The organism is Streptomyces rhizoryzae (assembly GCF_023155275.1).
Taxonomy (GTDB): domain Bacteria; phylum Actinomycetota; class Actinomycetes; order Streptomycetales; family Streptomycetaceae; genus Streptomyces; species Streptomyces rhizoryzae.
On the sequence record NZ_JALMUV010000048.1, the window covers coordinates 1 to 56,326 of the forward strand.

Genomic DNA, 56,326 nt, shown 5'->3' on the forward strand with positions numbered 1-56,326 from the left:
CCCCCTCAGGAGCTGCCGCGTGTTCCCCTCCCGACGACGCGTCACCACTGCCCTGCTCGGCTCCGCCCTCGGCCTCGGCGGCCGCACCGCCACCGGCGGCGCACCGGCCGGTGCCGCCACCGCGCCCCGCGGCCGGCGGAGCACCCCGCCGCCCACCCGCCGGGTTCCGCTGCACGGCGCGGTCAACTGCCGCGACCTGGGCGGCTACCGCACCGACCGCGGCCGGACGCTGCGGTACGGGCGGCTGTTCCGCTCCGACTCACTGGCCAAGCTGACCCCGGACGACCTGACCGCCCTGCACGGCCTCGGGCTGCACACCGTGATCGACATGCGGGTGCCGTCGGAGGTCTCGTTCGACGGCGCCGACCGGCTGCCCGCCGGGCTCGCGGTGACCTCGGTGGCGGTGGACGACACCGGCCTGTTCGCCGCCATGCAGGCGGCCATCGCCACCAAGGACCCGGCGGAACAGCAGCGCAGACTGGGCGGCGGCCGGGCCGAGACCCTGATGCGCGACGTGTACCCGACGTTCGTGACCAGCGCCGCCAACCGCGCCGCCTTCGGCGCGATGCTCACCCGGGTCGCCGACCGGGGCCACCTGCCGCTGCTCTTCCACTGCACCTCGGGCAAGGACCGCACGGGCTGGCTCGGTTACCTCCTGCTGCGGCTGCTCGGCGTCCCGCACCCCACCGCCGAACGGGACTACCTGCTCTCCAACGCCCTGCGCCGGGACGCCGACGCCGCGGTGCGCGCCCAGCTGAAGCAGGCCGGCCTGATGCAGGACCCGGACCTGCTGATCCCGCTCCAGGAGGTGCGCACCGGCTACCTGGGGGCCGGACTCGACCGCCTCCGGCGCGACTACGGCGGCATCCCGCGCTACCTCACCGCGGGCCTGGGCCTGGACACCGCCACCCTGGCCCGGATCCGCGCCCGGCTGCTGCACTGACCCGGGCCGGGCACACCGGCCCGGCCCCGCCCGCGACCCGGCACCGCCGGGACGCGCGGAAGCGCCGGGGCGGCCCCCACCGCCCCGGCGTCCCCGCCCCCTCCAGACGCGCCGTCAGAGGCGTTCGATGATCGTCACGTTGGCCTGCCCGCCGCCCTCGCACATGGTCTGGAGGCCGTACCGGCCGCCGGTGCGCTCCAGTTCGTTCAGCAGCGTGGTCATCAGCCGGACGCCGGTCGCGCCCAGCGGGTGGCCCAGCGCGATGGCGCCGCCGTTGACGTTGACCCGTTCCGGGTCGGCGCCGGTCTCCTTCAGCCAGGCCAGCACCACCGGCGCGAACGCCTCGTTGATCTCCACCAGGTCGATGTCGTCCAGCGTCATCCCGGCCTTCTTCAGCGCGTACGCGGTGGCCGGGATCGGCGCGGACAGCATCCGGATCGGGTCCTCGCCGCGGACCGAGAGGTGGTGGATCCGGGCCCGCGGGGTCAGACCGTGCTCGGCCACCGCCCGCTCGGAGGCCAGCAGCAGCGCGGCGGCGCCGTCGGAGACCTGCGAGGAGACCGCGGCGGTCAGCCGGCCGCCCTCGACCACGGGGGCCAGTTGCGCCATCTTCTCCAGCGAGGTGTTCCGGCGCGGCCCCTCGTCGGCGGTGACCTCCCCGTACGCGACGATCTCGCGGTCGAAGCGGCCCTCGTCGGCGGCCCGGACGGCCCGCCGGTGCGAGCGGAGCGCGAACTCCTCCATGTCCTGGCGGGAGATGTCCCACGTGGTGGCGATCAGCTCGGCGCCGTGGAACTGGTTGACCGGCTGGTCACCGTAGCGGGCCCGCCAGCCCGCCGACCCGGCGTACGGGCCCTGGGTGAGGCCGAGCGGCTCGGCGGCCCGGCGGCTGGCGAACGCGATCGGGATCTGCGACATGTTCTGCACCCCGCCCGCCACCACCAGGTCCTGGGTGCCGGACAGCACGCCCTGCGCGGCGAAGTGCACCGCCTGCTGGGAGGAGCCGCACTGCCGGTCGACGGTGACGCCCGGCACCTCCTCCGGCAGCCCGGCGGCCAGCCAGCAGGTCCGGGCGATGTCCCCGGCCTGCGGCCCGACGGTGTCCAGGCAGCCGAAGACGACGTCCGCCACGGCGGCCGGGTCGATCCCGGTGCGGTCCATCAGGGCGGTCAGCACATGGGCGCCGAGGTCGGCCGGATGGACGGCGGCCAGCCCGCCGCCCTTCTTCCCCACCGGGGTGCGGACGGCATCGACGAGGTACGCCTCGGGCATGGTGAACTCCTTGGTCCTTGGTGAGATTCTGCGGAGGGCGGGGTCAGTCCCGCAACGCGATGCCGTCCAGCACCACCGACAGGTACTGGCGGGCGATCTCCTCGGGGCTGTGCTGTGCGCCGGGCCGGTACCACGACGCGGCGACCCAGACGGTGTCGCGCACGAACCGGTACGTCAGCCGGATGTCGAGGTCGGCGCGGAAGGCGCCGCCGGCCACCCCGCGCTCCAGGGTGCCGAGCCAGGCCCGGGCGAACCGGCGGCGGGCGTCGGTGAGGTAGCCGAAGCGGGGGTGCCGGGCGGCGAGGTGCCGGGCCTCCTTCTGGTAGATCGCGACCGCGGCCCGGTGCCGGTCGATCTCCCGGAACGACTCGGTGACCAGCGCCTCGACGGTCTCCCGCGGCCCGAGGCCGGCGGCCAGCACCGCGTCGTAGCCGGCTCCCAGCTCGTCCAGGAAGGCGGAGAGGATCTCGTCGACCATCGACTCCTTGGAGTCGAAGTGGTAATAGAGGCTGCCCGCGAGGATCCCGGCCGCGTCGGCGATCTGCCGGACCGTGGTCGCGTTGTAGCCCCGGGCGGCGAACACCTCGGCCGCGGTGGCCAGGAGTTCGCCGCGGCGCTCCTCACGCATGCTGCGAGCTGACCGAGACCGTCTCCCCGGTCATGTACGACGCGTAGTCCCCCGCCAGGAAGACGATCACGTTGGCCACCTCCCACGGCTCGGCGTAGCGGCCGAACGCCTCCTTCTCGGTCAGCTCGGCCAGCAGCTCGGGCGTGGTGACCTTCACCAGGTGCGGGTGCATGGCCAGGCTCGGCGAGACCGCGTTGACCCGCACTCCGTAGCCGGCCGCCTCCACCGCGGCGCAGCGGGTCAGCGCCATCACCCCGGCCTTGGCGGCGGCGTAGTGGGCCTGGCCGCGCTGGGCGCGCCAGCCGACGACGGAGGCGTTGTTGACGATCACACCGCCCTGCCCGGCGGCCTTCATCCGGCGCAGCGCGGCCCGGGTGCAGCGGAAGGTGCCGCCCAGGGTGACGTCGATGACCCTGGCCCACTGCTCGTCGGTCATCTCGGTCAGCTCGGCGGTACCGCCCAGCCCGGCGTTGTTGACGACGATGTCGAGGCGGCCGTGCCGCTCCTCGGCGAGCGCGTAGAGCGCCGCCACCTGGTCCTCGTCGGTCACGTCGCAGGGCAGCCCGGCGACCCGGTCGGCGCCGAACTCCGCGGCCAGCTCGGCGGTGCTCTCCGCCAGCCGCCGGGCGTGCGCGTCCCCGATGACGATCCGGGCCCCCTCCTCCAGGAACCGCCGCGCGGTCGCCCCGCCGATGCCGGCCCCGGCCGCGGCGGTGATCACCGCCGTCCGCCCGTCCAGCAGTGCGTGCCCGGCCACATAGGCCGGTGCCCCGGACCCCGTCATGCCTTCGCCTCCTTCGGCAGGCCGAGCACCCGCTCGGCGATGATGGTGCGCTGGATCTCGTTGGAGCCCGCGTAGAGGGTGTCGGCGCGGGAGAAGAGGAAGAGCCGCTGCCAGTCGTCGAGGTCGTACGGCTCGCCGGCGGCGAGCAGGCCGCCGGCGCCGCAGACGTCCATGGCGAGTTCGCCCAGTTCCCGGTGCCAGGTCGCCCAGAAGATCTTGCCGATGGACGCCTCCGGGCCGGGGGCGCCGGCCGCGACGCCGTCCAGCATCCGCAGGGCGTTGCAGCGGATGGTCTCCAGGCCGATCCAGGCCCGGGCCAGCCGGTCGCGGAGCAGCGGGTCGTCCGCCGCGCCGTTGCGCCGGGCCAGGTCCATCAGCGCCTCCAGCTCGCGCCGGAAGCCGACCTGCTGGCCGAGGGTGGAGACACCGCGCTCGAAGCCCAGCGTGGCCATCGCGATCCGCCAGCCGTCGCCCGGCGCGCCGACCACGTGCGGCGCCCACGCCCCGTCGAAGAACACCTCGTTGAACTCGGAGGTGCCGGTGAGCTGGGTGATCGGCCGGATGTCGACACCGGGCTGGTCGAGCGGCACGAGGAGGTAGGACAGGCCGCGGTGGCGCACCGAGCCCGGCTCGGTGCGGGCGACCACGAAGCACCACTGGGACTCCTGGGCGAGCGAGGTCCAGATCTTCTGGCCGTCCACCACCCACCCGCCGCGCTCCCCGTCCCAGGCGGCGCGGGTACGGACGTTCGCCAGGTCCGAACCGGCGTCCGGCTCGCTGTACCCCTGGCACCACAGCTCCCGTACGGCGGCGATCTCCGGCAGGAACCGGGCCCGCTGCTCGTCGGTGCCGAAGGCGATCAGGGTGGGGCCCAGGAGCTGCTCGCCGATGTGGTTGACCCGGGCGGGCGCGCCGGCGAGCGCGTACTCCTCGTGGAAGGCGACCTGCTGCTCCAGGGTGGCGCCGCGCCCGCCGTACTCCTCGGGCCAGCCGACGCAGGTCCAGCCCGCGGCGGCCATGTGCCGTTCCCAGGCGAGGCGTTCGGCGAACGCCTCGTGTTCCCGGCCGGGGCCGCCGCGGCCGCGCAGGGCCGCGAACTCCCCGGTGAGGTTGGCCCGCAGCCAGCTGCGGATCTCGGTGCGGAAGCTCTCGACGGTGGTGGGGGCCTCGACGCTGCTCATGGCGGTACGTTAACCTACCAAACACTTGTTAGGGAAGGAGTCGCCGATGACCGCCGGTGAAGAGACACCCGTGGTGCGCTATGCCCGGCAAGGCCCGGTCGCCACCGTCACCATGAACCGCCCGGATCACCGCAACGCCCAGAACTCCGCGATGACCTACGCCCTGGACCGCGCCTTCTACCGCGCCGCGGACGACGACGAGGTCAAGGTCGTGGTGCTGGCCGGTGAGGGCCGGCACTTCTCCGCCGGCCACGACATCGGCAGCCCCGGCCGCGACGCCCACCTGCCCTTCGACCGCAAGGCCGGGCTGTGGTGGGACCACTCGGACAAGGCCGGTGCGGAGAGCCGCTACGCCCGCGAGTCCGAGGTCTACCTCGGGATGTGCCGCCGCTGGCGGGAGCTCCCCAAACCGGTGATCGCCGCCGTCCAGGGCGCCTGCGTGGCGGGCGGGTTGATGCTCGCCTGGATCTGCGATCTGATCGTCGCCGCCGACGACGCCTTCTTCGCCGACCCGGTCGTCCGGATGGGCATCCCCGGCGTGGAGTACTTCGCCCACCCCTGGGTGATGCCGCCGCGGATCGCCAAGGAGTTCCTCTACACCGGCGACCGGATGCCGGCCCGCCGCGCCTACGAACTGGGCATGGTCAACCGCGTCGTACCGCGCGCCGAACTGGCCGAGCGCACGCGGGAGTTGGCGGAACGGATCGCCGAGATGCCGCGGATGGGCCTGGCGCTGACCAAGCGCGCGGTCAACCAGGCCGAGGACCTCCAGGGCCTCCACCCGGGCCTGGACTCGGTCTTCGGACTGCACCACCTCGCGCACGCGCACAACGCCGAGACCGCCCGGGACTCCCTCGGCGGCATGGACCTCGCGAAGATGAAGGAGGCCGGTTCCTGATGGACCTGGACGCAAGCGACGCCGATGCCGCGTTCCGGGCCGAGGCCCGCGCCTGGCTCGCCGCGCACGTCCCCGCGACGCCGCTGCCGTCCCTGGAGACCCGCGAGGGCTTCGCGGCGCACCGCGCGTGGGAGCACCGGCTCGCCGCCGACCGCTGGTCGGTGGTCTCCTGGCCGGAGGAGTACGGCGGCCGGGGCGCCTCCCTCTTCCAGTGGCTGATCTTCGAGGAGGAGTACTACGCGGCGGGCGCGCCCGGCCGGGTCAGCCAGAACGGCATCAACCTCCTCGCCCCCACCCTCTTCGAACACGGCACCCCCGAGCAGCGCGCCCGGATCCTCGGGCCGATGGCCACCGGTGAGGTCATCTGGGCCCAGGCGTGGTCCGAGCCGGAGGCCGGCTCGGACCTGGCGTCGCTGCGCTCACCGGCGGTGCGGACCGACGGCGGCTGGCTGCTGCGCGGCCAGAAGACCTGGTCCTCCCGGGCCGCCTTCGCCGACCGCGCGTTCGGCCTGTTCCGCAGCGAAGCGGGCACACCCCGCCCGCACCAGGGCCTGACCTACCTGATGTTCCCGCTGGACGCACCCGGGGTGACGGTCCGCCCGATCGGCCGGCTGGACGGCAAACCGGCCTTCGCCGAGCTGTTCCTCGACGACGTCTTCGTCCCCGACGAGGACGTCATCGGCGCGCCCGGCCAGGGCTGGCGGGTGGCGATGAGCACCGCCGGCAACGAACGCGGGCTGACCCTGCGCAGCCCGGGCCGCTTCACCGCCGCCGCTGACCGGCTGGCCGCCCTGTGGCGGGAGGCGGCCGATCCGGCGGACACCGCGCTGCGCGACCGGGTCGCCGACGCGGTGATCGGCGCCCGCGCCTACCAGCTGTTCACCTACGCCACCGCCTCCCGCCTCGCGGACGGCGCCGGCGTCGGCGCCGAGTCCAGCCTCAACAAGGTCTTCTGGTCCGAACTGGACATCGCCCTGCACGAGACCGCCCTGGACCTGCTCGGCCCGGCCGGCACCCTCGCCGACGACGCCGACGAGGCCCCCGCCCACGGCAGCTGGGCCGAGGGCTACACCTTCTCCCTCGCCGGCCCGGTCTACGCCGGCACCAACGAGATCCAGCGCAACATCATCGCCGAGCGCCTGCTCGGCCTGCCGAAGGAGGCCAGGGGATGAACGTCCGCACCCACCCACCGGCGGGCGGTCCGGCACACCGGGACACACCGGCACCCCGGCGGCCCGGCCGGGGGTCCGGGGGTCGCCCCCCGGGACAGCACAGCGCCGAGCGCCTGCTCGGCCTGCCGAAGGAGGCCAGGGGATGAGGACCGGCGACGAGACACCGGCGGGCGGTCCGGGGCGGGGCGGCTCCGGGGAGGGGTGGCGGCGATGCGGTTCCTGCTGACCGAGGAGCAACGGGACTTCGCCCGGACCCTGAACGCCCTGCTGGGCGCGGCCGGCACCCCGGCCGCCGCCCGGGCCTGGGCCGCCGGCGAGCACAAGCCGGGCCGCGACCTGTGGACCCGGCTCGCGGAGACCGGGGTGTTCGCCCTCGCGGTCCCCGAGGAGCACGAGGGCCTGGGCCCGCTCCCCCTCGAACTCGCGGTGGCCTTCACGGAGTTGGGGCGCCACGCGGTGCCCGGTCCGCTGGTGGAGACGGCCGCCGCGGCGGTCTTCCTGCACCGGCTGGGCGACGGCGCCGCGGCGGCCGCCTGGCTGCCGCGGATCGCCGCCGGTGACGCGCTCGTCGGCCTGTGCGCCGACGGCGCGCCGTACGCCCTGGACGCCGACGCCGCCGACACGGTCCTCGTCGTCCGGGGCGACACGGTGTGCCGCACCGAGGCGCACGGCCCGGTCCAGCCCGCCCTCGACCCGGCCCGCCGGCTCTCCCGGCCGCTCGGCGGCACGGTCCTGGCCCGCGGCCCGCACGTCACCGCCGCCGCCGGCCACGCCGCCGACCTGGCCCGGCTGCTGACCGCCGCGCAGGCGCTCGGCGTGGGCCGGGCCCTGCTGGACGCGACCGTCGACCATGTGCGGCAGCGCACCCAGTTCGGCCGGGCGATCGGCTCGTTCCAGGCGGTCAAGCACCGGCTCGCGGACACCCTGATCGGCCTGGAGTTCGCCCAGCCGCTGGTGCACGCGGCGGCCCTGGCCCTGGCGGCCGGTGCCCCGTCGGCCGGCGCGGAGACCGCGGCGGCCAAGGCGGCGGCGGGCGAGGCGTGCTACGCGGCGGCGCGCACCGCGCTCCAGCTGCACGGCGCGGTCGGCTACACCGACGAACCGGACCTCTCGCTGTGGATCCGCAAGGCCCGCCCGCTGCGGGACGCCTGGGGCACCCCGGCCGCGTGCCGGGCCCGGGTCCTGGCCGGTTAGCGGCCCCGTACGGCAGCGCCGCGGCCCCGGGCCGCCGGACTTACTCCGGCGGCCCGGGGCCGCGGTGCGGAACGAGAAAATAGCGTGAGGATCACGCTACTTGACTGGGCGTCAGGCCCAGGGCGGCGGCCAGGCGGCGGCGGTGGGCGGCCGGGGAGCCGAGCAGTTGGGCGCTGCCGTGGGCCCGCTTGAAGTAGCGGTGGGCGTCGTGCTCCCAGGTGATGCCGATCCCGCCGTGCAGCTGGATCATCTCCCCGGCCACCGCCGAGAACGCCTCGGAGCAGGCCGACTTGGCGGCCGCGGCGCAGCGGGCCGGCTCCTCCCCCGCGCCCCCGCCGCGAGCGGCGGCGTACGCGGCGCCCAGCGCGATCGACCGGGCCGCCTCCACCTGCACATAGGCGTCCGCGAGCCGGTGCTTGACGGCCTGGAAGGAGCCGATCGGCCGCCCGAACTGCACCCGCTCCTTGGCGTAGGCGACGGTCAGTTCCAGGCAGCGTTCGGCCGCGCCCACCTGCTCGGCGGCGAGCGCCGCACAGCCCAGGTCCCGTACGCGGGCCAGCGCCCGCTCTCCGTCGCCGTCCGCGCCCAGCAGCCGGCCGGCGGCGGCGTCCAGCACCACCCGGGCCTGCGGGCGGGTGGTGTCCATCGTCACCAGCCGCTCGCGGCGGACTCCGGGCCCGCCGGCCGGGACCTCGAAGAGGGAGACGCCGGCGCCGGTCCGGGCGGCCACCACCAGGACGTCGGCGTCCGCGCCGTCCAGGACGTGGTCCTTGGCGCCGGAGAGCCGCCAGCCGCCGTCCGGTGCCGGGCGGGCCGTGGCGCGGACCGCGGCCGGCTCCCAGGAGCCGGCCTCGGCCCAGGCCAGCGCGCCCACCGCGGTGCCCTCGGCCAGCGCGGGCAGCAGCGCGGTGTCCCCGGTGGCGAGCAGGGCCTGGGTGGTGAGCACCGCGGAGCCCAGGAACGGCACGGGGGCCAGCGCCCGCCCCAGCTCCTCCATCACCACGTGGATCTCCAGCGGGCCGCAGCCCGCGCCGCCGTGCTCCTCGGGCACCGCCAGCCCGGCGGCGCCGATCTGCCCGGTGAGCGGACCCCACGCCTCCGGCCCCGGATACCGGGCCAGCAACTGCCGTACCGCGGCGCGCAGTTCCTCCTGTTCGCCGGTCGGTCTCATCCGCCGTTCCTCCCTTCGTTCCCGGCCGTCCGGCGCAGTTCGCCCTTGAGGACCTTGCCGCCGGCGTTGCGCGGCAGTTCGGGGACGAGGTGGTAGCGCCGGGGCACCTTGAAGTTGGCGAGCCGTTCGCGGGCCCACCCGTTCAGTTCCCCCGGATCGGGTGCGCTGCCCGCCTCGGGGACGACGAATGCCACCCCGACCTCACCGAGCCGCGGGTCCGGCGCGCCGACCACGGCGACGTCGGCGATCGCCGGGTGGCCGCGCAGCACCCGCTCCACCTCCGCCGGATAGGCGTTGAACCCGCCGACGACGTACATGTCCTTGAGGCGGTCGGTGAGGGTGAGGAAGCCGCGGTCGTCCAGGACGCCGACGTCGCCGGTGTGCAGCCAGCCGTCCGGGTCGACGGCGGCGGCGGTGGCGGCCGGGTCGTCGAGGTAGCCGGGCATGACGTGGTAGCCGCGGACCACCACCTCGCCGGGTGCGCCGGGCGGCAGCGGCCGGCCCGCGGGGTCCACGATCCGCAGTTCGGTGCCGGGCAGCGGCAGTCCGACGGTGTGCGCGAGGGTCTCGGCGTCGGCGTCGGTCGGGCAGACCGTGACGACCCCGGCGGACTCGGTCAGCCCGTAGGCGGTGAAGACGTCCGGGATGCCCAGCTCCCGGCGGACGCGGACGACGAGTTCGGCCGGCACGGTGGCGGCGCCGGTCCCGGCCAGCCGCAGCGAGCCGAGCCGGTGCCGGGCGCGGTCGGGGTGGTTGAGCAGGCCGTGGAAGACGGTCGGCGGGCCCATCAGGACGCTGACCCGCTCCTCGGCGGTGCGGCGCAGGATCCGGTCGGCGTCGTAGACCGGTTCGGGCAGCATGGTGACGCCGCGCAGCAGGCAGGCCAGCACCCCCGCCTTGTAGCCGAAGGTGTGGAAGAAGGGGTTGACCAGCAGGTAGCGGTCCCCGGGGCGCAGCGTCACCAGGTGCGCCCAGGCGTCGAAGACCCGCATGGTCTGGCCGTGGGTGGCGAGCACGCCCTTGGGGCTGCCGGTGGTGCCGGAGGTGAAGAGGATGTCGGCCAGGTCGTCCGGGCGGACGGCGGCGGTCCGGGCGGCCAGTTCGGCGTCGCCGACGCGGCGGCCGGCGGCCAGGTAGGCGGGGTAGGAGAGGGTGCCGGGGCGCGCGGGCCGCCCGGGCGGGCCGTCGTCGCGCAGCACCACGGTGCTCCCCAGCCGGCCCAGGTCCTCCCCGGAGTCGTGCAGCAGGTCGTCGTAGTCGCAGCCGAGGAACCCGCGGGCGGTGAAGAGGCGGGTGGCGCCGCTGCGGCGGATGATGTCGGCGGCCTCGGCCGCTTTGTAGCGGGTGTTGAGGGGGACGAGGACGGCGCCGACGGAGACCGCGCCGAGGACCGCGGTGATCCACTGGCGGCTGTTGGGTGCCCAGACGGCGATCCGGTCGCCGTGCCGGATGCCGTGGGCGACGGCGGCGCGCGCGGCGGCGGTGATCTCCTTCCCCAACTCGGTGAAGGTCCAGCGGACTTCGCCGTCCGCCAGCGCTTCCCGGTCGCCGTGGACGCGGGCGGCGTGTGCGGCGAGCGCCGCGACGGTATCGGGTGCCGCCGGCTGCGGCGGCCCTTGGGTGTGGTGGTGTGCCCAGGTCATTGGCCCTCCCGCTCCCTTGCTCGGAGGTGGCGGCGGCGTGTGGTGCGGTGCCGCCTACTTGACGTGCGGACGTGGCCGGTATCCAATCACAGTGTTTCTGTTAGGCATATACCTAGTAGAAATAGTCCGAAGAAAACTCCACACCCGGGAGGTCGAAGTGCCCGCCTTCACCCCGCCCACCACCACCCCCACCGCCCCGGTCGACGACACCGCGATGCGCGAGGTGCTCAGCCGCTTCTGCACCGGCGTGGCGGTGATCACCGCGCGCCGGCCCGACGGCCGCCCGGCCGGTATGGCCGTCCAGTCGTTCTCCTCGGTCTCCCTGGACCCGCCACTGGTCTGCTTCTGCCCGGCCCGGACCTCCACGACCTGGCCGAAGATCAGCGAGGCCGGCCGGTTCGCGGTCAACGTCCTGGCGGCCGACCAGCAGGAGCTGTGCCGGCAGTTCGCGGTGACCGGCGGCGACAAGTTCGAGGGCGTGGACTGGCGTTCCGGCGTCAACGGCGCACCGCTGCTGACCGCGGCGCTCGCCACCCTCGAATGCGAGCTGGTGGAGGCGCTGCCGGGCGGCGACCACCTGATCGCGCTCGGCCGGGTCACCGCGCTCACCCCGCCGGAGCGGCTGCGCGAGACCGACCCGCTGCTCTACTTCCGGCGCACCTACGGGCGCTTGCGCTCCGCGTCACCGGCCGCGCCGGCGTCCTCCGCGGCCGCCAGTTCGTCCAGGTCGGCCAGCATCGCGTCGGCCAGGTCACGCTCGGAGGCGTAGTACCGCTCGGACCACTTCAGCACGAGGGAGGGGTAGGCCCAGGCCGCCTCGGCGCGGGCGCCCGCGGCGTCCACCTCGGCGCGGTGCCGCATCGTCTCGGCGTACTCCCGGTGCCGGCCGAGGACTTCGCGCATCCGGTCGGCCTCCAGCAGATGGCCCAGCCAGAGCCGCAGCATGACCCCGTGCTTGAGCACCGGGGGCTCCACCGGCGCCTCGCGCGCCCAGTGGCGGACCGCCGCCAGGCCCTCGTCGGTGATGACGTAGACCCGCTTGTCGCGGTTGCCGGTCTCCTGGGCGACCATCCGCGAGGTGACGTAGCCGACCTTCTCCAGGCGCTTGAGCTCGCCGTAGATCTGGCTGAACGACGGGCTCCAGTAGAAGAAGCGCAGCGACCAGTCCGACCACTTCTTCAGGTCGTAACCGGACAACTCCTCACCGAAGGAGAGGAGTCCGAGCACCGCCCAGCTGGTCGCCGGCAGCGCCGGCCGCTCCGCGCCGTCCCCGGCCTGCGCTCCGCGCGCCTTCTTCTCCGTCACCCTCCGCAGTCTACGGCCTCCCCGTCCGGCGCCGGACGGGACGCCGCCCGGCCCCCCTTCCCCCCGGCCACGTATACCTGCTAGACATATTCCTATTAGAAATAGTCTCCGTACCCTCCAGAACGAGGAGGCAGTTCCGTGAAGTTCTCGATGATCTTCGAGGCACAGCTGGCCGACCCGACGCCCGAACGCGAGCGCCAGGTCCTCCACGACTGCGTCGAACAGGCCGTCTACGCCGAGGAGATGGGCTTCGACCGCATCTGGGCGGTGGAGCACCACTCACTCACCCAGTACGCGCACATGAGCGCGTCGGAGATCTTCCTGACCTGGGTCGCCGCCCGGACCTCCCGGATCCGGATCGGCCACGGCGTGGTCACCATGCCGTTCGGCTACCAGCACCCGGTCCGGGTCGCCGAGCGGGCCGCGATGCTCGACGTGCTCTCCGGCGGCCGGGTCGACATCGGCGCCGGGCGCGGCGCCACCAAGCAGGAGATGTCGATGTACGGCGTCCGGCCCGAGGACACCTATCCGCAGATGGAGGAGGCGCTGCGGATCTTCAGCAACGCCTGGCGGAACGACACCTTCGAATGGCACGGCACGCTCGACATCGGCCCCGGCGCGATCCTCCCCCGGCCGGTGCAGGACCCGCACCCGCCGCTGTTCATGGCGTGCAGCAAGCACGACACCCTCAAGCTCGCCGCCGAACTGGGCATCGGCGCCCTGGTGATGGGCTTCGCCGGCGCCGACGACGTGCGCGCGATGCGCAAGGTCTACGACGAGGCGATCGCCACCCGCAGCGGGGAGCGGTTCGTCTCCACCGGGGCCAACGACCACTTCTCCGCGCTCTGCCCGACGATCGTCTCGGACGACGGCCCGGCCGCGTACCGCATCGGCACCCGCGGCCAGCGGTTCTTCGCCGAGGCGATCGCCCACTGGTACGGCAACGGCCCGGCGCCCACCGTGCACGACGAGCACGAGGACCACGTCGCGGCGCTGGGCCGGGACCGCGACCAGCTGGTCGCCAAACTGCACGAGGCCAACATCCCGGCCCGCCCGGTCGACACCGGCACCTACAACGCCCGGCACGCCTACGGCACCGCCGAGGACGCCATCGCCTACGTCGAGCAGCTGCGGGAGATCGGGGTGGACGAGGTGATGTGCCTGATCCAGATGGGCGGCGTCCCGCAGGAAGCCTGCCTGGAGACCATCCGACAGTGGGGCGAGACGGTCATCCCGCACTTCCGGGCGCTGGAGGCGAGCGCATGACCGGCGGCGTGGACCTGGACGGCAAGGTCGCGGTGATCACCGGTGCCGGGCGCGGACAGGGCGCGGCCGAGGCCCGGCTCTTCGTGGCGTCCGGCGCCCGGGTGGTGCTCGGCGACGTCCGCGAGGAGGAGGGCCGGGCGCTGGCCGCCGAACTCGGCGACGCGGCCCGGTTCGTCCGGCACGACGTCACCGACGCGGACGGCTGGCGGGCGGTGACCGGCACCGCGGTGGACGCCTTCGGCCGGCTGGACGTCCTGGTCAACAACGCCGCGCTGTGGCGCACCGCGCCGGTGGACCGGGAGACCGGGGAGAACTTCGAGCTGCTGTTGCGGGTCAACCTGCTCGGCCCGTTCCTGGGCATCCGGGCGGCCGTCCCGGAGCTGCGGAAGGCCGGCGGCGGCTCGATCGTCAACATCTCCTCGACCGCCGGCCTGCGCGGCATCCCGGGCCACTCGGCGTACGGGGCGAGCAAGTTCGGGCTGCGCGGGCTGACCAAGTCCGCGGCGCTGGACCTGGCGGCGGACCGGATCCGGGTCAACTCGGTCCACCCCGGCATGATCGACACCCCGATGGTCGCCGATGTCCTCGGCCCGGACCCCACGGAGCAGGAGTGGCCGCGGGTGCCGCTGCGCCGCGTCGGGCAGCCGGACGAGGTGGCCGAGCTGGTCCGCTTCCTGGCCTCCGACGCGTCCGCGTACATCACCGGCGCGGAGTTCGCGGTGGACGGGGGGCTGACCACCCGATGACCGGCACCCCGCCCGGCCCCGCGGCCCCCGCCCCCGACCCGCTCTCCCCCGCGGCCCGGCGGATCGCGGACGCGATGGCCGCCGGCTTCCCCGACCCGGCGGACGGGCCGCTGGACGCCGCGGCGCTGCGCCGCGCCTCCCGGGCCGCGCCGCCGGAGCCCGGCGCCGGCGGGGTGACCGCGGCCGGGGCGACGGTCCCCGGCCCGCCCGGTGCCCCCGGGGTCCCGGTGCGGATCTACCGCCCGGACGCACCCGCCGCCGGGCCGCGCCCGCTGATCGTCTTCTGCCACGGCGGCGGCTGGGTCCTGTGCGACCTGGACACCCACGACGGGCTGTGCCGCCAACTCGCCCGGCGCGGCGGCGCGGTGGTGGTCTCGGTGGACTACCGGCGGGCCCCCGAGGACCGCTTCCCGGCCGCCGCCGAGGACGCCTACGCGGCGACGGCGTGGGCCGCGGCGCGCGCCGCGGAGCTGGGCTGCGCCCCGGAGCGGGTGGCGGTCGCGGGCGACTCCAGCGGCGGCAACCTCGCGGCCGCGGTGACCTTGATGGCCCGGGACCGCGGCGGCCCGCGGCTCGCCGCCCAGCTGCTGGTCTACCCGGTCCTGGACCACCGCCTGGCGGGCGCCTCGGCCACCGCCTACGCCACCGGCTTCTTCCACACCACCGCCCATATGCGCTGGTACTGGGACCAGTACCTGGGCCCGGACGGCGACCGGGACCACCCGTACGCCTCCCCCGGGCTCGCCGCGGACCTGTCCGGGCTGCCGCCCGCGCTGCTGGTGCTGCCCGAGTGCGATCCGCTGCGGGACGAGGGGCGCGCCTACGGGCGGGCGCTGCGCGCCGCCGGCGTCCCGGTGCGGGTGGACGAACATCCGGGCACCTTCCACGGCTTCCTCGGCGCGGCCGGGGCGCTGCCGGCCGCCGACGCGGCGCTGGACGCGGTCGGCGACTGGCTGACCGGCACCCTGTGTGACGGCGGCGTGACGAGCCGGTGAGGGCCGGATGACGAGGGTGGTGACAGTGTGCGGGGGCGCCGTGGCGGGCGGTCGATGCGGTGCGCGGGCGCACGTCGGGTGCCAGACTTGAAGCACCGTGCCCGGCGGCCGGCCGGGGCCCTGGTGACGAGGGGAACGACATGACCTGGGCATCTTGGACCACGGTCGGGATCCACGCCCGCCCCGGCGCGGTGCAGACCGAGGAGATCGGCCCCATGCAGGGCGATCTGACCATCCACACCACGTGGTCGGAGGACGAGGCGCACGTCGCCGTCCAGTACACCGGGTCCTCGGACTGGTACACCATGACCGGCAGCCCCGTCCCCTGCCACTCCGAGGCCGACAGCCGCGCCTTCCACCAGGCCGTCGTCGAGGCGGTGCGCGGCGGCGAGAAGGCCCAGGCGTCGCTGGAGGAGCTCTTCCACACCGGTTAGCGCGGCCCCGGGAGGGGCCGCACGCCCCTGACCGCACCGGCCGGGACGGCATCCGCCGCCCCGGCCTTCGGCGTGCCGGGAAATTTCCCGGCAGTGCCGTACAACCCCGGGGCGAGGTGGTGAGTCTTCACCCCCGGAACACGATTGGTCATCTTCCGACTACATAAAGGTGATCAATTATCAATTTTTGGCTTCCAGGCGCCCAAAATTGATCATTTTCCTTTACATGCCCATGCCAGGCATACCAGGGTCTGTGCGGGGCCGGACGGTCCCCGCGGTGCGCAACGGCACCGCGTGTACGGGCGGTTGCCACCTACCGCCGCCCACAGCGCAAAGGGACCTGAATCAGTGCGTAGACCCCACATACGCAGCCGCCGCCTGGCGATAGCCCTGGCGGTCACCACGGCGGCCGGCCTCACCGCCGGCGTCGGCGCCGCGGCCACCGCCTCCCCCGCCCCCGCCGCGGCCGCCCCCTCGGTCGTCGACACCGCCCGCGCCGCCGCCTACGCCCACGCCGCGACCACCGGCGTGAGCCGGGACGACACCCTCAAGGCCACCGACACCCTCGTCGACCCCGACGGCCGCCGGCACGTGCGGTTCGTCCGGATGCACCGCGGGATGCCGGTGCTCGGCGGCGACCTGGTCATCCACCTGGGCGCCGACTCCGCCTACCAGGGCGTGACCCGGGCCGCCCGCCACCAGGTCGCCCCGCCCGCCGCCGCCCCGAAGCTGTCGGGCCGCCAGGCCGCGGCCAAGGCCGCCGCGGTGGCCCAGGGCACCGCCGGCGAGCCCCGGCTCGTGGTGGACGCCCGCGACGGCCGCGGCACCCTCGCCTACCAGGTCCAGGTCGCCGACAGCCGCACCGACGAGACCCGCGGCGCCCGGACCGTCGTCATCGACGCCACCACCGGCGGCGTGCTCAGCAACATCCCGGTCAACGAGCCGTTCCTGTCGCCGTCGGTGCTGCACAAGCTCCGGCAGCGCGGCGAGCGGCCCACGCCCGGCACCGCCGCCGTCACCCCGCCCGCCCCGCCGGCCCCGCCGGCCGGCCGCTACCCGGCCCCGGCCACCGGCACCGGCGCCTCCCTCTTCGTCGGCCCGGTCACCCTGTCCACCACCCGCACCGCCAAGAACGCCTACGTCCTGCGCGACGCCACCCGCGGCAACACCGAGACCCGCGACGCCGGTGGCAAGGAACTGGACACGTTCATCACCGGCCGGCCGTTCACCAGCGGCACCAACCGCTGGGGCGACGGCACCGCCGCCAACCGGACCACCGCCGCGGTCGACGCCCAGTACGGCATCACCAGCACCCTGGACTTCTACAAGAAGACCTTCGGCCGCAACGGCATCAAGAACGACGGCGCCGGCGCCCACGCCCTGGTCCACTACGGCAACCGCGTCGGCAACGCCTTCTGGTCCTCGGACTGCGGCTGCATGCTCTACGGCGACGGCGACGGCAAGGTCTTCAGCAAGCCGCTGGTCGTCCTGGACGTCACCGGCCACGAACTGACCCACGGCGTGGTGGACGCCACCGCCCGCCTGGAACCCACCCGGGTCGACGCCGAGGGCCACCAGTTCGGCGAACCGGGCGCGCTCAACGAGTCACTGGCGGACATCTTCGGCACCGCGGTGGAGTTCGCCGCCCACAACCCGAAGAACCCGCCGAACTACCTCATGGGCGAAAAGCTGGGCCTGGCCCAGAAGTTCCTGCGCCGGATGGACCGCCCGTCCCTGGACACCCTCGAAGGGACCGTCGACTACTGGTCGGCGGACACCTACGACACCGAGGTGCACGCCGGGTCCGGGGTCTCCTCGCACGCCTTCTACCTGCTGGCCGAGGGCAGTGGCCGGAAAACCCTCGGCGGGGTCGCCTACGACTCCCCCACCTACGACGGCGGCAAGGTCACCGGCATCGGCCGGGACAGGGCCACCGCCATCTTCTACCGGGCGCTCACCCGGTACATGGTCTCCACCACCGACTTCCACGGCGCCCGCCTGGCGACCCTCCAGGCCGCCAAGGACCTCTACGGCGCCGGCAGCACGGCGTACCGGACGGTGGACCGCGCCTGGGCCGCCGTCAACGTCACCGCCGCCAACACGCCCCGGCGCTGACCGCAGCGGATGAGGCCGGACGCACGGTGCCCCCGCCACGCGCGGGGGCACCCGCCTTCTCGCGCCGGCGGGCCCCGGCGCCTACGTTGATGCCATGACCATGACCACCCGCCGGCACCACCGCCCCGGCAGCGCCGCCGCGGCCGGCGTCTTCGCGATCGGCATGGCCGGGACGACCCTGCCCACCCCCCTCTACGGCCTCTACCGCCACCAACTCGGCTTCTCCGAACTGGTGGTGACGGTGGTCTTCGCCACCTACGCGGTCGGCGTCATCGCCGTCCTGGCGCTGGCCGGCAACCTCTCCGACCACACCGGCCGCCGCCCGGTGCTCTTCGCCGGCCTGGCCCTGTCCGCCGCCAGCGCGCTGTGCTTCCTCCTGGAGGGCGGGCTGCCGCTGCTGCTGCTCGGGCGTCTGCTGTCCGGCTTCGCCGCCGGGCTGTTCAGCGGCGCCGCCACCGCCGCCGTCCTCGAACTGGCCCGCCCCGGACGGGAGTCCCGGGCCGGTTTCGCCGCCACCGCCGCCAACATGGGCGGCCTGGGCTGCGGCCCGCTGCTCTCCGGGGTGCTCGCCCAGTACGCGCCCCACCCGCTGGCCCTGCCCTTCCTCGTCCACCTGGCCCTGCTCGCCGTCGCCGCCGGGCTGACCTGGCTGCTGCCGGAGACCGTCGCGGACCCGCACCTGCCGCGCTCGCCGCGCCCCCAGCGGCTGCGGGTCCCGCCCGAGGTCCGTCCGGTGTTCACCCCGGCCGCGGTCGCCGCGTTCGCCGGCTTCGCGCTGCTCGGGCTGTTCACCGCGGTCGCACCGAGCTTCGTCGCGCAGACCCTCGGCGTCGGCAACCTCGCGGTCTCCGGGGCGATCGTCTGCTCCGTCTTCGCCGGCTCGACGCTCGGCCAGGCCCTCACCGGCCGGCTCGGCGCCCGCGCCGCCCTGCCGGCCGGCTGCCTGGTCCTGGTCGCCGGGCTGCTGCTGGTCGGCGCCTCGCTCGCCGCCACCGCGCTGCCGCTGCTGGTCGCCGGCGCGGTCTGCGGCGGCACCGGCCAGGGCCTCGCCTTCCGCGCCGGGCTGACCGCGGTCGGCGCCGCCGCCCCCGAGCAGCACCGCGGCGGCACCCTCTCCGCCTTCTTCCTCGTCGCCTACCTCGGCATCTCGCTGCCGGTGGTGGGCGTCGGCGCGCTCACCCAGGGCCTGGGGCTGCGCGGTGCCGGACTGACCTTCGCCGGCTGCGTCATCGCGGTGGCGGTGGCGGTCGGCGGCTATGTGCTGCGCCGTCCGCTCCCGGCCGAACGTCCCGCATGATCCGGCGCCGGGACTGCCCGGCCGATTTCCGGGCAGGGCTCCCCTCGCGGCGCCCTGCCGCCGCGTCCCAGATCCATCAGGGAGGAGCGCCCGTCCGCCGGCCGGTCCGGCGGTGCCGATCCGGTGGCCGCGCAGCACACCGGTACAGGGCCCGCGCGCACCCCACGAGCCCCGTGCCGGCGCGCCGGCACACCGTCTCACAGGAGTCCTCGCATGGCCGACACCCCCACCCGCCCCCACCCGGACACCCCCGCCGGCCCGGCCGACGGCTGTGACCTGCTCGTCCGGGACGCCCGCTTGCTCGTCATCGACGGCAGCACCGAGATCCCCGGTGGCTGGATCGCGCTGCGGGACGGCCGCGTCGCGGCGTACGGGTCCCCCGGCACCGAGCCGGCGCGGGCCGCCCGCACGCTCTCGGCGGCCGGCCGCCTGGTCACCCCCGGCCTGATCAACACCCACCACCACATCTACCAGAACCTCACCCGCTCCTACGGCCCCGCGGTCAACGGCACCCTCTTCGACTGGCTCACCACCCTCTACCCCCTGTGGGCCGCGCTCGACGAGGAGGCCGTCCACCTCTCCACCTACGTCGGCCTGGCCGAACTGCTGCTGGGCGGCTGCACCACCTCGGCGGACCACCACTACGTCCACCCCCGGCCCCGCCTGATCGACGCGCAGATCCGCACCGCCCAGGACCTCGGCTTCCGCTTCCACGCCACCCGCGGCTCGATGACCCTCTCCACCGAGGACGGCGGGCTGCCGCCCCGGTCGGTCACCCAGACCGCCGAGGAGGTGCTCGCCGACAGCGAGCGGCTGGTGACGGCGTACCACGACCCGGAGCCCGGCGCGCTGATCCGCGTCGCGCTGGCCCCCTGCTCCCCGTTCTCGGTCACCCGGGACCTGATGACCGCCACCGCCGAACTCGCCGAGCGGCTCGACGTCCGGCTCCACACCCACCTCGCCGAGGACCCCGACGAGGACGCCTACTGCCTGGAGAACCACGGCTGCCGGCCCGTCGAGTACTTCGAGTCGGTCGGCTGGATGACCGACCGCACCTGGGTCGCGCACTGCGTCTACCCCACCAAGGAGGAGCGCGCCCGGCTCGCCGCCGCCGGGGTGGGCGTGGCGCACTGCCCCAGTTCCAACATGCTGATCGCGGGCGGTACCGCCGCGGTCCAGGAGATGCGCGGGCTGGGCATGCCGGTCGGCGTCGGCTGCGACGGCTCCGCCTCCACCGACCACGCCTCGCTGTGGCTGGAGACCCGCAACGCCCTGCTGCTGGGGCGCTACCGCGGCGGCCCGGCCGCGATGGCGGCCCGGGACGCGCTGGACATGGCCACCCGCGGTTCGGCCCGCTGCCTGGGCCGGGACGACGAGCTGGGGCACCTGCGCCCGGGCGCCTGCGGTGACCTGGTGGTCTGGGACACCCCGGAGGTGGCGCTGGCCGGTGCGCTCACCGACCCGGTCGAGGCGTGGCTGCGCTGCGCCCCGTCCCGGGCGTGGACCACGGTCGTCGGCGGCCGGGTGCTGGTGGACGGCGGCGAACTCCGGCTGCCGGACCTGGCGGAGAAGCTGCGGGCCCACGAGCGGGTCGCCCGCCGGGTGCAGCAGCTGGACTGACGTGGCGTCAGATCCCTTACGGGGCAGGCAGTCCGGTGCGGCCGGCTGCCTGCTCCGGCGCCACCCCGGTCCGGCCGCGGCGGAACGCCAGGTGGAGTCCCAGGGCGACCACCAGGGCCGCGGTCGAGGGGCTGCCGAAGAGCAGCTGCCACCACTCGGGGAAGCGGTGGTAGATCCGCGGGGCGACCACCGGCAGCATCCCGTACTCCCGGGCGATCATGATCATCGGGGTGACGCAGACGAACGAGCCGCCGGTGACCAGCGGCCGCCGCACGCCCAGGAACCGCCCCGCGCCCAGGCTCTGGACGACGGTGACGAGGCCGGCGACGAACAGGTCCGCGTTGACCAGGACGCTGACGTCCTCGGTGTCCAGGCCCGCCCCGGCGCCGAACATCAGCGGCACCGCGATCGCCCCGGCGTACATCACCAGGGCGTGCTGCACGCCCAGGCCCAGCGTCCGGCCGGCGCCGGGGCCCCGCGCGCCGTCCGGGCGGACGGGGCGGGGGCGGCGCCGGGCGGTGCGGCGCGGCGTCAGGGTCACCGGCCCTCGGTCCTGGCCGCGAGCAACCGGGCCGCCTCGCGGGGCGAGTTGGCGTTGAGCTTCCCGGCGCGCGAACCGCCCAGCTTCTCCGCCAGGTGGCGGCCGACGGTGGTGGGCGGGTACAGCGGCTCCGCGCCGGCCGGGGCGCAGCCGGGCAGGCAGCTGATCTCCGCGTCCCAGTTGCCGTCGTGGAAGAACGCGGCGGAGCGGCGGCGCCCGACGCGTCCGGTGGCGTCGGCCGGCGGCAGCACCCGGTGCAGGGTGGACAGCCACCGGTCGTTGGTCCAACGGGCCAGCAGATCACCGAGGTTGACGAGCAGGCAGCCCGGTTCGGGCCGGACGTCGTGCCAGCGGCCCTCGGTGTCGAGGATCTGCAACCCGGGGACCCGGTCGGCCCACAGCACGGTGACGATGCCGTAGTCGGTGTGCGCGCCCATGCCCATCTGGTCGCGGTCGATGACCAGTTCCCGCTCGGGCAGCGCGTAGTGGTTCATCCGCAGCACGTCCAGCGAGTGGTCGGTGAACGGGGTGAAGTGGTCCGGCGCCAGCCCCAGGGCGTGCGCGAAGATCCCGGTCAGCCGCCGGGCCAGTCCGCCGGCCCGGCGGCACCACTCCTCCACCGCGTCCCGGAAGCCCGGCACCGGCGGCCAGATGTTGGCCGGGTAGTGCTCCTCGGGCAGTCCGAGGCCGGGGAACGCGGCCGCCTCCGCGCCGACGTTGAACGCCTCGAAGAGGTCCTCGGCCGCCGCCGGGACGCCCAGGCTCAGGCTCAGCCGCTCGGTGCGCGGCGGGGTGTAGCCGCGGTTGACGTCCGGGGAGGGCGCGCGCAGCGCCTTCTTCTCCGCCATCGGCAGCCCGAAGAACGCGTCCTGCGCCGCGGCGAACGCGTCCACCGCGGCGTCCGGGACGCCGTGTCCGGCGATCTGCATGAAGCCGACGGTCCGGGCCGCCCGGTCGACCTCGGCCGCGATGCGGTCCCGGTCGGCGGCGGTGCCGCCCGCCCATGCGGAGATGTCGATGACGGGTACGTCGAGGACGCCGTTCACGGCTGTGGCCCTGCCCATCGCATGCCTTCCTTCCGTCGCGCCGGCGGTCTCCGGCGGCGCCCGGCACCGCCGCCCGGCGCCCACCCACCCCTTTCCGCTTCAACAGTTTGATGAACATGCTGTTAACGGCCCTGATCGGAACCAGCTGAAACCAGCCGCCGGTTGACCGAGACGCCCGCCCAACCCCCCGCTGTGCGGCGACACTTCGCCGGATACCGAACGGTCGCCCGTCTACTCTCCCGGCATGACCACCCCTGCGCGGACCGCCGTCCGCTCCCCCGCCTGGCCCGCGGTGGCCGCCGCGGCCGCCACCGTCGTCCTGTGGGCCTCCGCCTTCGTCGTCATCCGCAGCGCCGGGACCGCCTACTCGCCGGGCGCGCTGGCCCTCGGCCGGCTGCTCACCGGCTCGCTGGCGCTGGGCGTCCTGGTGCTGGTGCGGGGCGGCGGCTTCCCGCCGCGCGCCGCCTGGCCGGGCATCCTGTGCTCCGGTGTGCTGTGGTTCGGCGCGTACACCGTGGCGCTCAACCAGGGCGAGCGGGAGGTGGACGCCGGTACCGCCGCACTGCTGGTCAACACCGGCCCGCTGCTGGTGGCGCTGCTCGGCGCGCGGCTGCTGGGCGAGCGGCTGACGCGGCGGCTGCTCGCGGGGCTGGCGGTGTCGTTCGCGGGCGCGGCGGTGGTCGCCCTGTCGATGTCCGGCGGCGGCCGGTCCTCGCTCCTGGGCGTCCTGCTGTGCCTGCTGGCCGCGGTCGGCTACGCGGGCGGGGTGGTCGCGCAGAAGCCCGCGCTGCGCCACACCGGCGCGCTGACGGTGACCTTCTACGGCTGCCTGACCGGCGCCGCCGCCTGCCTCCCGTTCGCCGGCACGTTGCTGTCCGAGGCCGCCCGCGCCCCGCTCCCGCGGACCCTGGACATGCTCTACCTCGGCCTCTTCCCGACCGCCGCCGCCTTCACCACCTGGGCGTTCGCGCTGGCCCGCAGCACCGCAGGCAGGATGGGCGCCACCACCTACGCGGTGCCGGTGCTGGTGGTGCTGCTGGCCTGGCCGCTGCTCGGCGAGGTGCCCGGCCCGCTCACCCTGGCCGGCGGGGTGCTGTGCCTGGCCGGGGTGGCGGTCTCCCGCCGGCCGGCACCGGTGCCCGCCCCGGTGGACGAGCCGTCCCCGGAGACCGCCTGACCACCGGCGGGCACCGGGACGCGCCCGGCGGCCGCCCCCGTCACCGCCCCGGCGCGCGCCAGTCGGGTGCGCGGCCCAGCATCGCCAGGATCCGGTCCAGCGGTCCGGCACCGTCCGCGGCGGGCAGGGCGGGCCGGAAGGAGCTGCCGGAGGCCTGCCGGGCCGCGCCGTCGGGCACCGCCCGGGCGATCGGCAGCGCCGCGTCGAGGAGCCGGGGGTCCGGGTCGTAGGGCAGGTCCAGGGTGCGGGCGAGGTCCCAGCTGTGGACGACGTAGTCGATGAGGTGGAAGGCGATGGCCCGCGCGGCGGGCACGGTCCGCTCGGTGGTGAACTCCGGGAGCGCGAACGGCCGGTCGGGGCGGTCCACGGCCGCGAAGGCCGCCCGGACGTCCGCGGCGGCGCGGCGGTAGCCGGCCACGGCCGCGGGGACGTCGTCGCCCACCGGGTGCACCGCCCAGTGCGCCAGGTCCCCGCCGCGGCCCAGCGCCGCCGCCGCGAACCCCCGGTGCTGGGCCGTCAGATGGCCGAGCAGCGCGGCCAGGTCCCACCCGGCGCAGGGGGTGGGCCTGGTGAGGTCCCCCGGGGCCAGCCGGTCCACCAGGGCCACGCTGTCGCCCACCGCGCGGGCGTCGAGTGCGCACAGGCGGTCCAGGGCCGCCCGCTCCGTCGTCGCGGACGCCGTGCGGTCCGCCCCCTCGTTATTCATATGCATGCGCTTACGATGTGCGCAAGCCTACGATTTGTCAACGGGTATTTTCCTGTCCATGGCCGAGAACGCAGCAGACCGGGACACCCCGACCCCAGGGCCGCCGGCGGCCCGCCCCGACCTGGCCGCCATGCTGGTGCCCCTGGGCCGGGCACTGATGGACGCCGAGCGGCCGGTGCTCGACGCGCACGGCGTGACGATGTGGGGGTACGCGGTGCTGCTGCGCCTCGGCGAGACCCCGTTCCGCACCCAGGCGGCCCTGGCCGAGGCGATCCGGGCGGACAAGACCCGGATCATCCCGGTCCTGGACGACCTGGCGGAGCGCGGTCTGATCAGCCGCCGCCCCGACCCCGGCGACCGGCGGGTCCGGCTGCTCTCCCTCACCCCCGAGGGGCGGCGGCTGCGGGACGCCGTCCGGTCCGACATCCAGCGCGGCGAGGAGGAGTTGCTCGCCCGGCTCCCGGCCGCCGACCGCGAGGGCTTCGTCCGCGGCCTGCTGGCCCTGCACGCCCTGCCCGAGATCCCCCCGCACCGCCCCTCGCCCGGCGCCTGACCGGCCCGGCGGCCCGCGGGCGCCCCGGGGTCCGCACGCGAAGCAGCGGGTGCCGGCGCCGGGCCACCCGGAGGCGGGGATCCCGGCCGGCACCCGCTGCCGGGTGTCCGATTACGTCACAGAAGCTACGCCCGCCCGCTCACCGGCGGTGGTGGTGCATTCTGCCGTGCTCGTAGCCGCCCTTGCCGCAGCCCTCACTGAAGATCGGGTTGCCTTCGAGGACGGCCGCGGAGAGCGAGCAGCCACCGAACCAGCCCTTGCCGTAGTGGTCGTGGTGGTGCTTGCCACCGGCGAGTGCGGCACTCGCTCCACCCAGGACGATGGTGGTGGCCAGAGCGCTGGCTGCGATCGCGGCGCGGATGCGCATGTCTGCTCCTCAGGAGTATCGAGGGGGGATATCGACCTTTTCAGGAATCACCCTGGCGAAAGCTATTAAAACCTGCCTTACCGCCAATCGTGTGGGTCCCCGCCGGCCGGCGGACGGCCCGGACGCCGCACCTCCGAGCCGCCCCGCCCTCAACTCCCGGACGGGGCGGCCGAGTTGGCCGCGGCGCCCGGGACCGGTCCGGGCTCCGGCCGCGGCAACCGCGGCTGCGGACGCAACCCGAGCGTCACCAGAATGACCGCCACCGCCAGGAAGCCGGCCAGCACCGCGAAACCGGTCAGGCTGGTGCCCGTGGTGTCGGTCAGCCACCCCACCAGGTACGGGCCGGCGAAGCCGCCGAGGTTGCCCAGCGCGTTGATCAGCCCCATCGCCACGGCCACCACCTCGAAGCGCAGCAGCCGGCCGGGGATCGCCCAGAAGGGGCCGTAGGGCGCGTAGACCGCGGCGGCGGTGACGCACAGCAGCACCATCCGGGGCAGCGCGCCGTGCACCACCTGGCCCAGCAGCAGGGAGGCGATGCCGACGGCCAGCGGGACGGCGACCGCCCACCGCTGGTTCCCGGTGCGGTCCGACCAGGCCGCGTTGCCGATCATCGCGGCCAGCGCGACGGCGAACGGGACCGCGGTCAGCAGCCCGACCTCCGTGGCGGAGCCGTCGTGGGTCAGCTCCTTGATGACGGACGGGAGCCACAGGCTGAAGCCGTAGAAGCCGGTGACCCAGAAGAAGTAGACGCCGATCAGGACCAGGACGGACCGCTGGCGGACCGCGGCGCGGTAGGAGCCGCCGGCCGCCGCGGGCTTGGCGGCCTCGTCGGCGGCCAGCGCCGACTCCAGGTGGGCGGCCTCGGCCGGGGATATCCAGCGGGCCCGGGCCGGGCGGTCGGCGACCGTGAACCACCAGACCACGGCCCACAGCAGCGGCGGCAGGCCCTGGAGGACCAGCACCCAGCGCCAGCTGGCGTGGTCGAGCATCCAGCCGGACAGCGGCGCCATCAGCACCGAGGACAGCGGCAGGCAGGCCATCCACAGGGCGTTGGCGCGGGCCCGTTCGCGGAGCGGGAACCACGAGGCGAGCAGGATCAGCACGGCCGGCCAGACCCCGCCCTCGAAGAAGCCCAGCACGAACCGCGCGGCGTAGAACTGGCCCCGGGTCTGCACCAGTCCGGAGAGCACCGCGGACAGGCCCCAGGCGACCATGAGGATCAGCACGGTCTTCCGGGCGCTCCAGCGCTGGGCGAGGACCGCCGCCGGGATCTGGAGGAAGACGTAGCCGAGGAAGAAGATGCCGCCGGCCAGCCCCTTGTCGGCGTTGGAGAGGTCCAGGTCGCCGTGCATGTAGGGCAGGACCACCGAGACGTTGTTCCGGTCCAGGTACGCCAGCATGTACATGATGGCGGCGACCGGGATGACATAGACCCAGCGTTTGGCCGGGACCGCCGCGGGCGGTGGGGCGTCGGTCATCGATCACCTTTCGGAAGGGGCGCGGCGCGGGAGCCGGCCGCGCGGTGCGGAGCGCCGCGGCCGCGGTCACCGTCGTCCGAAGTGCCGCCGCGGGCACGGCTGTTGCCCGCCGCGCGCAGTGCGGCGGGGCGGGCGCAAGGGAGGGTAGCAGCCGGTCGGCCGCAGGTCAGGGGCTTCCGGGACCGGCCGTCCGCGGGGCCCCGTCGGGCAGCGCCTGCTCGGTCCAGATCACCTTGCCGTCGCCGGTGTAGCGGGTGCCCCAGCGCTCGGCCAGCTGGGCGATCAGGAAGAGCCCGCGCCCGCCCTCGTCGGTGGTGGCGGCGTGCCGCAGGTGCGGGGAGGTGCTGCTGCGGTCGGCGACCTCGCAGATCAGCGAGCGGTCGTGGATCAGCCGGACGCCGATCGGGCCGGCGGCGTAGCGGATGGCGTTGGTGACCAGTTCGCTGAGGATCAGCTCGGTGGTGAACGCCTCGTCCGCCAGCCCCCATTCGATGAGTTTGCGGACCGCGGCGGCGCGGATCTGGGCCACCGCGGTGGGGTCGGCGGCGACTTCCCAGTCGGCGATGCGGGCCGGGTCCAGCCGGCGGGTGCGGGCGACCAGCAGCGCGATGTCGTCGGCCGGGCGGTCCGGCAGCAGGGCGCCGAGCGCCGCCTCGCAGGTCTCCTCCGGCGTCCGGGCGGGGTGGTCGCCGAGGGTGCGGTGCAGTACGGCCATGCCCTCGTCGATCCCGCGGGCGCGGTCCTCGACCAGCCCGTCGGTGTAGAGGACCAGGCGGCTGCCCTCGGGCAGGTCCAGCCGGCAGGTGTCGAAGGGCATCCCGCCCAGGCCGAGTGGCGGGCCGCCGGGCACCTCGACGAACTCCGCGCCGCCGTCCGGGCGCAGCAGCAGCGGCTGGACGTGTCCGGCGCGGGCCATGGTGCAGGCTCCGGTGACCGGGTCGTAGATGACGTAGAGGCAGGTGGCGCCGGTCACCGGGGCCTTGGCGCCGTCGCCGGTGGACTCCGCGCCCTCGTCCTGGTCGATCCGGGCGACCAGTTCGTCCAGGTGCCAGAGCAGTTCGTCGGGCGGGACGTCGAGGTTGGCGAAGTTGTGGACGGCGGTGCGCAGCCGGCCCATGGTGGCGGCGGCGTGCAGGCCGTGGCCGACCACGTCGCCCACGACGAGGGCGACCCGGGCGCCGGGCAGCGGGATGATGTCGAACCAGTCGCCGCCGACCCCGCCCAGTCCGCCGAGCCCGGCCTGGGCCGGCAGGTAGCGGAAGGCGGCCTCGACGGCGTCCTGGTCGGGCAGCGCCCGCGGCAGCAGGCTGCGCTGGAGGGTGACCGCCATGGTGTGCTCGCGGGTGTAGCGGCGGGCGTTGTCGATGCTCACCGCGGCCCGGGCGACCAGCTCCTCGGCGAGCGAGAGGTCCTCCTCGTCGAACGGCTCGGGGGTGGCCGAGCGCCAGAAGAGGGCGACGCCGAGGATGGCCCCGCGGGCCCGCAGCGGCACCGCGATCAGCGAATGGATGCCGTGCTCGATGATCCGCCGGGCCCGCTCGGGGTCCTGGAGCTGCCAGCCGGTGGACGCGGCGAGGTCGGGCTCCAGGACCGGTTCGCCGGCCGACAGGCGGGTGCCGAGCACGGTGACCGGCGGGAAGCGGACCGGCTCGCCGACGGGGTAGAGCGATCCGTCGGGCAGCTCGCCGCCGACGGCGGTGCGGCGCAGCTCCAGGACCGGGCCCCCGGCGGTGGGCTCCTCGCCGCGCAGCACCGACTCGGCGAGGTCCACGGTGACCAGGTCGCTGAACCGCTCGGCGCCGAACCGCGCCAGCTCCTGGCAGGTGCGGATCACGTCGAGGGTGGTGCCGATCTCGGCGCCGGCGTCGTAGAGCAGCCGCAGCCGGCCGCGGGCGACGTCGGCGCGGCCGGTCAGGGCGCGGAGTTCGGTGGTGTCGCGGAGCGTGGTGACGCTGCCGGGCGGGCCGCCGGCGCGGTCGGTGGGGCGCTGGTTGACGGCCAGCAGCCGGTCGCCGACCGGGTGCACCTCGTCGGTGACGGCCCGGCCGGACTCCAGCAGCGCGGCGGTGGCCGGGTCCAGGCCCAGCGCGGCGACCGGACGGCCCTCGACGTCGGCGGGCAGGCCGAGCAGCCGCCGCGCCTCGTCGTTGGCGAGCACCAGCCGCCCGTCACCGCGGACGATGAGCACGCCTTCGCGGACCGCGTGCAGCACCGCGTCGTGGTGCTCGTACATCCGGGTCATCTCGGCCGGGCCGAGGCCGTGGGTCTGGCGCCGCAGCCGGCGGCTGACCAGGGCGGTGCCGCCGGTGGTGAGCAGCAGGACGCCGGCCGCGGAGCCGAAGATCAGCGGGAACTGGTCGTCGACGACGCCGCTGACCTTGCTGAGGGTGACGCCGGCCGAGACCAGGCCGACGACGCGGCCGCCGGGGCCGAAGACCGGCACCACGGCCTGGACGAGCGGGCCGATCGTGCCGGTGATCTTCTCGGTGGCCACCCCGCCGGCCAGCGCGGGGGCGATGTCGCCGACGAACTTCTTGCCGATGCGGTCCGGGAGCGGGTGGGTGTAGCGGATGCCGCGGGTGTTCATCACGACGATGAAGTCGACCCCGGAGCCCTTGCGGGCGGCCTCCGCCCGCGGCTGGAGCACGGCGGTGGGGTCCGGGCTCCTCAGGTCGGCCGCCAGGCCCGGCCCGTTGGCGAAGGTCTGGGCGACGGCGACCGAGCGGTTCCGGGCCTCGCGTTCGGAGTCGGTCCGGGACTGGAGCACCAGGGACACGAGGGCGGCGGCGACGAGCAGGACCACGATCGCGACCTGGAGGAGAAAGACCTGGCCTGCGACAGTTCGCATCCTCAGAACCGAACGCGGGCGGCCGTAGCGTCCGGCCATGTCCTCTTTCTACACCTCCCGCATACGGTGGGCGAGCCGCGCACTGCGCAGCGCAGCGGCACGGGGGGGCGGACCGCGCGCAGTACGCAGCGCCAGTAAAACCTGTCGGTAGGTTTCCCGGCTACGGGTGTGCGTTCCCCGGTCGGGCGCGTGTAACTCTTGCCACAGCCCCGGACGGTTGCGGACCGGCGGCCCGGCCGCCGGGCGGTGCCGGGGCGCCGGTCAACATCCCTGGTCAGTGGTGGTTACCGGGGAGTCGGGCCGGGGGCGGGGGCGGCGGTCGGGCGGAAGGAGGCGTTCCGGGGGCCGCCGGGCGCGTATGAGACGTTCGTGGGCATGCATGTTGCAGCAGAGGAGATCCGGGCCGGGGCGGCCGTGCTCATCGACCACCACGCACGCGGTGTGTGGCGGCCGAACGACGCCGACCGGCGGCTGGCCGGTGTGCTCTTCCGCTTCCTGGAGAGCGGGCTGCCGCTCGGCGGCGAGCAGATCCGCTCCGCCCTGGCCGCCGCGGACCCGGCGGCGCCGGCGAGCGCCGGGCTGCTGGCGCTGCTGCGGGGCACCGCCGGGCTGCTGGACGACGCGGACGCGGCCGACGGCCCCGCCGGGCGGGACGCCGTCGACCACGTGTGCCTGCTGCTGGACGCGCTGGCGCTGGCCCGGCCGGAGGGCCGGTAGGCGCCGGCTTACGTCAGGTCCGGAACCGGTGCGGCGGCCGCGGGGAGTTCGTCCTCGGGGACCGAGATGACCCAGTGGGTGGCCTGCCGCGGGCGGAGGTAGACCGCCCAGTAGACGGCGGCCACCGCCACCACCCCGCCGGTGATCAGCAGGCTCTTGGTGCTCTGCTGGCAGAGCACCCAGGCCAGGACGACGATCAGCAGCGCGGGGACCACCGGCCACAGCGGCATCCGCCAGGCGAGCCGGTGCTTGTGCTCACCGCGGCGCGAGACCAGCGCCCCGAGCGCCACGAAGACGTACATGCCGGCGACCGCGACCCCGGTGACCTCGTTGAGGGTGTCCAGGGTGGCGAAGCAGAGCCCGGCGCCGGGGACGCCGACCGCGAGGGTGGCCGCCCAGGGGGAGCCGAAGCGCTTGCCGACGTGTGAGAAGATCCGGTTGACCGGCGTCGGCCAGGCGCCGTCGCGGGCGGAGGAGAAGACCACCCGGGAGTTCTGGATCACCATCACGATCGCCGCGTTGATGATCGCCAGGGCGATGCAGAGGCTGACGAAGGTGCCGATCGCGGAGTTGCTCCAGCTCTGCACCATGCCGGCCACGTCCCCGGCCGCGAGGGTCTTCAGGTCGGGGGCGCCGAGGGTGATGGCGACGACCGGGACGAGGACGACGGCGGCGCCGATGGCGAGCGTCCACAGCACCGTGCGGGAGACGTTGCGCCGCGGGTTCTCCATCTCCTCGGCGAGGTACACCGCGGTGGAGAAGCCCTGGAGGATGAAGAGCGCGGTGGCGAGCCCGGTGATGATCAGCCCGCCGGTGACCGCGGTGCCGGTGCCGTGGCCGCTGTCCATCACCGGGTGGACGAGGGTGGCGGCGGAGCGGTGGGTGTGCGTGAAGCCGAGGAACGCCACGACCGCGGCGGCCACGACTTCCAGGACCAGGAAGATGCCGGTGATCCAGGCGTTGGCGCGCAGGTCGAGCAGGCCCATGGCGGTGGCCAGCAGCATCACCGCGGCGGCGGTCAGCTGCTTGTCCAGGTGGACGATCGGCGCGAGGTAGTCGGCGGTGCCCAGCGCGATGATGGGCGGCACGATCATGACAACGATCAGCGAGAGGATGAAAACCAGCCAACCGGCGAGCCGGCCCATCAGGGTGCCGACCATCGCGTACTCACCGCCGGAGCTGGGGATCAGGGTGCCCAGTTCGGAGTAGGTGAAGGCGACGCCGATGCAGAGCACCGCGGCGATCGCGATGGTCAGCGCCGTCCCGGTGCCCAGGGTGGCGAACGAGTCCGGCACGATCACGAACAGCGAGGACGCCGGGGTCAGACAGGACAGGGTGAGCAGGGTGCCGCCGACCACACCGATCGACCGGGTGAGTTTGGGACTGTCCGCCGGTGTCGCGACCCGGGTCGGTGCGACCGCGGGTGCGGTGGCGACTGGCGTGGTGGGCATATCGGTCATCCGTGTCCCATCGGTGCAGGAGGGCAGGGAGGCGGCACGGTCACGGGGTGCGTGCCGGTCGAGCGGTCGCGCCGGCAGTGCGGGGCCGCTGCGGTGACCGGAATACAACCTCCGCGGACCCTTCCCGTCAAGAGTTCATTAAGACCCTGTGGCAACGAAATCCGCAGCCGATGATCCAGGCGGCGGGCTTATCCACGTCTTTCCCGCGTGATCTCCGCGGATTTCGCGGGTGGTTGACGCTCTGCGGATTCTTCCGCACCGGTGCGCGGCGAATTTCCGCGGCGGCGGCCGCCGAGCCCGGGGCTCAGTCCTCGGGGGCCCGGATACGGGCGATCAGCAGCGCCACGTCATCGTGGTCGTTGCCGTGCCGCAGCTCGGCCAGCAGGCGGTCGCACAGCTCCTCCAGCGGCCGCTCGGGCTCGGCGAGCAATGCCAGGAAGCGGTCCAGCCGGGTGTCGATGGCCTCGTCGCGGGTCTCGATGAGCCCGTCGGTGTAGAGCACCAGCTGATCCCCGGGCCGCAGCTCCACTGCGGTCTGCTCGAACGCCACGTCGCCGACGCCGCCCACCCCCAGCGGCGCGCCGGTGGGCAGGTCCAGCAGCTCCGGCGGCCGGCCGGGCCGGACCACGACCGGCGGGAGGTGGCCGGCGACCGCGATCCGGCACTCCGCGCGCGCCGGGTCGTGCACGGCGTAGAGGCAGGTCGCGAAGGCCGGGTCGAGGCCGCCGGCGATGTGGTCGAGGTGGCGCAGGAGCTCGTCGGGCGCCAGGTCGAGGTCGGCCAGGGCACGGGTGGTGGTGCGCAACTGCCCCATCGTGGCCGCCGCGTTGAGGCCGCTGCCCATCACGTCGCCGACGACCAGCGCGGTCCGGCCGCCGGGGACCGGGATCACGTCGAACCAGTCGCCGCCGACCTCGCTGGCCGCCTGCGCGGGCTGGTAGCGGTAGGCGATGTCCATGCCGTCGGGCCGCGGCGGCCGGTGGTTCATCAGGTGGCGCTGGAGGGTGAGCGCGGTGCGCCGCTCGCTCTGGTACGAGCGGGCGTTGTCGATGCAGACCGCCGCCCGGGCGGCCAGTTCCACGGCGAGCACCACGTCGTCCTCGTCGAACGGCAGCGGGTTGTCCAGCCGGTAGAGGGAGAGCGCGCCCAGCACCTCGCCGCGGGCGATCAGCGGCACCGCCAGATAGGAGTGCAGTCCGGACGTCCGCAGCAGCTCCGCGCCCTGCGGGTCGGCGGCGATGTGCCGCAGGTCGTCCGGGCCGACGTCGCACACCAGCACCGGGCGGCCCTCGGTGACGCAGCGGGTGATCAGCCGCTCGGTCTCGTAGGCGGCGAGCTGCCCGGTGGGGTCGGCGGCCCGTACGGCGGGCGTCCGGCCGGCCGCGGCCACCGCCAGCGCCCGGAAGCGCGCCGGGCCGCCGCGGCCGGCCGGGGCGGGCCGGCGGCCCTCCAGGATCGCGTCGAGCACGTCGACGGCGGCCAGGTCGGCCAGCTCGGGCACGATGACGTCGGCCAGCTCCTGCGCGGTCCGGCCGACGTCGAGGGTGGTGCCGACGGCGGCCGAGGCGTCCGCGATCACCGCCAGCCGGCGCCGGGCGCGGGCCGCCTCGGCCGCCGCCCGGTGCTGCTCGGTGACGTCCACGACCGAGGTGGCCAGGCCCAGCACCCGGCCCTTGGCGTCCTCCAGGCGGTAGTACGAGACCGACCACGCCTGGTCGGTGTCGGGGTGGGCGGCGGTGCGGCCGACGGAGAAGTCGTCCAGCAGCGGCCGGCCGGTGGCCAGCACCTCCCGCATCCGGCCCTCTATGGCCTCGGTGTCCAGGAACGACAGGGCCTGCCGGACGTGCCGGCCGATGTGCCGCTCGGCGGGCAGCTGGTTGATCCGCTCCAGCGCCGGATTGACCATGACGAACCGCAGGTCGGTGTCGAGCACGGCGAGCCCGATCGGCGACTGGGCCACCAGCCGCACCGAGAGCGCCAGGTCCCGCTCGACCTCGCGCAGCACCGCCTGGTCGGTGGCGATGCCCAGCGCGTAGCTGGCACCGTGCTCGTCCTGGAGGCGCATGTTGCGGAACTCGACCAGGCGGGTGCTGCCGTCCTTGTGCCGGATCGGGAAGACCCCGGCCCAGCTCTCGCCGCCGGCCATGACCTCGGCGAACAGCCGCAGGACGAGATCGACGTGCTCGGGGTGGACCAGCAGCCGGACGGCGGGCCGGCCCAGCGCCTCCTCGGCCCGCCACCCGAAGAGCTCCTCGGCCTGCGGGCTCCACAGCGCGATCCGGCCCTCGGCGTCGAGCATGACCGCGGCCACGCCAAGGACGTCGAGCAGGCCGCCGGCCTGCGCCGGCCCTGCTCCGGCACCGGCAGCACTCTCGGGGAACGCGTCGGTCGCACCCATCCAGGCACTCCTTCCGCCGGTCGTCGTCAGACCGACAGCCGTGGCGCTCCGTGCACGGCCTGGTCGGTGCCGTGCTGCCGCTGCCCTCCATCATCTCTCGACACCGGACGGACCCGCAGGCAGAGGGGGTTCACCAGGGGCGGGCCGTACCGGATGGATCATTATGGGCAGCTGCTCCCCGCACGGGCGACCGGGTTGGCGATATTGATCCATTGCTCCGGACCCGCCCCGGATGGCGGGACAACGCCCGCCCTTGTGCTCCCGACTTGGAGATGTCGATCTCTTGGGACTACCCTGATAATAGTTGCTGGAGGCAACCAATATTCGATTACCGCGCCACCGGCGTACCCCCTACGCCGCCGGGGTCAGGAGGAAGCCCTCGATGCCCATATCCGACCAGCCGTTCCGCACATACGTGGAGGAGAACCTTGACGCACTTAACCGCGATCCGGGCCGCGAGGCCCTGGTCCACCAGGGCCGCCGGGTCACCGCCGGCGAGTTCCGGTCGCTGGTGCTGCGGATGGCCCGGGCGCTGCGCGAACGCGGCGTCGAGCGCGGTGCCACCGTCACCCTGCTGAGCGGCAACCTCCCCGAGACCCTCGCCGCCCGCTACGCCGCCAACCTCGTCGGCGCCCGGGTCAACCACCTGTACAACAAGCTCTCCGCCGAGTCCCAGGCCGCGATCGTCCGCGACGTGGAGACCCGCGCCCTGATCGTCGACCCCCGGCTCGGCGAACGGGCCGCGGAACTGGCCGAGTTGGCTCCCGTTCCGGACATTCTGGTGCTGGGTCCGGCGAAGCTGGGCACCGATCTGCTGGAGCTGGCGGCCGGCCAGAGCGACGCACCGCTGGCCACCTCCGCCCGGCCCGAGGACATCTGCACCATCCGCCACACCGGTGGCACCACCGGCCACCCCAAGGGCATCTGCACCTCCTTCGAGCAGGTCCGCTGGTTCCAGGGCGTGCTCCCGGAGTTCGAGGAGGTGGTGCACCGCCAGCTGGTCTGCACCACCCTCGCCCACGCGGCCGGCTACATGGCCGACACCGTCCTGTACTCCGGCGGCACCGTCGTCCTGCACGACGACTTCGACCCCGCGGAGGCCCTCGCCACCATCGAACGCGAGCGGATCACCGCGCTGTTCCTGCTGCCGCCGCTGCTGTACCAGCTGATGGATCACCCGGACCGGCCGGCCACCGACACCTCCAGCCTGCGCATGGTCACCTACGGCGGCTGCCAGGCGTCCCCGGCCCGACTGGCGGACGCGGTACGGGCGTTCGGCCAGGTGCTGGTGCAGGGCTACGGCCAGAACGAGGCCGGCGGCATCAGCGTGCTCACCCCGGAGGACCACGACCCCGAGCGCCCCGAGCGGCTGCGTTCGGCGGGCAAGGTGCTGCCCCACGTGGAGGTGGCGATCCGCGGCGCCGACGGCCGCGACCTGCCGCCCGGCGAGCACGGCGAGATCTGCGTCCGCTCCCGCATGATCATGCAGGGCTACTGGAAGCAGCCGGAGCTGACCGCCGAGGTGCTGCGCGACGGCTGGCTGCACACCGGCGACGTCGGGTTCCTCGACGAGGAGGGCTACCTGACCATCGTCGACCGGCTCAAGGACATGATCGTCGTGGTCGGCGGCCACGTGTACACCACCGAGCTGGAGGACCTGCTGAACTCGCACCCGCAGGTACTCCAGAGCGCGGTCTACGGCGTCCGCGACGCCGACCGGATGGAGCGGGTGCACGCGACGGTGGTCCGCACCCCCGGCGGTGACGTGGACGCGGACCGGCTGCGGGCGATGGTGCGCGAGGTACGCGGCGCGATGTACGAGCCGGCCCGGATCACCTTCACCGACGCGCTGCCGCTGACCGACGCGGGCAAGCCGGACAAGAAGGAGCTCCGGCGCCGCGCCGAGGAGTCGGGCGCCGCGGTCTGAGCCGTGCCGGTGCCGGTGCCGTCGGCGGCACCGGCACCGGCACCGGCAGCGGCGGGCCGCCGCAGTACTGCACTGCGGCGGCCCGCCGTGTCGCGTCCGGTCAGAACCACCAACCGAACAGGCCGTGGAAGAGGCGCCCGAGCAGCCCGAACTCGCGGCCCTCGCAGCCCTCCCGGCCGAAGTTGCCGAAGTTGCCATGGTGGCCCCGGCCCTCGTGGCCGAAACCTTCGCGGCCGCCGAAACCTTCGCCGCCGAAGCCCTCACGGCCGCCGAAGCCCTCACGGCCACCGCCGAAACCGAAGAAGCCGCCGCACTCGTCGTGCCGGTGGTGGCCGAAGTTACGGCCGTGGTGGCCGTGGTGGCCGTGGTGGCGGTGGTGGCCGTGGTGGCGGCCGTGACCACGGCCGTGGTCGTCGCTCACCGCGACGGACTGGCCCTGCGGGGCGGCCTCGGCCATACCGGCGAGCGGTACGACGGTGGCGGCGGCGAGCGCCGCGGTGGCCAGGGAACGGCCTATGTACTTGCGCATTGCGTTTCTCCTGGTTGGCAGGAAATCGGACACGGGATGGGTACCTCGCGGTGTCCGTTTCTCCGCAGGCGCGGCGCGCGTCCACTCCAACGGCTCCCGCAATTGCCCCGATCGGCGCCGTCCGCGGGCCGAGGGGGACGTCAGCGCTTACGGGCCCGGCTGGGCTGGACCCGGGCCGGCTCGCCGGGCATCTTCGGGTGGTCCGGCGGATAGGGCAGATCGCCCAGCCCGTCGTCCGCGGCCTGCCGGTCGGCCAGCTCCAGCAGCGACTCCAGCCCGAAGGCGTGCCCGGCCATCTCCGCGTGGACGTCCCCGAGCTCGGCGAACCGGGCCGGGACGGTCCGCAGGTCGAAGTCCTCCGGTTCGGCCGCGGGCAGCTCCTCCCAGCGCAGCGGGGTGGAGACGGTGGCGCGCGGGCGGGCGCGCAGCGAGTAGGGCGAGGCGATGGTGCGGTCGCGGGCCATCTGGTTGTAGTCCACGAAGACCTTCCGGCCGCGCTCCTCCTTCCACCACGCCGAGGTCACCAGCCGCGGCAGCCGCCGCTCCATGGCCCGGGCCACCGCGATCGCGGCCCGCCGCACCTCGGTGAACGTCCAGTCCGGGCGGATCGGCACGTAGACGTGCACCCCGCGGCCGCCGGAGGTCTTCGGCCAGCCGCGCAGCCCGTGCTCGGCCAGCAGCCCGCGCAGTTCGCGGGCGACCCGGACGGCCTCGGCGAAGCCGGTGCCGGGCTGCGGGTCGAGGTCCAGGCGCAGCTCGTCGGGGTGCTCGGTGTCGGTGCGGCGGACCGGCCAGGGGTGGAAGGTCAGGCAGCCCAGGTTGGCCGCCCAGACCACCGCGGCCGGTTCGGTGGGGCACATCTCGTCGGCGAACCGGCCGCTGGGGAAGGTGATCCGGGCGGTGGGCACCCAGTCCGGCAGCCCCTTCGGCGCCCGCTTCTGGTAGAAGAACTCGCCCTCGACGCCGTCCGGGAACCGCTGCATGGTCGTCGGCCGGTCGCGCAGCCCGCGCAGCACCCCGTCGGCCACCGCCACGTAGTAGCGGGCCACGTCGAGCTTGGTGAAGCCGCGCTCGGGATAGTAGGTCTTGTCCGGGTTCGTCACGCGTACCGCGCGCCCCGCGACGTCCAGTTCCACCGCCCGTGCTCCGGCCATGCCTCCACGCTAGGTTCCGCCCGGTGGCGCCGCGCGCCGGGCGTCCGGCCGGCCCCGGGCGCCCGGCGCGCGGGAAAAGGCCGCGACCCGCAGGATCGGGAGCATGGACCTGCCCGTGATGCCCCCGGTCTCCCCCATGCTCGCCAAGCCGGTGGCCGAGATCCCCGACGGTATGCAGTACGAGGCCAAGTGGGACGGTTTCCGCGTCATCGTGTTCCGGGACGGCGACGAGGTGGAGCTCGCCAGCCGCACCGCCAAGTCGCTCAGCCGCTACTTCCCCGAGGTGGTGGCGGCGGTGCGCACCGAGCTGCCGGCGCGCTGCGTGCTGGACGGCGAGATCGTCATCGCGCACGACGGGCGGCTGCACTTCGAGGAGCTCCTGGAGCGCATCCACCCGGCCGACTCCCGGGTCCGGACGCTGGCCGCCCGCACGCCGGCCTCGCTCGTCGCCTTCGACCTGCTGGCGCTGGACGACACCGCGCTGCTGGCCGCTGGGCAGTCCGAGCGCCGCCGGGCGCTGGTGGAGGTGCTGCGGCCGGCCCGGCCGCCGGTGCACACCGCGCCCGCCACCACCGACCGGGACGTCGCCGAGCGGTGGTTCGCGCAGTTCGAGGGGGCCGGGCTGGACGGCGTGATCGCCAAACCGCCGCACCTGCCCTACCGGCCCGGCGACCGCGCGATGTTCAAGGTCAAGCACGCCCGCACCGCGGACTGCGTGGTCGCCGGCTACCGGCTGCACAAGAGCGGGCCGGTGGTCGGCTCGCTCCTGCTGGGCCTGCACGACACCGCAGGGCACCTCCAGCACGTCGGGGTCTGCGCGTCGTTCCCGATGGCCCGGCGGCGGGCGCTGGTCGAGGAGCTGGCGCCGCTGCGGATGGCGGAGGCGGCCGGCCACCCCTGGGCCGGCTGGGCCGACGAGGCGGCGCACACCGCCCGCCGGATGCCGGGCGGGCCGAGCCGCTGGAGCGGCGGCAAGGACCTGTCCTGGGTGCCGCTGCGCCCGGAGCGGGTGTGCGAGGTGGGCTACGACCACATGGAGGGCAGCCGGTTCCGGCACACCGCGCAGTTCCGCCGCTGGCGGCCCGACCGCACGCCGGAGAGCTGCACCTATGCCCAGCTGGAGGAGCCGGTGGGCTACGACCTGGGCGAGCTGCTGGGCGGCTGAGCGCGCGGCGCGGCGGGCCCGCGGCCGGTCAGCCCTCCGGTGGCCAGGCGCGCCGCCGCTCCCCCGGCGCGAGCCGGTCCACCACCTCGGCGAGCTCCTGGCACGCCTGCTCGACGCGGTGCCGGATGGCGTTCTGCTCGGTGACGATCGCCGACAGCAGCAGCGCGGTGAGCGCGGCGGAGGCGTTGAGGGCCTGGAGGTTGACCATCGCCTCCAGCAGGCTGTGGCCGGTGAACGGGCCGTACCGGCCGGTGGCCGCGCTGATCGCGAAGACCGAGATCACCAGGACGCAGGGCGCCGCCCCGATCAGCTGGAACCGCAGCGCCGCCCACACGATCAGCGGGAAGACGAGGAACAGCACGGCCAGCGTGGTCCGGGTGACCAGCAGCGACATCCCCACCGTGGCGGCCAGCAGCGCGGCCGCCTCCGCCCACCGGTAGAGCGGGATGGCCCGCGGCGGCTGCGCCGTCCGCAGGGCGAGCAGCAGCGGGGTGACCACCAGGACGCCCATCGCGTCCCCCGCCCACCAGGACGCCCAGGTGCGCCAGAAGTCGGCGGCCGGCAGCGCCCCGGTGAGCACCTGGGTGCCGCTGCCCAGCGTCGCGCTGATCACCATCGCGGCGAACGCGCCGAGGGCGACCAGCGCCACCCCGTCGCGCAGCCGGTCCAGTTCGGGGCGGAACCCGGCCCGCCGCAGCATCACGCAGGCGCACACCGGCGCGAGGGTGTTGCCGGCGATCACACCGATGCCGGCCAGGTCGAGGCGGGTGAGGGTGGAGATGACCAGCAGGGTGCCGAGCGCGATGCCCGGCCACATCCGCAGGCCCAGCAGGAGCAGGAAGCTCAGCGCGATCCCGGTGGGCGGCCACAGGGGGCTGACCACCGCACCCGCGACCACCACCTGCTCCAGCAGGCCGACCTTCGCGGCCCCGTAGTAGACGGCGGCGAGTACGAGGTTCCCCAGGAGGACCGCCGGAGCGGCCCGACGGATGTCCCCGGTGCCCACCACGTCTGCCATCAGACAACGCCGGCGGCCGGGCACCGGACGCGACACGCGCGCCCGGCCGCCTGCTTCACCCGGCCCCGGCCCCGGCCCCGTCCGCGCCGTGGCGCAGCACGATCACCGCGGCGTCGTCGGTGTGCCCGGTCAGCTCGGCGACGCCCATCACCGCCCCGGCGGTCTCGGCGGGGTCGGCCCCGGCCCGGGCGCTGACCACGCGGGCCACCTGCGCCAGCCCGGCTTCGATCGGGAACGAGGGGCCCTCGACGACCCCGTCGGTGAGCAGCACGAACGTACCCGCCGCGGTGAGCCGGCGGCGGGTGACCGGGTAGCCCTGCCCGGGCAGGACGCCCAGCGGGAGGCCGCCGGGGTCCTCGGCCAGGCCCCAGCGGCGGTCGGTGGTGGCCCAGACGCCGGGGACGTGCCCGGCGCGGGCGCTGGCCAGCTCCCGGGTCGCCGGGTCGTAGCGGACGAAGGTGCAGGTGGCGAAGAGTTCGCAGTCGATGGAGAGCAGCAGGTCGTTGGCGCGGCTGAGCACCTCGCCGGGGTCCGGGGCGTGGGCGGCGACGGCCCGCAGCCCGATCCGGATCTGCCCCATGAAGGCGGCGGCCTCGACGTCGTGGCCCTGGACGTCGCCGACGGAGAAGGCCAGCGAGCCGTCCGGCAGCGGGAAGCCGTCGTACCAGTCGCCGCCGATGGCGAGGCCGTGCCGGGCCGGTGCATAGCGGGCGGCGGTGCGCAGGCCGGGGATGTCGGGGAGGGAGGCCGGCAGCATCTCGCGCTGGAGGACCTCGGCCAGCTCGACCCGGGCCCGCTGGAGTTCCGCGCTCGCGCGCGCCTGGGCGGTCAGCTGCCCGAGCGTGGTGAGCAGGTCGTCGGCGCTCGCCGGCCGCGGGGGACGACGCCGCAGCATGCGTTCATCATATTTCGGCGGCCCGGCCTCCGCTTGGCGGCCGTCCGGCGCGGGGGCGGGCCGCCGTTCAGACGGCGGGCCGCCGGGCCGCGGCCAGCTGGGCGGCGCCGGACCGCACGGCCCAGAAGAACACCGCCAGCGCCACGGCGGCCACCGCCAGCGAGTCGTACGGGGCGGGCAGCCGGCCGGAGCCCTTGAAGGTGCCCAGCCAGGACAGCGCGGTGAGCGCGAGGAGGTGGACCACCAGCCAGGCGCCGGTGCGCAGTTCGGCGGCCAGCGGGCGGCGCGGTCCGGCACCGTCGCGGGCGGCGGCCCCGGCGCCGGGCCGCCGCATGACCAGGAAGAGCGCCACCCCGGCCAGGACCAGCGGCAGCGCCAGCCGCAGGTCGTGCCAGCCCGACCAGTAGATGAACTCGCTGGCCACCACGAAGCTCAGCGGCGCGATCCAGCGCAGCCCCGGTACCCAGCCGGCCGTACCGCCGCCCTCCTCGGTGCGGAAGACCGCGACGGCGACCGCGGACGCGGCGTAGACCAGCAGGTACATGTCGCCCATCACGCTGACGATGTCCTGCCAGCCGCCGAACGGCAGCAGGAACAGCACGATCACCACGAGGTTGATCACCAGTGCCCGGCGCGGCATGCCGGAGCCCTCGTCGACCTTCATGAAGTAGCGCGGGATGGTGCCGTTCTTGGCGAGGGCGTAGGTGTGGCGGGCGTCGATGGCCACGCCCACGTAGGCCGAGCCGCCCGGTGAGAGGACCGCGTCGGCGTAGAGCAGGCTGGACAGCCAGTGCAGGTTGAGGATGAGCGCCAGCTGCCCGAACGGCGATTCGAAGGAGACACCCTTCCAGCCGCCACCCAGCAGGTGCTCGGGGACGGTGAAGAGGTAGGCCACCTGGAGCGCCAGGTACATCAGGACGGCCAGGCCGATCCCGGCCAGGACGGCCCAGGGCAGGGTGCGGCGCGGGGTGCGGGTCTCACCGGAGAAGTCCAGCGGGGCCTGGAAGCCGTTGACGGAGTAGACGATGCCGCCGCCGGCCAGCGCGGTCAGGCAGGCGACGTAGCCGTACGGGGCGAAGCCGCCGTGGTCGGTGAGGCGGCCGCTGTGCCAGCCGGAGGCGATCAGGGCGAGCACGGTGGCGACCGGCACGGCGATCTTGAAGATCGAGACCAGGTTGTTCAGGCGGGCGAAGAGCCGGACCGCGAACCAGTTCAGCGCGGTCAGCAGCACGCTCAGCCCGATGGCCAGGCCCAGCCCGGCCAGGGTGAGGGTGTGGCCGTTGTAGAGGCCCGGGAGGTAGTGCGCGGTGTACTGCATGATCGCGCTGATCTCGGCGGCGGTGCCGCCGACGGACAGCAGCACCGACCAGCCGACGAGGGTGCCGACCAGCCGGCCGTTGGCGAACAGCGGCCAGCGGACGGTACCGCCGCCCTCCGGCCGGGACGCGCCCAGCTCGATCATGACCAGGGCGACCAGCCCGCACAGCAGGCCCGCGCCCACCCAGGACAGCAGCGCGGCGGGCCCGGCGGTCTGGGCCGCGTACATCGCCGCGAACAGCCAGCCGGAGCCGACGATGTTGGAGAAGCCGATCCCGGTCAGCCCCCAGAACCCCAGGTCCCGCCGCAGTCGGCGCTCCTGCGCCCGCACCTCGGGCGCGCCGTCCCCGACGGCCTCACCCGACACCTGACGTTCCGCCACCGAAACGGCCTCCTCGACTCGCTGTCCGCGCTGGTCAGGACCCTACTCGACGGGGTCCCGCGCGCGGGCGGCCGAGTGTTGCGGCCGTGTGAAGCCTGTGTGACGACGTGGGCGAACGAGCAGCTCAGGGGGTGGCGACCGGGGGGTCAGCCGCAGGTCCAGCAGCCGGCCCAGCAGGCGCACCGGACGCGGTGGTGGTCCAGCTGGCGATCGGTGAGCCCGTTGCCGCCGGGGGCCGCGCCGCCGTCGCCGGCCGTCGCGCCGTCGCCGGCCGCCGCCCGGGCCAGGGCGAGCCGGCCGAGCAGGATGACGGTGAGCGCCGCCAGCTCCTCCGGTTCGGCGTGGCCCCGGACGATGCGCAGCGGGACCGGTACGGGCTCCTCGGTGGTCACCTGGCCGACGCTAGGAGGCGGCCGGCGCGGCGGCGCGGGGGCCTGCGCCGTTCGGCGGCCGGGCGGCCACCCCAGGCGTGATTTCGGCGGGCCCGGCCGTGTTGTTCCCGGCGGCCGCCGGGCCGGCGGCGAGGATCGCGCGCAGTACGTGCACGGACACCGGCGGCGGATGACGCAGTGGGGATGGCGGGCGATGAGATGTGAGCGGACCGACGGGCGGGACCCGGCCCGGGACGACGGACGGCGGGACTTCCTGAAGTACGCGGCCGGGATCGCGGGGGCGGCCGCGACCGGTGCGGCGGCGGCCGGCGAGGCGGTGGCCGCCCCGGTGGGCCCGCCGTCCGGGGACCGCGCCGCGGGCCGCTCGGCGGACGGCCGGGAGCTGCCGCCGGACCGGGTGCCGTTCCACGGCCGCCACCAGGCCGGCATCCTCACCCCGCAGCAGCTCTTCGCCGGCTTCGCCGCGTTCGACGTGCTGGGGCAGGACCGGGCGGACCTGACCCGGCTGCTCAAGACGCTGACCGAGCGGTGCCGGGTGCTGTCCGCCGGGGTGAAGCCGCGGGACGAGCGGACGGCCGCGGAGCCGCGGACCCCGGACTCGCTGACCGTCACGGTGGGGCTGGGGGCGTCCCTCTTCGACGACCGGTTCGGGCTGGCCGGGCACAAGCCGCGGCACCTGAAGGCGATGCCGGCGTTCCCCGACGACCGGCTGGAGCCGGCGCGCTGCCACGGCGACCTCTCGGTCCAGGTCTGCGCGGAGCACCCGGACGCGATCGTGCACGTGCTGCGCGACCTGGGCCGGGCGACGCACGGGATGGTCCGGCCGCGGTGGCGGATGGACGCGTTCATGAACCCGTCCCGGCCCTCGGGGTCGCCGCGGAACTTCCTCGGCTTCAAGGACGGCATCGTCAACCCCGACACCGCCTCGGCGCGGGAGCGGGACCGGCTGATCTGGGTGACTCCGCCGTGCGGCGAGCCGGAGTGGGCCGAGGGCGGCAGCTACCAGGTGCTGCGGCTGATCCGCTTCCACACCGAATCCTGGGACCGGGTGCCGGTGACCCGCCAGGAGCGGATCTTCGGGCGGCACAAGGCCAGCGGCGCGCCGCTGGGCCGCGAGCGGGAGAACGACGCGCCGGACTACCGCCACGACCCCGACGGCCGGACCATCCCCCTGGACGCGCACATCCGGCTCGCCAACCCGCGCACCCCGCACACCGACCGGTCCCGTTTCCTGCGCCGCAGCTACAACTACGACCAGGGCTACGACCGGCACGGCCGGATGAACCTCGGGCTGGTCTTCTGCGGCTACCAGCAGAACGTGGAGCGGCAGTTCGCCACCGTGCAGCGCCGGCTCCGGCACGAACCGCTGGCCCGCTTCATCACCCCCGAGGGCGGCGGCTACTTCTTCGTCCTGCCCGGCGTCCGGGACGAGGACGACTGGTTCGGTTCCCGGCTGATGCGGGACACCCGCTAGCGGCACCGGTAACGCCGGCCGGCGCGACGGGCCCCGGGCCGCCTCCCCACCGGAGCGGCGACCCGGGGCCCGTCGCGTCAACTCACCCCATCGGCAAGGCGGTTGACAGGTAGAAGGGGCGGGCGGCGGGAAGGGCCCCGCCGCCCGCACCCGGCTCAGCAGATCCGCGGGAGCTGCTCGCCCAGCGGCAGGTCGACGACCCGGGTGCCGCCCAGCGGGGTGCGGGCCACCACCATGCCGGGGTGCGCGGCGACCGCCTCGCCGATGATCGCGGCGTCGGTGCCCAGGGGGTGGGCGCGCATCGCGTCCAGCACCGCGTCGGCGTGCTCGCGGGGCACGAAAGCCACCAGCTTGCCCTCGTTGGCGACGTACATCGGGTCCAGGCCGAGGATGGCGCAGGCGTTGGCGACGGCCGGCGGGATGGGCACGGCCCGCTCGTCGAGGACCACACCGGTGGCCGAGGCGGTGGCGATCTCGTTGAGCGCGGCGGCCAGTCCGCCGCGGGTGGGGTCGCGCAGCACGTGCAGGTCGGGGGTGACCGCCAGCATGGTCTGGACGAGTCCGCCGAGCGCCGCGCAGTCGCTCTCGATCTCGACGCCGAACTCCAGGCCCTCGCGGACGCTCATGATGGCCACGCCGTGCACGCCGATCCCGCCGCTGACGATGACCACGTCGCCCGGTACGACCCGCTGCGGCCGCAGGTCCACGCCCGGCGGGATCACCCCGATCCCGGCGGTGTTGAGGTAGACCCCGTCGCCGCGGCCGGCCTCGACGACCTTGGTGTCGCCGGTGGCCAGCTCCACACCGGCGGCCCGGGCGGCGGCGCCCATCGCATCGGCGACCCCGGCGACCACCGGCATCTCCACGCCCTCCTCCAGGATGAAGCCGCAGGAGAGGTAGGCGGCCCGGGCGCCGCTCATCGCCAGGTCGTTGACGGTGCCGTTGACGGCCAGGTCGCCGATGCTGCCGCCGGGGAAGAACAGCGGCCGGACGACGTAGGAATCGGTGGAGAAGGCCAGCCGCTGCCCGCCGAGCGAGAAGACCGCGGAGTCGCCGAGCTGGGCGAGGAGTTCCCCGCCGAAGGCCGGCACGAAGATCTGCTGGACGAGTTCGGCGGAGAGCACGCCGCCCCCGCCGTGGCCCATCACCACGCGGGGGGTCTCGCGCAGCGGGGTGGGGCAGGTCCAGCCGGTGATGTCGACGGTGGGCAGGTCGCGGCTGCGCGGGGTGGGGGGCTGGGCGGTGGTGTCAGACAACGGGGGTCGCCTCCAAGGGGGTCGGCGCGGTGCCGAGCCGGCGGTAGAGGTAGTAGGCCGCGCAGGCACCCTCGTTGGAGACCATGGTGGCGCCGAGGGGGGTGCGCGGGGTGCAGGTGGTGCCGAACGCCTCGCACTCGTGGGGCTTGAGCAGCCCCTGGAGGACCTCGCCGCTGCGGCAGGCGGCGGGTTCGCGGGTGGTGATGCCCTCGACGGCGAAGCGGTGTTCGGCGTCGAAGTCCCGGTAGCGGTCGGCCAGCCGCCAGCCGCTGGCGGGGATGGTGCCGATCCCGCGCCAGCTGCGGTCGGCGACCTCGAAGACGTCGGCGAGCATGGCCCGGGCGGCGGGGTTGCCGTCGGGGTGGACGGCCCGCGGGTAGGCGTTGTCGACGGTGTGCTCACCGCGCTCCAGCTGGCGGACGGTGCGCCGGATGCCCTCCAGGATGTCCAGCGGCTCGAAGCCGGTGACGACGATCGGCACCCGGTGGCGGTCGGCCAGCGCGGGGTACTCGCCGGTGCCCATCACGCTGCACACGTGGCCGGCGGCCAGGAAGCCCTGGACGCGGCAGCTCGGCGACTCCATGATCGCCTCGATCGCGGGCGGTACCCGCACGTGCGAGACCAGCATGCTGAAGTTGCGGATGCCCAGCCGGCGTGCCTGGTGGACGGTCATCGCGTTGGGCGGGGCGGTGGTCTCGAAGCCGATGCCGAAGAACACCACCTCGCGGTCCGGGTTCTGCTGGGCGGTCTTCAGCGCGTCGAGCGGGGAGTAGACGACGCGGACGTCGCCGCCCTCGCCGCGTACCCGGAACAGATCGCGGTCGGTGCCGGGCACCCGCAGCATGTCGCCGAACGAGCAGAAGATCACCCCGGGCCGGGAGGCGATCTCCAGCGCCTTGTCGATCACCTCCAGCGGCGTGACGCACACCGGGCAGCCCGGCCCGTGGATCAGCTCGACCTCGTCCGGCAGGAGCTGGTCCAGGCCGTGCCGGATGATGCTGTGCGTCTGGCCGCCGCAGACCTCCATCAGCGCCCACGGCCGGGTCACCGTGGCGCGGATCTCGTCCAGCAGCCGCCGGGCCAGCTCGGGGTTCTGGAACTCCTCGATGTACTTCACTGCCCTACCTCCTGCGCTTCCTGGCCGGCGGCCGCCTCCCACGGGTCGCCGAACTCCTCCTGGAGCAGCCCCAGTTCCTCGAAGAGGGCCAGGGTCCGGCGGGCCGATTCCTCGTCCAGCCGCTGGAGCGCGAAGCCCACGTGGACGATCGCGTACTCACCGACCGCGAGGTCCGGTACGTACTCCAGGCACACCTCCTTGACCACCCCGCCGAAGTCGACGGTGGCCATCCGGGTGCCGTCCCGTTCCTCGATCTCCATCACCTTGCCGGGCACCGCCAGGCACATGGCTCCTCCTCGTCGTGCGGGTGCGGGTTACTGCGGGGGGATCACCGGGCTACGCGCCGCGCCTGCGGGCCGCGACCAGCAGCTGGCCGAGCGCCAGTCCGCCGTCGTTGGGCGGGACCAGGCGGTGCCGCAGCACGGTGAAGCCGTCCTGGCGCAGCGCGCGGGCCGCGTCCTCGGCCAGCAGGGTGTTGGCGAAGACCCCGCCGGTCAGGGCCACGGTCGCCAGGCCGGTGCGTTCCCTGGCCAGTCCGCAGCAGCGCCGGACGAGCCCGGCGACCGCGGCGTGGAAGCGGGCCGCGATCCGCTCCGGGCCGGTGCCGGCCCGGACGTCCTCGACGGCGGCGGCCAGGACCGGGGCGGGGTCGGCGACCAGCGCGGCCCCGCCGGCCGGGGCCCCGGTGCGCAGCGCGAAGGTGTAGCCGGGCCCGCGGTCCGCGCCGGCGGTGCGGGCCGCGGCCTCCAGGGCGGTGGCGGCCTGGGCCTCGTAGCCGGCGTGCTGGCAGATCCCGGCGAGCGAGGCGACGGCGTCGAAGAGCCGGCCCATGCTGGAGGTCGGCGCGCAGTTCACCTCGCGCTCCAACTGCCTTGCCAGCAGGCGTAGTTCGTCCGGCGGGCAGGCGGCGACCGGGGGCAGGCCGGCGGTCCAGGGCAGGCCCGCGGCGTGCAGGTGGGCCAGCGCCATGCGGTACGGGCGGCGGACGGCGGTGTCGCCGCCGGGCTGCGGGACGTAGCCGAGCTGGGCGAAGCGGCGGTAGCCGGCGTAGTCGGCGAGCAGGATCTCCCCGCCCCAGACGGCGCCGTCGTCGCCGTAGCCGGTGCCGTCGAAGGCGACGCCGATGACCGGCTGCCGCCCGTCCAGGCCGTGTTCGGCCATCGCGGCGGCGATGTGGGCGTGGTGGTGCTGGACCCGGACCAGCGGCCGGCCCGCGGTGTGCCGGGCGGCCCACTGCCCGGTGCGGTAGCCGGGGTGGCGGTCGGTGGCGAGCAGCCGCGGCCGGACGCCGGTGATGGTCTCCAGGTGCGCCCCGGCCCGTTCGAACGCCAGCTGGGTGGCCAGGTCGTCCATGTCGCCGATGTGCGCGGAGAGCCAGGCCCGGCGCCCCTCCCCCAGGCACAGCACGGTCTTGAGGTCGCCGCCGGTGGCCAGCGCGGGCCGGACCGGCACCGGCAGCGGCACCGGGTACGGCGCGCAGCCGCGCGAACGCCGGACGTAGAGCGGCTCCCCGTCGCTGATCCGGACCACCGAGTCGTCGCACGGGACCTGGATCGCCCGGTCGTGGGTGAGCCAGGCGTCGGCCAGCCCGGCCAGCCGCACCAGGGCGTCCGCCTCGTCCGTGACGAGGGGTTCGCCCGCCACGTTGCCGCTGGTCATCACCAGCAGCCGGGGGCCGGGCGGGTCGCCGGGCAGGCCGAACAGCAGGTGGTGCAGCGGGGTGTAGGGCAGCATCAGACCGAGGTCGGGGCTGCCGGGGGCGACGGCGTCGCAGACCGCGGGCGCCCCCGGCGCGGGCCCGTCCGGACGGCGGCGCAGCAGCACGATCGGCCGTACCGGCCCGGTGAGCAGCGCCCGCTCCTCCGCACCGACCTCCACCAGCTGTGCCACATCGGACAGTTGACGGGCCATCAGTGCGAACGGCTTGTCGCCGCGGCACTTCCGGCGCCGCAGCTCGGCCACCGCCCGTTCGTCCCCGGCGTCGCAGACCAGGTGGTAGCCGCCGAGCCCCTTGACCGCGACGATCGCGCCCCGGGCGAGCAGCTGCCGGGTGCCGGCCACCGGGTCGCCGGGGACCGGGCGCGGCGGGGCGGCCGGGTCGTCCCCGGCGGCCAGCAGCCGCAGCCGGGGGCCGCAGTCGTGGCAGGACAGCGGCTGGGCGTGGAACCGCCGGTCGGCCGGGTCGGCGTACTCGGCGGCGCAGCGCGGGCACATCGGGAAGCCGGCCATGGTGGTCTGCGCGCGGTCGTAGGGCAGCGCGCGGACGATGGTGAAGCGCGGTCCGCAGTGCGTGCAGGTGACGAACGGGTGCCGGTAGCGGCGGTCGGCCGGGTCGGTCAGTTCGGCCAGGCAGGCGTCGCAGGTGGCGGCGTCCGGGGCGACCAGGGTGCGGGCCGGGCCGGTGCTGCGGGACGGCAGGATGGTGAAGCCGGTGCCGCCGGAGGCCGCGAGGTCCTCGCCGTCCACGGCCTCCACGACCGCCAGCGGCGGCGCCTCGGCGCGCAGCCGCGCGCCGAAGCGGCGCAGCGCGCCGGGCGGCCCCTCCACCTCGGCGACCACGCCCTCACCGGTGTTGGAGACGTGGCCGGTCAGGCCCAGTTCGGTGGCCAGGCCGTGGACGAACGGGCGGAATCCGACGCCCTGGACGATGCCCCGCACGGTGATCCGGCGGCGGACCGGGGCCGCCGCGGGGGCCGCGTCGGGCGGCCGGACGGTCATGAGCGGCTCGACCCCACCGCGCCGCGGTCGCCCGCCCGGTCCGCCGGACCGTCGTGCAGGTGGTGCGACCGCCGGGTCATCACCGGGATGTGCGCCGGACCGCCGTCCCGGGCCGCCAGTGCCCGGTCCAGCAGCACCCCGGCGCCCTCGCCGCCGCGCACCGACGTGCGGAGGACCTCGGCGCCGGGGTTGACGCGCTCCACATTGGCGCGGAACTCCGCCTCGTCGAAGTCCACCGCCGCGGCGATATCGCTCTTGGTGATCAGGACCAGATGGGCCAGGCCGAAGGCGGTGGGGTACTTCAGCGGCTTGTCCTCGCCCTCGGTCACCGAGGCCAGCACCACCCGCAGCGTCTCCCCCAGGTCGTACGAGGCCGGGCAGACCAGGTTGCCGACGTTCTCGACGAACAGCAGCTGGGTCCCGGCGGGCAGCCAACCGTCCAGATGGCCGCCGAGCATCTCGGCCTCCAGGTGGCACAGCCCGTCGGTGAGCACCTGCTTGACGGGCACGCGGGAGCGGGCCAGGCGCACCGCGTCGTTCTCGGTGGCCAGGTCGGCGGTGAGCGCGGCGACCGGCACCCCGCGCTCCCGGGCCAGGGTCAACTCCCGTTCCAGCAGGGCGGTCTTGCCGCTGCCCGGGCTGGACAGCAGGTTGACGACCGCGGTGCCGCGGGCCGCCAGGTCCTCCCGGAGGGTGTGCGCGCAGGCGTCGTTCTTGGCGAGCACCGCCTGCTGGAGGTCAAGGACACGGCACATGGGATCAGCGCTCCTCGTGCGTCGGGGTGGGTACCGGGGCGTCGTGCCAGGTGACGTCGGCGATCCTCAGTTCGCGGCCGGACAGCAGGTCCACGGCCGCGCCCCCGCATCCGGGGCAGCTCAGCCGCGGCGGCACGCCCGCCGGCCAGGTCCGGCCGCAGCCGCCGCAGCGGGCGCGGGCCGGGACCTGGTCGGTGACCAGCTCGGCGCCGGCCAGGACGGTGCCCTCGCGGGCGAGCTCGAAGGAGAAGGCCAGGGCGTCGGGGACCACTCCGGCCAGTTCGCCGATCTCCAGCCGGACGCGGCTGACCGCGGTCGCGCCTTCGGGCCGGACCGCGCTCTCGACCTGGTCGATGACCGCCAGCGCGATGGACATCTCGTGCATCGGCCCGTCTCTTTCGGTGGGTACGACCGGTTGCCGCCGGGCTTCATTAGACGGCGCGGCCCCGGGGCGTCCGGGGTGCCTCGCCGGGGCGGGGCGGTGGCGTACACCGTTCGGTGCAGCGGAAAACGGCGGGCGGGCGCTCAGCCGGTGGCGGCGGGGGTGCCGGCGGGGTCGCTGTCCGGGAGCGGTGCGCCGACCAGCCGCAGCACCATGCGGACCGCCTCGTCGACGGCGGCGGCGACCGGTGCGCTCAGGCCGATGCCCTCGGAGATGTCGGCGGGTTCGCAGCCGACGACCAGGACGCGTTCCGGGCGGCGGGCGCCGGTGCCGGCGCTGAGCATGCCGAGCAGCGCCAGGACCGCGTCGGGCGTCATGTGGTGGGCGTCGACGGGGACCGGCTCGGGCGGGGCGGCCGGGGCCTCGGTGGTGGCGTCGAGCAGGTAGAGCGAGCCGGGTGCCCCGCCGCGCGCGGCGGCGTCCACCAGCAGCACCGTGGCGTAGCCGTCCAGCATCCGGTAGGCCAGGTGGACGCCGCGGACACCGGCGTCGACCAGTTCCACCCCGTCGGGCAGCGGATGCGCGCCGAGCGCGCGGACGGCCTCGACGCCGAAGCCGTCGTCGCCGAGGAAGATGTTGCCGACGCCGGCGATCAGGGTGCGGCCGGGCGGGAGGGGGCGGGGCGGGGCGCTGCTCACTGGTCCTCCAGGGCGCGGGTCCGTCGGGCGGGAAGCGGCGTCGGCACGGCTTCCGCCCCCTTCGTAGCACCGCCGGGGACGTGGCGAGAGCGGACGGGGGCCGTTCCGGTGACGCACCAGCGCCGGAACGGCCCCCGCGGCCCGAGGGGGAACGGGCGTCAGGACGGCGACCCGGCCTCCACGGTGGTCACGGTGAACGTCCCGCCGCAGACCCGCAGCCCGTTGCTGCCGGTGGTCATGGACTCCTTCGACCCGGGCGGGTAGACGAAGACGATCTGGGAGTTGCCCCAGCAGGGGATGTCCGAGACGCCCTCGTTGACCGTGTGCAGCAGGGCGTGCGCGCTCTGTCCGGGCTGGAGCCGGACCGCGCCGCCGGCGCCGCCCTCGCGGGTGGCGGGCGTACCGACCGCCGAGCCGTCGCGCTGGATCAGCGAGACGCCCGGGAAGCCGCGCAGCGTGCACGCCTTCTTGCCCTTGTTGGTGAAGACCAGCGGCACGCGGATGTTGCCCGCGCCGACGTCGGTGCGGCCCAGGCCCAGCGACATGTTCGCCGCGGTGCAGCGGTCCGAGGCCGTCATGGCCGAAGGGTTGGCCTGGCTGGCGTTGGGGACGCCGGAGGTACCGGCGGAGGGCTTGGCCGCACCGGACGGCCGGGCCGCGTTCCCCGAGGACTGCGCGCTGCTCCCGGCCGACGGCGCGCCGGTGGCGCCCGAGGTGGCGGGCGCGGCGGCCGACGAGGGGCGAGAGGCGCCGTCCGTGCCGTTCTGGCAGGCGGACAGCGTCAGCGCGGTGACGGCGATCAGCGATCCGGCGGCGACCCGCCGGCCACGGCCGCGGGTCAGGGTGGCGAGCGACATGAGTCCCCCTCCTCTGGTAGGTGGGTCCCTGATAACAGTGGGTGCGTTCGGTCCGTCCGTTGCTCTTCCAGCGTGCGCCCGGACACTGCCGGTCCGCTAACGAGGCACTAACACACCACTAACGGGGCCGCGCGCCCGGTACCACGCCGCCCCGGCCGGCCCGGACGACCGGCCGGGAATTCCGGAGCGCCGCCCAGGCTCGCAGAAATCCCCGCGGGTTGCGGCCGCGGCACCACGAGCTTCGGCCGTTTCAGCGTTCCCGCCCACCGTCCCCGTAAGCACCTTCCGCCCCAGTTGTCACACGGTGGACGCCCCGGCCGCCCGGATGTGCGCAGGACCGGGCCCAGGACGTCGGCGCTGGTGGCACCGCCGGCCACCCGGACCACGGCGGCCGCCCCCACTCGACCGAAATCCCACCATAGGGTGTAGAGGAGACGCCCCACTTGACACGGGGGTTGCACCCCACCACCCCATTCCGGCCACCCGGCGCCACCCCGGCCCTCCCCGACCACGGCCCCCCACGCCGAACGCCGGACCGGCCGACCGTCCCCACCCCCGAAGGCCGCACCCGCGCCCGGTCCCCCTCCCGAGCCCACCCCAAAGGGCCCCTCAAGCCCACCCCACCCAACGGGGGCCGCCTCACCGACAGGGGCAAGACCCGTCTCAAGGGCCCCTCCAGGGGCCTCAGCCACCCTCCAGGGGGACGAGACCGCGCACCGCCACCAACGGCCGCAGGGAAGGGGGCCCACCGGGGGAAAGTCGGCGACGGTGCGGGGCGGAGGGGATGACCCGGGGTGCGCCCGCAGGATCTGGAGCGAACCGCGGGGTATTCCTCATCACACGGACCAGAAGCGCCCGCACCGAGGACGTACCCCGGGGCAGCCCCTCCGCCCCCCACCCACGGCGGAACGCCGAGGCCACCCCAGCCACCCACGGCGCCCAGCGACGACAACGTGGGGCGGCCCCACAAAGAACACCCACGGCGCGCAACGACGACAACGTGGGACAGCCACAAACAACCCACCCCGCCGTAACCACAGCGCGGGCAGACCCCTCACCGCTGGGACAGCGCCACCTCAACCCAGGCGTCCGCGCCCCCCGCCAGGGATATCGGCTCCGCCTGCGGCGGGTACCCCGCGGCCGAAAGGGTGTAGTGCCGCCCGCTCAGATCGGTGAAGGCGTAGGCGCCGTCCGGGCCGGTGACGGTGTGGCCGGCGACCGCGCCGTCCTCCAGCAGCGTCACGGACGCGTCGGCCACCGGCTGCCCGTCCGGCCCGCGGACCGTCCCCCGCACCGTGGCCGTCGGCCGGAGCCGGACCTCGAACTCCCCGGCGGACGCGGCCGGTTCACCCCCCTCGGCACCGGCACCAGCACCGACCCCAACCCCGTCGCCGCCACCCAACCGCACCGCACGCGCCTGCGGCTGATGGCCCGGCGCGCTCAGGACGAGGGTGTAGTCCCCGTCGGGCAGTTGGGCGACCGCCCACCTGCCCTCGGCATCGGTCGCCGTACGGGCCACCACGTCCCCGTGGCCGTCGGTGAGCACGACGCCGGCCCCGGCCAGCCCGGCCCCCTCCGGACCGCCCCGCACGGTGCCGCGCAGCCGGCTGCCGACGGCCGTGAGGACCAGGTCCGTCCCGGCCCTCGCGGTCTCGCCGTCGTAGGTGGCGGACGCGGCCTGCGGGGCGTGGCCGGGAGCGGTGGCGGTGAGGACGTAGGTGCCCGCGGCGGGGGCGGCGAGCGCGTACATCCCGTCGGCGTCGGCGGTGGTGACGCCGGCCTGCCGCCCCTGACGGTCGATCAGCGTGACCGTGGCCCGCGCGACCACGCCGCCCGCGGCGTCCACCACCCGCCCCAGGAACGCACTCCCGCGCCCCTCGGCGGAACCCACCGAGCCCGGCGCACCAGCCGCATCAGCGGACCTCACCGAGCCCACCGACCCAGCAAGACCTGACGGGCCATCAGGGCTCGCCGCCCCAACGGCCTCAACACCCCCCGAGCCACCGACCGCATCGGCACCCCGCCCGGCGCCCGGCTCCGCACTCGGCTCCACCCCCGACTCACCGCCCGACTCCGCGGCCGCCACCAACGTCTCCCGTGCCCGCACCCGTCCCTGCCCCGGTGCCGTGCGCGGGGACGGCAGGAAGGCGGCCAGCAGCACGCCGAGGGCGACGGCGGCCGTGGCGATCAGGAAGGAGACGCGGAAGCCGGCCATCGTCGGGACCGCGACCGGGCCCAGCGGCTCCGACATATGGGCCAGCACCATGCCGATCACGGCGCTCGACACCGAGGTGCCGATGGACCGCATCAGGGTGTTCAGCCCGTTGGCCGCACCGGTCTCGGACGGGTCGACCGCGCCGATGATCAGCGCCGGGAGGGAGGAGTACGCCAGGCCGATGCCCGCGCCGACCACCACCGCGATGATGACGGTCTGCCAGGGCGCCTGCATCAGGCCGATACCGCCGCCGTAGCCGACGCCGATGACCAGCATGCCGATCAGCAGGGAGACCTTCGGGCCGCGCCGGGCGGCGATCCGGGCGTACAGCGGCGCCACGAACATCATCGTCAGGCCCAGCGGCGCCACGCACAGCCCGGCCACCACCATCGACTGGCCGAGGCCGTAGCCGGTCGCCTTCGGCAGCTGGAGCAGCTGCGGCAGCACCAGGGAGATGGCGTAGAACGCCACGCCGACCGTGATGGAGGCGAGGTTGGTGAGCAGCACCTCGCGCCGGGCGGTGGTGCGCAGATCGACCAGCGGGTCGGCGATCCGCAGCTCCATCACGCCCCACAGCACCAGGATCAGCGCCGCGGCCCCGAACAGCCCGAGGGTGGTGGGCGAGCCCCAGCCCCAGTCGCTGCCCTTGGTGATGGGCAGCAGCAGGGCGACGAGCCCGGCGGTCAGGCCGAGGGCGCCGGCGACGTCGAAGCGGCCGGGCGCCCGCACCGCCGTCTCCGGGACGACGAGCACGGTGAGCAGCATGGAGAGCACGCCGAGCCCGGCGGCACCGAAGAACAGCGTGTGCCAGTCGGTGTGCTGGGCCACCAGCGCCGCGGCGGGCAGCGCGAGTCCGCCGCCGACGCCGATCGAGGAGCTCATCAGGGCCATCGCCGAGCCCAGGCGCTCCCGGGGGAGTTCGTCGCGCATCAGGCCGATGCCGAGGGGTATCGCGCCCATCGCGAAGCCCTGGAGCGCCCGGCCGACGATCATGACCAGCAGCTGGCTGGTGAAGCCGCAGATCAGCGACCCGACGACCATCACGGCGAGGCTGGCCAGCAGCATCCGGCGCTTGCCGTGGAGGTCGCCGAGGCGGCCCATGATCGGGGTGGCGACGGCGCCGGCGAGGAGGGTGGCGGTCATGACCCAGGTGGCGTTGCCGGGCGCCGTGCCGAGCAGGGCCGGCAGGTCCTTGATGACCGGGACGAGCAGGGTCTGCATCACCGCGACGACGATGCCCGCGAACGCGAGGACGGGGACGATCCCGGCGCGCGCTCTGCGGTGGCGGCCCTCGGGGGGCGGCGGCAGCGGCGCGGCGCGGTCCGCCGTCCTGGCGGGGAGCTGGTCCGTCGTCGTCGGGGTCATGCGGGTGGCCTCCAGGCGGCAGGAGTGGCGGAGAGCGGTGCGCCGTGCGCGGCGCCGCACGGCGTGCGGACAGGGGCGGGCCCTGATACGTGCATGACGAACGTGTCAGCCGGAGGGGCTATTCCGCGGCCCCGGGGCCCGTCTCACCCCCCGGGCGGTGATCTCCCTCACGTCCGCCGCCCCGGGCCGCCGCCGCGCTCCCCGGACGCGCCCCCGGCCGCGCCAACTCCCGTACACCGCACGGCACGTGGAGCTCTCCGCTCCGTTCGGCACCCCGCCCATCGGACCTCCCCCGTTCCCGTCCTCATCCCGCCCCGGCCCCGCCCCGGCCCCGACCTGATCCCGCGCCGGTCTCGGCCCGGACTCGGCCGGGACTCGTACCGGCCTCGACCCGGCACCTCGCGGCCGCGCCCCGCACTCGTTCGGGACACTGGATCCAGTGAACCGCACACCACTGACAATCAGCCGACCGAGGGATCGCGAGCGGGCCGCGGGGCGCCGGCGGGGCCCCTCAGGGCGCCGCGTCGACCAGGGCCTTCCCCTCACCGTCCGCGGCCGTGCCCGGGTCCGCGGCGGGCGCCTCCCCGGCCGCCTCCCGCTGGAGTTCGGCGTCGAGCCGGGCGCCGCGCTCGGGGTCGAGTCTGAGTCTGGCGAGTATGGCGGGCACCGCGATGGTCGGCAGGACGTGCTCGAAGAACACCGTGAGCCGGTGGCTGAGGTCGCCCTGGTTGGTGAACGCCTTCGACATCATCTGG

The 56,326-nt window shown here is 75.0% G+C and carries 49 protein-coding genes (1 of these 49 cut by a window edge); 18 read left to right on the forward strand and 31 right to left on the reverse strand.

Going from position 1 to position 56,326, the window contains the following annotated elements:
- Window positions 1-19: 19 nt before the first annotated feature.
- Window positions 20-943, forward strand: coding sequence for a tyrosine-protein phosphatase (locus tag MUU72_RS29115; RefSeq protein ID WP_248016399.1), 924 nt, complete (start codon window positions 20-22; stop codon window positions 941-943).
- Window positions 944-1,057: 114 nt separating this feature from the next.
- Here MUU72_RS29115 and MUU72_RS29120 read toward each other — a convergent pair whose 3' ends face one another.
- The 4 genes from MUU72_RS29120 to MUU72_RS29135 are packed head-to-tail and all read right to left on the reverse strand — an operon-like array spanning window position 1,058 to window position 4,808.
- Window positions 1,058-2,215, reverse strand: coding sequence for an acetyl-CoA C-acetyltransferase (locus tag MUU72_RS29120; RefSeq protein ID WP_248016400.1), 1,158 nt, complete (start codon window positions 2,213-2,215; stop codon window positions 1,058-1,060).
- 43 nt (window positions 2,216-2,258) lie between these two features.
- On the reverse strand, window positions 2,259-2,843 hold the full coding sequence (locus tag MUU72_RS29125; RefSeq protein WP_248016401.1) for a TetR/AcrR family transcriptional regulator: 585 nt from the start codon (window positions 2,841-2,843) through the stop codon (window positions 2,259-2,261).
- The gene (locus tag MUU72_RS29130; RefSeq protein WP_248016402.1) at window positions 2,836-3,627 is read right to left on the reverse strand and encodes an SDR family oxidoreductase; all 792 of its coding nucleotides are present in this window, start codon (window positions 3,625-3,627) and stop codon (window positions 2,836-2,838) included. Before MUU72_RS29130 ends, MUU72_RS29125 begins: the two co-directional genes overlap by 8 nt.
- Entirely contained in the window at window positions 3,624-4,808 is a 1,185-nt protein-coding gene (locus MUU72_RS29135; protein WP_248016403.1) for an acyl-CoA dehydrogenase family protein, read from the reverse strand. The genes MUU72_RS29130 and MUU72_RS29135 overlap by 4 nt, the downstream gene beginning before the upstream one ends.
- Before the next feature lie 46 nt (window positions 4,809-4,854).
- On the opposite strand from MUU72_RS29135, the gene MUU72_RS29140 reads away from it, so the two are divergent.
- The 3 genes from MUU72_RS29140 to MUU72_RS29150 all read left to right on the forward strand — a co-directional run bounded on the left by MUU72_RS29140 (window position 4,855) and on the right by MUU72_RS29150 (window position 8,072).
- The gene (locus MUU72_RS29140) at window positions 4,855-5,706 is read left to right on the forward strand and encodes an enoyl-CoA hydratase (protein ID WP_248016404.1); all 852 of its coding nucleotides are present in this window, start codon (window positions 4,855-4,857) and stop codon (window positions 5,704-5,706) included.
- Complete coding sequence (locus tag MUU72_RS29145) at window positions 5,706-6,878, forward strand: acyl-CoA dehydrogenase family protein (RefSeq protein WP_248016405.1); 1,173 nt, start codon at window positions 5,706-5,708, stop codon at window positions 6,876-6,878. Before MUU72_RS29140 ends, MUU72_RS29145 begins: the two co-directional genes overlap by 1 nt.
- Before the next feature lie 210 nt (window positions 6,879-7,088).
- Window positions 7,089-8,072, forward strand: coding sequence for an acyl-CoA dehydrogenase family protein (locus MUU72_RS29150; RefSeq protein WP_248016406.1), 984 nt, complete (start codon window positions 7,089-7,091; stop codon window positions 8,070-8,072).
- Between the two features lie 91 nt (window positions 8,073-8,163).
- Here MUU72_RS29150 and MUU72_RS29155 read toward each other — a convergent pair whose 3' ends face one another.
- Window positions 8,164-9,243, reverse strand: a complete 1,080-nt coding sequence (locus MUU72_RS29155) for an acyl-CoA dehydrogenase family protein (protein ID WP_248016407.1) — start codon at window positions 9,241-9,243, stop codon at window positions 8,164-8,166.
- Entirely contained in the window at window positions 9,240-10,886 is a 1,647-nt protein-coding gene (locus MUU72_RS29160) for a FadD3 family acyl-CoA ligase (protein WP_248016408.1), read from the reverse strand. The genes MUU72_RS29155 and MUU72_RS29160 overlap by 4 nt, the downstream gene beginning before the upstream one ends.
- A gap of 157 nt (window positions 10,887-11,043) precedes the next feature.
- On the opposite strand from MUU72_RS29160, the gene MUU72_RS29165 reads away from it, so the two are divergent.
- Complete coding sequence (locus MUU72_RS29165) at window positions 11,044-11,655, forward strand: flavin reductase family protein (RefSeq protein WP_248016409.1); 612 nt, start codon at window positions 11,044-11,046, stop codon at window positions 11,653-11,655.
- On the opposite strand, the gene MUU72_RS29170 is transcribed toward MUU72_RS29165, so the two are convergent.
- Entirely contained in the window at window positions 11,547-12,191 is a 645-nt protein-coding gene (locus MUU72_RS29170) for a PadR family transcriptional regulator (protein WP_248016410.1), read from the reverse strand. The genes MUU72_RS29165 and MUU72_RS29170 overlap by 109 nt on opposite strands.
- A 138-nt stretch (window positions 12,192-12,329) precedes the next feature.
- On the opposite strand from MUU72_RS29170, the gene MUU72_RS29175 reads away from it, so the two are divergent.
- From MUU72_RS29175 to MUU72_RS29205, 7 genes are all read left to right on the forward strand, one after another.
- Window positions 12,330-13,457, forward strand: a complete 1,128-nt coding sequence (locus tag MUU72_RS29175) for an LLM class flavin-dependent oxidoreductase (protein ID WP_248016411.1) — start codon at window positions 12,330-12,332, stop codon at window positions 13,455-13,457.
- Entirely contained in the window at window positions 13,454-14,203 is a 750-nt protein-coding gene (locus MUU72_RS29180) for a glucose 1-dehydrogenase (protein ID WP_248016412.1), read from the forward strand. The genes MUU72_RS29175 and MUU72_RS29180 overlap by 4 nt, the downstream gene beginning before the upstream one ends.
- Complete coding sequence (locus MUU72_RS29185) at window positions 14,200-15,198, forward strand: alpha/beta hydrolase (RefSeq protein WP_248016413.1); 999 nt, start codon at window positions 14,200-14,202, stop codon at window positions 15,196-15,198. Before MUU72_RS29180 ends, MUU72_RS29185 begins: the two co-directional genes overlap by 4 nt.
- Before the next feature lie 140 nt (window positions 15,199-15,338).
- Window positions 15,339-15,632: a hypothetical protein gene (locus MUU72_RS29190; protein ID WP_248016414.1), complete on the forward strand. Its 294-nt coding sequence runs from the start codon at window positions 15,339-15,341 to the stop codon at window positions 15,630-15,632.
- Between the two features lie 348 nt (window positions 15,633-15,980).
- The gene (locus MUU72_RS29195; RefSeq protein WP_248016415.1) at window positions 15,981-17,747 is read left to right on the forward strand and encodes a M4 family metallopeptidase; all 1,767 of its coding nucleotides are present in this window, start codon (window positions 15,981-15,983) and stop codon (window positions 17,745-17,747) included.
- Window positions 17,748-17,841: 94 nt separating this feature from the next.
- Window positions 17,842-19,044 carry an MFS transporter gene (locus tag MUU72_RS29200; RefSeq protein ID WP_248016416.1) on the forward strand — a complete coding sequence of 401 codons (1,203 nt, stop codon included), beginning with the start codon at window positions 17,842-17,844 and terminating at the stop codon, window positions 19,042-19,044.
- 213 nt (window positions 19,045-19,257) lie between these two features.
- On the forward strand, window positions 19,258-20,664 hold the full coding sequence (locus MUU72_RS29205; protein WP_248016417.1) for an 8-oxoguanine deaminase: 1,407 nt from the start codon (window positions 19,258-19,260) through the stop codon (window positions 20,662-20,664).
- Window positions 20,665-20,680: 16 nt separating this feature from the next.
- On the opposite strand, the gene MUU72_RS29210 is transcribed toward MUU72_RS29205, so the two are convergent.
- Both MUU72_RS29210 and MUU72_RS29215 read right to left on the reverse strand, forming a co-directional pair.
- The gene (locus MUU72_RS29210; protein ID WP_248016418.1) at window positions 20,681-21,205 is read right to left on the reverse strand and encodes a solute carrier family 23 protein; all 525 of its coding nucleotides are present in this window, start codon (window positions 21,203-21,205) and stop codon (window positions 20,681-20,683) included.
- Window positions 21,202-22,269: an isopenicillin N synthase family dioxygenase gene (locus tag MUU72_RS29215; RefSeq protein ID WP_248016419.1), complete on the reverse strand. Its 1,068-nt coding sequence runs from the start codon at window positions 22,267-22,269 to the stop codon at window positions 21,202-21,204. The genes MUU72_RS29210 and MUU72_RS29215 overlap by 4 nt, the downstream gene beginning before the upstream one ends.
- Window positions 22,270-22,495: 226 nt before the next feature.
- Here MUU72_RS29215 and MUU72_RS29220 point away from each other — a divergent pair, with 226 nt between their 5' ends.
- The gene (locus MUU72_RS29220; protein ID WP_248016420.1) at window positions 22,496-23,428 is read left to right on the forward strand and encodes a DMT family transporter; all 933 of its coding nucleotides are present in this window, start codon (window positions 22,496-22,498) and stop codon (window positions 23,426-23,428) included.
- Between the two features lie 40 nt (window positions 23,429-23,468).
- Here the strand turns inward: MUU72_RS29220 and MUU72_RS29225 are convergent, their stop codons facing one another.
- A complete protein-coding gene (locus MUU72_RS29225) occupies window positions 23,469-24,140 on the reverse strand; it encodes a TIGR03086 family metal-binding protein (protein ID WP_248016421.1) in 672 nt (223 codons plus the stop codon).
- A gap of 52 nt (window positions 24,141-24,192) precedes the next feature.
- On the opposite strand from MUU72_RS29225, the gene MUU72_RS29230 reads away from it, so the two are divergent.
- The gene (locus tag MUU72_RS29230) at window positions 24,193-24,687 is read left to right on the forward strand and encodes a MarR family winged helix-turn-helix transcriptional regulator (protein WP_248016422.1); all 495 of its coding nucleotides are present in this window, start codon (window positions 24,193-24,195) and stop codon (window positions 24,685-24,687) included.
- Between the two features lie 139 nt (window positions 24,688-24,826).
- Here the strand turns inward: MUU72_RS29230 and MUU72_RS29235 are convergent, their stop codons facing one another.
- From MUU72_RS29235 to MUU72_RS29245, 3 genes are all read right to left on the reverse strand, one after another.
- Complete coding sequence (locus MUU72_RS29235; protein ID WP_248016423.1) at window positions 24,827-25,054, reverse strand: hypothetical protein; 228 nt, start codon at window positions 25,052-25,054, stop codon at window positions 24,827-24,829.
- Window positions 25,055-25,203: 149 nt separating this feature from the next.
- Window positions 25,204-26,532: an MFS transporter gene (locus MUU72_RS29240; protein ID WP_248016424.1), complete on the reverse strand. Its 1,329-nt coding sequence runs from the start codon at window positions 26,530-26,532 to the stop codon at window positions 25,204-25,206.
- A 166-nt stretch (window positions 26,533-26,698) separates the two neighbouring features.
- On the reverse strand, window positions 26,699-29,419 hold the full coding sequence (locus tag MUU72_RS29245; protein ID WP_248016425.1) for a SpoIIE family protein phosphatase: 2,721 nt from the start codon (window positions 29,417-29,419) through the stop codon (window positions 26,699-26,701).
- A gap of 336 nt (window positions 29,420-29,755) precedes the next feature.
- Between MUU72_RS29245 and MUU72_RS29250 the strand changes: the two genes are divergently transcribed.
- Complete coding sequence (locus MUU72_RS29250; RefSeq protein WP_248016426.1) at window positions 29,756-30,097, forward strand: hypothetical protein; 342 nt, start codon at window positions 29,756-29,758, stop codon at window positions 30,095-30,097.
- A gap of 8 nt (window positions 30,098-30,105) precedes the next feature.
- Here MUU72_RS29250 and MUU72_RS29255 read toward each other — a convergent pair whose 3' ends face one another.
- Both MUU72_RS29255 and MUU72_RS29260 read right to left on the reverse strand, forming a co-directional pair.
- Window positions 30,106-31,557, reverse strand: coding sequence for an APC family permease (locus MUU72_RS29255; RefSeq protein ID WP_372503271.1), 1,452 nt, complete (start codon window positions 31,555-31,557; stop codon window positions 30,106-30,108).
- A gap of 304 nt (window positions 31,558-31,861) precedes the next feature.
- The gene (locus MUU72_RS29260; RefSeq protein ID WP_248016428.1) at window positions 31,862-33,955 is read right to left on the reverse strand and encodes a SpoIIE family protein phosphatase; all 2,094 of its coding nucleotides are present in this window, start codon (window positions 33,953-33,955) and stop codon (window positions 31,862-31,864) included.
- A 382-nt stretch (window positions 33,956-34,337) separates the two neighbouring features.
- Between MUU72_RS29260 and MUU72_RS29265 the strand changes: the two genes are divergently transcribed.
- Entirely contained in the window at window positions 34,338-35,882 is a 1,545-nt protein-coding gene (locus MUU72_RS29265; protein ID WP_248016429.1) for an AMP-binding protein, read from the forward strand.
- A 100-nt stretch (window positions 35,883-35,982) separates the two neighbouring features.
- Here MUU72_RS29265 and MUU72_RS29270 read toward each other — a convergent pair whose 3' ends face one another.
- Both MUU72_RS29270 and ligD read right to left on the reverse strand, forming a co-directional pair.
- Complete coding sequence (locus MUU72_RS29270) at window positions 35,983-36,411, reverse strand: hypothetical protein (RefSeq protein ID WP_248016430.1); 429 nt, start codon at window positions 36,409-36,411, stop codon at window positions 35,983-35,985.
- Between the two features lie 140 nt (window positions 36,412-36,551).
- The gene (gene ligD, locus MUU72_RS29275) at window positions 36,552-37,565 is read right to left on the reverse strand and encodes a non-homologous end-joining DNA ligase (protein WP_248016431.1); all 1,014 of its coding nucleotides are present in this window, start codon (window positions 37,563-37,565) and stop codon (window positions 36,552-36,554) included.
- A 103-nt stretch (window positions 37,566-37,668) separates the two neighbouring features.
- Between ligD and MUU72_RS29280 the strand changes: the two genes are divergently transcribed.
- The gene (locus MUU72_RS29280) at window positions 37,669-38,730 is read left to right on the forward strand and encodes an ATP-dependent DNA ligase (RefSeq protein ID WP_248016432.1); all 1,062 of its coding nucleotides are present in this window, start codon (window positions 37,669-37,671) and stop codon (window positions 38,728-38,730) included.
- A gap of 28 nt (window positions 38,731-38,758) precedes the next feature.
- Here MUU72_RS29280 and MUU72_RS29285 read toward each other — a convergent pair whose 3' ends face one another.
- The 4 genes from MUU72_RS29285 to MUU72_RS29300 all read right to left on the reverse strand — a co-directional run bounded on the left by MUU72_RS29285 (window position 38,759) and on the right by MUU72_RS29300 (window position 42,734).
- On the reverse strand, window positions 38,759-39,748 hold the full coding sequence (locus MUU72_RS29285) for an MASE1 domain-containing protein (protein WP_248016433.1): 990 nt from the start codon (window positions 39,746-39,748) through the stop codon (window positions 38,759-38,761).
- Between the two features lie 55 nt (window positions 39,749-39,803).
- Entirely contained in the window at window positions 39,804-40,643 is an 840-nt protein-coding gene (locus tag MUU72_RS29290) for a PP2C family protein-serine/threonine phosphatase (protein WP_248016434.1), read from the reverse strand.
- A 67-nt stretch (window positions 40,644-40,710) separates the two neighbouring features.
- Complete coding sequence (locus tag MUU72_RS29295) at window positions 40,711-42,270, reverse strand: APC family permease (RefSeq protein ID WP_248016451.1); 1,560 nt, start codon at window positions 42,268-42,270, stop codon at window positions 40,711-40,713.
- Window positions 42,271-42,488: 218 nt separating this feature from the next.
- Complete coding sequence (locus MUU72_RS29300) at window positions 42,489-42,734, reverse strand: acyl-CoA carboxylase subunit epsilon (RefSeq protein WP_248016435.1); 246 nt, start codon at window positions 42,732-42,734, stop codon at window positions 42,489-42,491.
- A 193-nt stretch (window positions 42,735-42,927) separates the two neighbouring features.
- Here MUU72_RS29300 and efeB point away from each other — a divergent pair, with 193 nt between their 5' ends.
- Window positions 42,928-44,208, forward strand: coding sequence for an iron uptake transporter deferrochelatase/peroxidase subunit (gene efeB / locus MUU72_RS29305; protein ID WP_248016436.1), 1,281 nt, complete (start codon window positions 42,928-42,930; stop codon window positions 44,206-44,208).
- 155 nt (window positions 44,209-44,363) lie between these two features.
- On the opposite strand, the gene hypE is transcribed toward efeB, so the two are convergent.
- From hypE to MUU72_RS29355, 10 genes are all read right to left on the reverse strand, one after another.
- Entirely contained in the window at window positions 44,364-45,464 is a 1,101-nt protein-coding gene (gene hypE, locus MUU72_RS29310) for a hydrogenase expression/formation protein HypE (RefSeq protein ID WP_282504862.1), read from the reverse strand.
- Window positions 45,457-46,581, reverse strand: coding sequence for a hydrogenase formation protein HypD (gene hypD, locus MUU72_RS29315; protein ID WP_248016437.1), 1,125 nt, complete (start codon window positions 46,579-46,581; stop codon window positions 45,457-45,459). The genes hypE and hypD overlap by 8 nt, the downstream gene beginning before the upstream one ends.
- Complete coding sequence (locus tag MUU72_RS29320; protein ID WP_248016438.1) at window positions 46,578-46,868, reverse strand: HypC/HybG/HupF family hydrogenase formation chaperone; 291 nt, start codon at window positions 46,866-46,868, stop codon at window positions 46,578-46,580. The genes hypD and MUU72_RS29320 overlap by 4 nt, the downstream gene beginning before the upstream one ends.
- 49 nt (window positions 46,869-46,917) lie before the next feature.
- Complete coding sequence (hypF, locus tag MUU72_RS29325; protein WP_248016439.1) at window positions 46,918-49,299, reverse strand: carbamoyltransferase HypF; 2,382 nt, start codon at window positions 49,297-49,299, stop codon at window positions 46,918-46,920.
- Entirely contained in the window at window positions 49,296-50,054 is a 759-nt protein-coding gene (gene hypB, locus MUU72_RS29330; protein WP_248016440.1) for a hydrogenase nickel incorporation protein HypB, read from the reverse strand. The genes hypF and hypB overlap by 4 nt, the downstream gene beginning before the upstream one ends.
- Before the next feature lie 4 nt (window positions 50,055-50,058).
- Window positions 50,059-50,439: a hydrogenase maturation nickel metallochaperone HypA/HybF gene (locus MUU72_RS29335; protein WP_248016441.1), complete on the reverse strand. Its 381-nt coding sequence runs from the start codon at window positions 50,437-50,439 to the stop codon at window positions 50,059-50,061.
- Window positions 50,440-50,579: 140 nt separating this feature from the next.
- Window positions 50,580-51,134, reverse strand: coding sequence for a hydrogenase maturation protease (locus MUU72_RS29340; protein WP_248016442.1), 555 nt, complete (start codon window positions 51,132-51,134; stop codon window positions 50,580-50,582).
- A 158-nt stretch (window positions 51,135-51,292) separates the two neighbouring features.
- Window positions 51,293-51,991, reverse strand: coding sequence for a DUF4232 domain-containing protein (locus MUU72_RS29345; RefSeq protein WP_248016443.1), 699 nt, complete (start codon window positions 51,989-51,991; stop codon window positions 51,293-51,295).
- 1,054 nt (window positions 51,992-53,045) lie between these two features.
- Entirely contained in the window at window positions 53,046-55,571 is a 2,526-nt protein-coding gene (locus tag MUU72_RS29350) for an MFS transporter (protein ID WP_248016444.1), read from the reverse strand.
- 511 nt (window positions 55,572-56,082) lie between these two features.
- Window positions 56,083-56,326, reverse strand: partial view of a ScbR family autoregulator-binding transcription factor gene (locus MUU72_RS29355; RefSeq protein WP_308403889.1) — the 3' end only. 473 nt of this gene lie beyond the right edge of the window; the window shows 244 of its 717 coding nt (coding positions 474-717); its start codon lies off the right edge, out of view; it ends in the stop codon at window positions 56,083-56,085.

Excerpts from the sequence above, each read along its gene's own strand:
- MUU72_RS29120 (WP_248016400.1), bottom strand. The coding sequence starts at position 2,215 with ATGCCCGAGGCGTACCTCGTCGATGCCGTCCGCACCCCGGTGGGGAAG.
- MUU72_RS29125 (WP_248016401.1), bottom strand. The coding sequence starts at position 2,843 with ATGCGTGAGGAGCGCCGCGGCGAACTCCTGGCCACCGCGGCCGAGGTG.
- MUU72_RS29130 (WP_248016402.1), bottom strand. The coding sequence starts at position 3,627 with ATGACGGGGTCCGGGGCACCGGCCTATGTGGCCGGGCACGCACTGCTG.
- MUU72_RS29135 (WP_248016403.1), bottom strand. The coding sequence starts at position 4,808 with ATGAGCAGCGTCGAGGCCCCCACCACCGTCGAGAGCTTCCGCACCGAG.
- MUU72_RS29140 (WP_248016404.1), top strand. The coding sequence starts at position 4,855 with ATGACCGCCGGTGAAGAGACACCCGTGGTGCGCTATGCCCGGCAAGGC.
- MUU72_RS29145 (WP_248016405.1), top strand. The coding sequence starts at position 5,706 with ATGGACCTGGACGCAAGCGACGCCGATGCCGCGTTCCGGGCCGAGGCC.
- MUU72_RS29150 (WP_248016406.1), top strand. The coding sequence starts at position 7,089 with ATGCGGTTCCTGCTGACCGAGGAGCAACGGGACTTCGCCCGGACCCTG.
- MUU72_RS29155 (WP_248016407.1), bottom strand. The coding sequence starts at position 9,243 with ATGAGACCGACCGGCGAACAGGAGGAACTGCGCGCCGCGGTACGGCAG.
- MUU72_RS29160 (WP_248016408.1), bottom strand. The coding sequence starts at position 10,886 with ATGACCTGGGCACACCACCACACCCAAGGGCCGCCGCAGCCGGCGGCA.
- MUU72_RS29180 (WP_248016412.1), top strand. The coding sequence starts at position 13,454 with ATGACCGGCGGCGTGGACCTGGACGGCAAGGTCGCGGTGATCACCGGT.
- MUU72_RS29185 (WP_248016413.1), top strand. The coding sequence starts at position 14,200 with ATGACCGGCACCCCGCCCGGCCCCGCGGCCCCCGCCCCCGACCCGCTC.
- MUU72_RS29190 (WP_248016414.1), top strand. The coding sequence starts at position 15,339 with ATGACCTGGGCATCTTGGACCACGGTCGGGATCCACGCCCGCCCCGGC.
- MUU72_RS29200 (WP_248016416.1), top strand. The coding sequence starts at position 17,842 with ATGACCATGACCACCCGCCGGCACCACCGCCCCGGCAGCGCCGCCGCG.
- MUU72_RS29205 (WP_248016417.1), top strand. The coding sequence starts at position 19,258 with ATGGCCGACACCCCCACCCGCCCCCACCCGGACACCCCCGCCGGCCCG.
- MUU72_RS29215 (WP_248016419.1), bottom strand. The coding sequence starts at position 22,269 with ATGGGCAGGGCCACAGCCGTGAACGGCGTCCTCGACGTACCCGTCATC.
- MUU72_RS29220 (WP_248016420.1), top strand. The coding sequence starts at position 22,496 with ATGACCACCCCTGCGCGGACCGCCGTCCGCTCCCCCGCCTGGCCCGCG.
- MUU72_RS29225 (WP_248016421.1), bottom strand. The coding sequence starts at position 24,140 with ATGCATATGAATAACGAGGGGGCGGACCGCACGGCGTCCGCGACGACG.
- MUU72_RS29230 (WP_248016422.1), top strand. The coding sequence starts at position 24,193 with ATGGCCGAGAACGCAGCAGACCGGGACACCCCGACCCCAGGGCCGCCG.
- MUU72_RS29235 (WP_248016423.1), bottom strand. The coding sequence starts at position 25,054 with ATGCGCATCCGCGCCGCGATCGCAGCCAGCGCTCTGGCCACCACCATC.
- MUU72_RS29240 (WP_248016424.1), bottom strand. The coding sequence starts at position 26,532 with ATGACCGACGCCCCACCGCCCGCGGCGGTCCCGGCCAAACGCTGGGTC.
- MUU72_RS29245 (WP_248016425.1), bottom strand. The coding sequence starts at position 29,419 with ATGGCCGGACGCTACGGCCGCCCGCGTTCGGTTCTGAGGATGCGAACT.
- MUU72_RS29250 (WP_248016426.1), top strand. The coding sequence starts at position 29,756 with ATGCATGTTGCAGCAGAGGAGATCCGGGCCGGGGCGGCCGTGCTCATC.
- MUU72_RS29255 (WP_372503271.1), bottom strand. The coding sequence starts at position 31,557 with ATGACCGATATGCCCACCACGCCAGTCGCCACCGCACCCGCGGTCGCA.
- MUU72_RS29260 (WP_248016428.1), bottom strand. The coding sequence starts at position 33,955 with ATGGGTGCGACCGACGCGTTCCCCGAGAGTGCTGCCGGTGCCGGAGCA.
- MUU72_RS29265 (WP_248016429.1), top strand. The coding sequence starts at position 34,338 with ATGCCCATATCCGACCAGCCGTTCCGCACATACGTGGAGGAGAACCTT.
- MUU72_RS29270 (WP_248016430.1), bottom strand. The coding sequence starts at position 36,411 with ATGCGCAAGTACATAGGCCGTTCCCTGGCCACCGCGGCGCTCGCCGCC.
- ligD (WP_248016431.1), bottom strand. The coding sequence starts at position 37,565 with ATGGCCGGAGCACGGGCGGTGGAACTGGACGTCGCGGGGCGCGCGGTA.
- MUU72_RS29280 (WP_248016432.1), top strand. The coding sequence starts at position 37,669 with ATGGACCTGCCCGTGATGCCCCCGGTCTCCCCCATGCTCGCCAAGCCG.
- MUU72_RS29285 (WP_248016433.1), bottom strand. The coding sequence starts at position 39,748 with ATGGCAGACGTGGTGGGCACCGGGGACATCCGTCGGGCCGCTCCGGCG.
- MUU72_RS29290 (WP_248016434.1), bottom strand. The coding sequence starts at position 40,643 with ATGCTGCGGCGTCGTCCCCCGCGGCCGGCGAGCGCCGACGACCTGCTC.
- efeB (WP_248016436.1), top strand. The coding sequence starts at position 42,928 with ATGAGATGTGAGCGGACCGACGGGCGGGACCCGGCCCGGGACGACGGA.
- MUU72_RS29320 (WP_248016438.1), bottom strand. The coding sequence starts at position 46,868 with ATGTGCCTGGCGGTGCCCGGCAAGGTGATGGAGATCGAGGAACGGGAC.
- hypF (WP_248016439.1), bottom strand. The coding sequence starts at position 49,299 with ATGACCGTCCGGCCGCCCGACGCGGCCCCCGCGGCGGCCCCGGTCCGC.
- hypB (WP_248016440.1), bottom strand. The coding sequence starts at position 50,054 with ATGTGCCGTGTCCTTGACCTCCAGCAGGCGGTGCTCGCCAAGAACGAC.
- MUU72_RS29335 (WP_248016441.1), bottom strand. The coding sequence starts at position 50,439 with ATGCACGAGATGTCCATCGCGCTGGCGGTCATCGACCAGGTCGAGAGC.
- MUU72_RS29345 (WP_248016443.1), bottom strand. The coding sequence starts at position 51,991 with ATGTCGCTCGCCACCCTGACCCGCGGCCGTGGCCGGCGGGTCGCCGCC.
- MUU72_RS29350 (WP_248016444.1), bottom strand. The coding sequence starts at position 55,571 with ATGACCCCGACGACGACGGACCAGCTCCCCGCCAGGACGGCGGACCGC.